Origin of the sequence: Massilia sp. IC2-278 (assembly GCF_020708045.1) — a bacterium.
Lineage (GTDB): Bacteria > Pseudomonadota > Gammaproteobacteria > Burkholderiales > Burkholderiaceae_D > Telluria.
The window spans coordinates 57,252-112,362 of record NZ_JAJFES010000016.1 but is presented as its reverse complement, the minus strand read 5'-3'; the positions used below and the strand labels follow the sequence as shown (position 1 = coordinate 112,362).

Below are 55,111 nucleotides of genomic sequence, written 5' to 3'. Positions count from 1 at the left end.
CGCCGCCGGAGCGCCAGGCGCAGCGGGCGGGGCCGGGGGAGCGCCGGGCGCGGCCGGCGGGTTCTTGTTGCGCGAATTGAAGCGGATGCCGCTGTCGTCGATGGTGATGCTGGCCCGCTCCTTGCGCTCGCCGCGTTCCAGGCGCGGCTCTTCGTCGCTGCCGGAAAACAGCTCTTCCTGCAAGATGGTGCCGGCGATCAGCATCAGCGCCGCGAACAGGAAAAATTTCCACCACGACAGTTGCGTCACCCAGGTGGCCACGCTGTCGAAGGCGCGGTACAGCCACGACAAGGTGCCGGAAAAATAGTAATGGGCAGAGCTGCGCGCTTGCATGGTCAGGTGTTTGTCAGGTGTCATTGCGGGTGCGAGTGTACCGCGTTGCCGCCGCCCGGTGACGAAAAAGTGATGCCTGGAATACATCGCCGCCGGTCTCGCTGTGTTGGAATGACACAACTCTAGCGCCGGGAGGCTCACCCCGCACGCGCTGTGCGACAGCCTGCACAAAGCGGGCAACAGGCTGCATGCAAACGCCTGCTGCGGCGTTGTAAGTTGCCGAATATACACACAAAAGCTGTCCATCGGAAATTTTGCGCGGTATGATGAATTCACTTCCTGGCCGCGCCAGCCCATGATCCGTCCGATGAAAGGGTATGCCGATGTCTGCCGTTCCTGCTCGATTCCGTCTCGTCACCCGCAGCGATTTCGATGGCCTGGTCTGCGCCGTCCTCCTGAAACACCTGGACCTGATCGACGACATCCTGTTCGTCCACCCCAAGGACATGCAGGACGGGAAGATCGCCATCACCAGCCGCGACATCACCACCAATTTGCCCTACGTCGCCGGCGCGCACCTGGTGTTTGACCACCACCTGTCGGAAACGATGCGCAATACCGGGCCGCGTGCCAACCACGTGATCCAGCCGAACGCCCCCTCGGCCGCGCGCGTGGTCTGGGACCATTACGGCGCCGCCGCCTTCCCGGCCAGCTGGGCCGAGATGATGACGGCGGTCGACAAGGCCGACGCCGCGCGTTTCACCCGCAGCGAGGTGCTGGAGCCGAGCGGCTGGAACCTGCTCAACTTCCTGATGGACGCGCGCACCGGGCTGGGGCGCTTCCATGACTTCCGCATTTCCAACTACCAGCTGATGATGGCGCTGATCGACGCCTGCCGCACCTTGAACATCGACCAGATCATGGCGCTGGCCGACGTGCAGGAGCGGACCCGGCTGTATTTCGAACACAGCGAGCGCTGCAAGGAACAGATCCGCCGCTGCGCGCGGGTCGAGCGCAATTTGGTGGTGCTGGACTTGCGTAATGAAGAGACGATTTTCGCGGGGAACCGCTTCATCATTTATGCGCTGTTCCCGGAGACGAACATCTCGATTCACGTGCTGTGGGGGCTGAAGAACCAGAATACGGTGTTCGCGACGGGCAAGTCGATCCTGAACCGGACCTCGCAGACGAATATCGGGGCGCTGATGCTCGAATATGGCGGTGGTGGGCATGAGAATGCGGGGACCTGCCAGGTGGCGAACGAAATGGCGGAGGATGTGCTGGGGGCCCTGATCCACCGGATTACCAGCGAAGGATAAGGCCGGCCTGCGGCCCACCCTACGGGTAGCGTTCGGGCCTGAACGAGAGCGACAATCCGGATCGTTTGTACCCTCCAGCTTACTTCACGCCGGCATCCGGTCCCGCACCAGCTCGCGCGCAGCCTCCGCCTCCATCGGCTCGCCCAGCCACGTCCCCTGCAAGCCCTCGCAGCCATGCGTCTTGAGAAACTCCATCTGCGAGCGCGTCTCCACCGCTTCGCCGATCACCGGCATCTTGAGGTTGTGCCCGATATCGATGAGCGTGCGCGCCATCATATTGCCTTCGCGCGCGTCCTCGTTTTCGGCAATCGCGTGCACAGCCTGCTTCGAGAGTTTCAGTTGCCCCACCGATAGCTCTCGCAGGAAGCCAAGGTCGCTCATGCCGTGGCCGAATTCGTCTACCGACAGGGTCAATCCCAGCTTGCGCAGCTGGCAGGCGAGGTCGCGTACCTGGCCCGGGTTGCGGATCAGCGCTTCCTCGCGCAGCTCGATCTGCAGGCTGTCGGGCGCCAGGCCGTACTGGGCCAGGCACTTGGCGATATTGGCAACAAAATCCTGCTGAACATACTCGCGCGCCGACACGTTCACCGACACCGGCACTCCGCTCACGCCGAGTGCCTTCAGTTCGCGCAAGAATGCGCAGGCCTGGTCCAGCACCCAGGCGCCAAACTGGACGATGCGGCCGCTTTCCTCGGCTTCAAGCAGGAAGGCAGACGGCAGCAGTACGCCGCGCTCGGGATGGCGCCAGCGGAGCAGGGCCTCGAAACTTTTTACGGTGCCGGTACGCGCGTCGACGCATGGCTGGTACAGCATGAAAAGTTCATTCCGCTCGATGGCCTGGGCCATGCCAGCGTCAAGTTGCTGGCGAGCGTCGGTGGTCGACTTCATGTCGCTCGAAAAGAAATGGATCTCGTTGCGGCCGGTGGCCTTGGCGTGGTACATCGCCACGTCGGCCGAGCGCACTAGCTCGGCCGCGGTGTGGCCGTCATGCGGATACACCGAGACCCCAAGGCTGGCGCCGACTGCGATTTCCTTGTGCATGAAGGACACAGGCTGGGTCAGGCCCTGGCGCAGGCGTTCGATCATGCGCAGGGTGAAGCGCAGCGAGGGCTGGTTGACCAGCACCAGCACGAACTCGTCGCCGGACAGGCGCGCCACCGTGTCGCTGTCGCGCACCGAGGCCAGCAGGCGCTTGGCCACGACCTTCAGCACCACGTCGCCCGCCTCGTGGCCGTTTGTGTCATTGATGGTCTTGAAGTTGTTCAGGTCGATCAGCACGGTGGCAACCAGGGACTTCTGGCGCTGCGCCAGGTGCAGCGCTTGTTCCAGCCGGTCCCACAGCAGGTTGCGGTTGGCCAGGCCTGTCAGGGCATCGTGGTTCACTTCGTGCTCGAGGTGGGCAGTGCGCTGCTTGGTCGCGGTGACGTCGAGGATGACGCCGATGAAGTGACTGGCCTTGCCATGCTCGTCGAGTACAGGCGTAATGCTCAGGTCGTTCCAGAACAGCTCGCCGTTCTTGCGCATGTTGCGGAAGACAACGTTCACAGGCTGGCGCGCGGCAACGGCAGCGCGGATGCGGGCGCGTTCGTTGCCGTCCATGCCAGGCGCGGCCATGAAGCGCGAATCTCGTCCGATGACCTCGGCGGCTGGATAGCCGCTGATGCGCTCGAAGGCCGGGTTCACGTATTCGATCGGACAATCGTTGCCATCGATGCGGGTAATGACGATGCCATTGCTGGCCGCATGCAGGGCACGTTCGCGCAGGCGCAGTTGCTGCTCCTGCGCGCGCCGCCGGGTGAGATCGAGCCCCATGCCGAACAGGTATTCGCCGCCGTTGCAGGTGACGCGTGAGCCGCACAGGAGGACCGGTGTAACGCGCCCGCTGCGCGATGTGAAATCCGCCTCGATCTCGACTTCTTCGTTGTCCTCGAACACGCGGCGGATGCTTTCGGCAATCAAGGGACGGGTCTGGAGATCGAACAGTTCGACCGCGTTGGTGGCCGCCAGTTCGTCCGGCATCATTTCAGTGATGCGTTCGTGGTTGCGGTTCCACAGTACATAGCGGCCTTCGCGGGTAAGGGCATAGAAGGTGCCGGGCAAGGTGTCGACGACGGCCGCGAGCGGAACGCGCCCGACGCGGACCGACTCGGGCGTGGAATCGTCGTGCACGTTATCGATGGCGGCAACCCAATAATGTATTGCGCCGTCGGCCCCGGCCTGGGGCGATAGTGCCAACTGGGCGTAGACATGGCTTCCGCCGGAATGCCGCAATACGACCTTGTTGGTGCGTCCGTGGTCGGCTACCATGCCGCGCCAGCGCTCGGCCTTGTCCTCGACGCTGACGCCGACCAGCAGGGCGCCGACGGGTTGCCCGATTGCATCAGACGATGTGAAGCCGAGCAGGCGTTCACAGCTATCGTTCCAGGTCATGATGATACCGGTCTCGTCAATAAGAAAGGCAGCATTTGCGGTGGGCAGAGACATGAACATGCGAATGCCTTTCTGATCGAAGAGACTAAACTTGGACTCGCCAGGAACGCTTACGTTCCCTTACTCCGCATGTCCTGGATAGAAATCAATATCTTCAGACTGAGGTCCGCGGGGTTACAGGCTGTCCTGCCAAATCATTCAATGCCTACAAAATCTGCACTGCACGATGTATGGATCACTGCAGCACCTCATCCGACCACATCACGAAGACAGCCTGTTCGATGACCACTTGCGTGATTGCTTCGTTAGGCATCAGCTGAGGCGGAAGATGGGCGTCAAGGGAAAGCGAGATAAGCTGGAAATGCTCGGGATCCTCATCGTTCAATTTGAGCCAGTCGTCGCGTGCCACCGTTTTGCCTGTAGGCGCAGGCAACGTAAGCCAGAAACCTGTTTCTCTTTCCGCGATAACAACATAATGTTCGAGTCTCTTGGCCATATCTCATCCGATATCACTGACTGTCCAGGCTACCGATGATCCAGTCGGAAGGCGTCCTGGGATGTTAATCGTGTCTTGCCAATTTTTATGGATAGCCCTGTCTATTCAGGTTCTCATCGTTTGCCACATCGGGCACCCGCGTCCCTGGGAGCAAGGCAGGCGTCGCTGCGCATGGTTTCCAACTCAAGAAGCTGCCCGTATCTGCGGCACGCCGGCATGTATGGGACGACAGGACCCGCAAGATGAGTGCTTCGCTTATTCCATTCTTGAACATGTAGGCCCAGGCGTGTACTGATCCACATCGCATCTCCAGAAAGATACCGTTCCGTATGACCTGTTCCAGAAAATGGTCTTTTCGCTTGTTCATGGCGTTGCAAGTGAAGGTAAAAGTTCTGCGGATCCTATCGATCCTCTCTGGACTGGCACACGATTACTTTCTCGATCATATGGCGGATGTAATTGGCGCCAGCATCAATGAACCCTTTTTCGTCATCGTAGTCCAATCACCGAACGGCACTGCATGTGGCCGTAATGATTGACTTTTGATGGAGGAATGATGAGGAAGGAAACAATTGAATGGCTAGCGACTCTTCGTGCTAGAGCAGAAGAGCCCGGGATTATTTTCGTAGCAGTGCGTGCACGTTCCAGAAGCATTTTTATATATCCGGAAGAAATTCTTGATCGTACTGATGAGCAATTATTGGCTTTCATTCGCCACCGCCTTGCAAATGCCGCGAAGTCGTCGAAGTCAGAACCCGAGCACATTGAACGCTAGGACTTACCTGCGCCACAAAAAATTCGTTGCAAACAATATCTACTCGTATGCTGATAAGCAGGCATACGTCGGTTTTTAACCGAGCGCATCCGAAAGCTTTTTATGTGCCCGTGCAATGACAATGAGTCCTGCCAGTTCACGCGTAATCTGTGATAGCTGTTCACTTCTAACCTGGCACACTAAAATAGTTAATTGCTGTTTCAGTAGGTGGTTTCTCCGTCCAAGAAACTCCTTGGATTCGTGCCCTGCCAGTGCCCCGATAATCTGTTCCATCATGTCGTTCGTCGTCACTGCATTCATGTTTATCTCCGATCGGCAACATCCGGGGCGCTGTTCACGTGCGTTATGCAGACTGGATAAGCTTACACATTGTCTCATCAACTATTACTTGTAGTTACAACGAGTTTGATTTTGCGCAAGCTTTCGTGCCTTAATCAAGTTTCCAGTGGGATAATCAGCATCTTCCGATATGCAAGACGTTGATATTGTGTTAGAGCAGTGCTCTCGCTTGCTTTATTCATCAGATACCAGACTGTTCTTGACTGATTAACAATCTATGTTTCAATGCATAAATAACCATTCCACTCAGTCCGTGGGTGTGGAGGCAGGTTTGAATGGCCGTCTTGTGGGTGCTGACTGCTTTTTTACTGATCGAAACCCATCGGGCGATCTGTTCAATGCTGTATCCCCTGATGAGTAGAGAAAAAATTTCGAATTCTCGATAACTGAGCTTTATGTGAAAATGATCGTTCTCGCATAACTCGGCAGCAAGCTGTTGCCTGGCTGTGCTGCTCATGTATGTTCGCCCTTCAATTGTAGATGCGACGGCATGTTGAAGCTCCTGTGGGCTGCAGTCGAAATGGAGTACCGCGTGCACACCCAGGCGGCACAGGTGCGCAGGGGATGAAAACGTATCGCGGCGTGGCAGAACAATAATACGCGGGGGATTATCGATGGAACGAATCCTCTTGATGGTGGAGAGGATCAACAGGCCATCGGTCGGTTCCGCCAGCAGGATCGCCTGGAACTCCGCATGAATCATGGCAGCCGACAGTTCTTCCAAAGAGGAACAGTAACTCACTTCATACCCAGGATTTCCCGCATTGAGCAGGTACACCAGCCCCTCCCCCAGCAGGTGTTGCCCAGTCATGACAAGGATGCGGTCCATGGTTCAAGTACGCAGACAAAGATAATGGTGCCGGTATATTTCCCGACCGCCGGCTCCGGTAGGACGCTCACACGCGCGAGCGATGAGTGCTTCTGCATGCGAAAAAGCAATTTCGAATCGGTCAAGTGATGCCGTGAGCCAATGCATAACGGATGAGTTCGCTAAGATTCGACACGCCGATCTTCTGAAATACACGCACTTTGTGTGTGCTGATCGTTTTCGGGCTCAATAACAAATCTCTTGCGATCTGATTGATCTTGTCTCCGTGAAGTAGACGATAAAAAACGTCCAGCTCACGTTCGGACAAGCGGTGATGCGGTAATACTCTTTCGAATGGCGAAAGAGCCGCTACCAGGCGTTCTGCCAACGCCATACTGATGTGCAAGTGACCTGTCGAGACCTGCTCGATCGCGCTCAGCAATTCATCTTTTTCGCAGTCTTTTCTAAGAAAACCTTTTAAACCCGCGCGCAAGACGCGGACGCCGTATTTTTTCTCATCCAGGTCGGAGATCCCCAGAATAATCGTGCTCGCAGCGAGCTCGGCAATTTGTCGGATCAGAGTTTCTCCCGTCGCACCGCCCATCTTGGGTTCCAACAGCAATACGTCAGCTCGACAGTTTTTTAGCGCATTCAATAATTGAAAACGACTCGACGCTTCACCGACGACTTTGTATTTGTCTGAACGGTCGAGTATCGCCCTGATGCCGGCACGCAAGGTGTCATTCGGGTCTGCAATAAAAACTGTCGTCATAAGCTTTTCCCTCGAATTCGAGGAATTGATGTAGTCAGTTTAGACCGCTTTCCGCTAAAGCTTACGTGTTTTCCATTGTTTTAGATCAAGGAACATTCTAAATGCATAAGTCAGTATTCGTGAATATTTTTAGAAAAAAAGAAACCGGAAGTGTACGTTTTTAGTTGGCATAACTGAGCAGGAGGAAAAAATGAATTCTATAAGGAAAGAGCTATTGCATCGGCGGTATCAAATGAATGTGATTTTCCATTCACCGCTGCGGATCAGTCCAAAGATGCTGGATTTATATACAGCAGCCGATTCACTACTTAAACTGCACAGTTTCCGATCTGCTGTTGGAATGCGAGGCTGATATGGACACCTTATGTCATGATACCGCTGAGGTATTAGGTGTCGATATCTGTGCTTTGCGCGGATGTTCCGGGCGGCTTGACAGGCTTCGTTTTCCGCCAGGGGGCGTATTGTACGATTTAGACGAAGAGTTTCATGGAATTTACGTCGTTATTGAAGGAATTGCAAAAACGGTTTTGGTCATGAATGAGACCGAAGTCGTGACTGGCATAGCAACGCGGTCGGATGTATTGGGAGCGGATGCACTTCACACCACCACCTTTGTCACCAGGGCGGTTGCTGTCACGCCTTTAACGGTCGTGCGGGTACCGGCAAATGTGTTAAGTGAGCTTTTACGGGGCAGTCGCGCTTTTCGTGCAGCCCTCCATTTCAGGTTGGGCAAGGCGATTGCGGAAAGCCTCGACTTGATCAGACTTCTCGCGAAGGCGAGGTCCGAAGCGCGTATCGCTTTTTTCTTGCTGAAGCTTGCATCGAAGCTTGCCGAAGGGCGCGCTGCAACGCAGCCTTTCAATATCGGATTCACACGGGAAGAAATCGGATGCTATCTCGGGCTGACCGTCGAAACCGTCTCGAGAAAGCTGACCGCTCTCGCTGAAACAGGTTATGTCAAGGTGCGCGGGCGGCAAGTCAGGATCAGGAACTGGAAGGGTCTTGAGCGGGTGCGCAGCAAGCGGTCGCTGCATTGAGTAGGGCGTCCTCTGGTACAGATTGTGATGCGGGCCTTCTTTTCCGTTTGCAAAAGTCGTTGATCCCTGCGATTCGCCTGCTATCGCGCTTCTGTGCAGCGCCAGGAGATCGAATGGAGAATGTCTGCAGTGTATGTTGCGTAGCACCTCCTGCCTTATCGCCGTGTCGACTTACCTTGGCGGTGTAATATGAACGATGAACGAAAGATCAAGTTTTTTGTGGACTGGCGCGAGGACGAGAAGTCATCCATTGAAGTCGATCGTGCGCTGTATCTCCGCCAGTACTATGGCATCCTGTACGGGGTACGTTATCTCTTCCATAAAGGATTCACCTTGCGGATCGCATTTCGCGTATTGATTGCAGGGCGCAGGCGCATGGAAAAGCATACCTACTTGCCGATTTCCCGTCACGATGATCCTGCCGAGGACATACGCAGGTTAAGTTGATAGAAATTGGAAAGCTTCACCTGGGGCGCCAGGGATCGATACCACGCCACCGCTCGCGCTCCTGACCTGCTGGCAAGTGTGAGCGGGCCTGGCGGCTGGCGATTCTTGCCTGTTCAAATACCGGCCCCCACATTGGGTGCCCACCTTCGCTTGAGAGAAGCTCAAAGCCAGCGTCCATGCTGAATGCCTGGTCAAAGGCTTGCCGGCAGCTTACGTAATTTTCGATTACACAATAACTGAATGCCCTGTATTTTGCTGCTTCGACCCGCAGGACAACGGGAGCAGATTCCATCTCGGCGGAGCTGAATTGTTCGATTGCTTCCAGGTAGTCGCCCTTGTCATAAAGCCGGATTCCTTCAAGCATCGTATTTGCAGCTTTACGCACAAGATTATAATTGTACTGTTGTCCATCCGCATATTTGCCGATCGCATAGCCGTTCTCGGCTGAGTCCATTTCAGCGGTTTGTATGTTTGTGCAACCCAGCAATAGCGACAGCCCCAGGCCAGATAAATGATTCCGGTAACGGAAAAACATGTTCATTCTGACCGATCAGTAAAGTCCACTGCAATACGACGCACGCTGCCTGAAGCGTCGATCTGAAAAACCCGTTCTTCGGCATTCGGATTCTTGACACGAATCACATGGCGCCCAGCCGTTACTTTCAAGCGTTTCAATGGAGGGCTGACACCATGCGCGTTGCCATCCACGTAAATCACTCCCCAGGGCTGAATCTGCAGTTCTATGAAATCACTGCCCTCCGGTACCCGAGTCGTCTGGGGCTGTGCTGTTTCTTTCGGTTCTGCCAGGCTGGCACTTGGTCGAACAACAGGCCGGACGCTGTCGTTTGACGGGGCCGCGTGCACCTGCTTTGCTGGGTCTGGCTTCGCGTGTTTCTTCTCCCGTCTACCAGTGGTTGAAAGCATTGGTGCGCTTGTTGTCTGCGGCACGCTGATCCGTTCAGATTCCTTCACCCATGAGGTAGGTTCATCCAGAGGTAATGGCGCATCGACATTCGGCGTAGCGACATCCTTCGTTTCCATGGGCGGTCGCTCAGGTAATACCGGCTTCGTGGCAAGAGGCGATGCCTCGTCAACGCGTACCGTCGGGAGGCCTGCAGCCTCGGACGGCTTCGTCCTGGAATTGTCGGCGAATGGATCGTCGCCGGGCAGGTCCAGTTTGCCAAGGAAGATACCGAAGACAATCGCCGCACTGGCAGAAAGGGTCCATACGAGCCAGGGACGTCGGATTTCCGCAGGCTCATGTTGCCAGGACGAGGGCGAACCATGCAAGTAGGGCGAATGCCCAGCTGCTGGCAGGGCTGATCTTGACGTTATAGGGACGTCCTTCAGGCCAAGCATGCCCAGGATGGCACGAAGCTCTTCAATGGAGTGTGGACGCGCATCCGGATCACGGTCCATGCTCCTGTCAATCGCGGTGATCAGCGAATTACTATAGCCTGGCAATACGCGGCCTCGCAGGGGACGTATTGATCCAGGCTCGTGCGTAATGGCAAAGTGAATGACTTTTGCCAGCGCAGTCAAGTCGTCTGGCAGGTCTGGCTGACGATGGCCTTGGCTTACCAGTAATATAGCCTCGCCACTTTCGCGAACAAACACGGTATCAGGCGTTATGAGCTGGGGCGGCAATTGCATTGCATATTGACGCTCAAGAGTGTGCAATAACTGCCTCAGGATATTCCTGCACCATACCTCGTTAACTTGAGCAGGTTCATACTCGACAATTTCCGCGACAGTGCGGCCTCTGTCATTAGACGACCCAAGCGCCAGGGCGGCTTGAGCATTCATCCTGAAGAGGATTTTTTCAGTAAAATCAGACGTGATTTTATGCGTCATCTTGCAGCCTGGATAAACATTCGTCGAGCGGCTATAGTTGACCTTATCTGACGGATTTGACACGAACCTTGAGGCATCGCATAAGAAACAATCATTCAACCGTGCAGCCATCAATACGAATGAACAGTTTCTTTACTGAAAATTCGTGACTTGATTGCATTTTCATTACTTTATCGACGTAAAGGTCGTGTCTGCCACAACGGAACGACAGGCACCAGGGCGCCTAGAAGGTCATCGGTAACCTCAACATGACGGACACGTCTGGCGCATCGCGCGTTAGTCCGGCACCAAGGGACACATTGAGGGATCGAACGCGGTCGATGCGGTACGAGAACCCTACCATGGCAGTTCCAAGCTGAATACGCACGGCACCTGGCAGGTATTGTCCGTTCTGGCGCATCCGTGCAATGGAATTGTGCTCGTAGCCAAAGCTCACTGCGGATCTTTCGTCCAAAGCAATGCCCATGCCGACATTGACGCCAAATGCTGCACCGGGCTTGATCTCGCCAAGCGGTTCCTGCTCACCATTTAATACTGTGCGATTCACGTTCTGCCGCTTGAAATTATGCATGTAACTGAATGTGCCGAAGAAAATTGCCGGTTTGGATGGTAATAGCCAGGTTAGACTCGACTCAACAGCGCGGAATCCAGAGCCAGTGGGCAAGTCTAATGGAAGACCAGTCCGACCATTCACACCTGCCACGCAGCGTGTCGCACAGTCACTGACAACCTCGAATGGATCACGGCCTGTCCTCGACTTATAGCGCAGGCCACCGATGAAATATAACTTTCCAATACCGCCTTCGTTGAACTGATAACGCGTTGCTATCTCAACGTCGCCAAGATGCTTGCCGCTGCCTTCGAAAACATGCTCGTCACCAATGCCGACTGCAGGCGCGCTTCCATTGATGGTGTCGCTGCGATAAGCATAAGGAACTTTTATCTCCAGTTCGAGACGGTTGGTAACGCCATGCCGGACAGTCAAACTCGCCGCAGTGCTGTTTCGCCGGACTTCGCGTGCTTCGACAAAATTGGGCAACACTGGAATGACATTGAAGCCGACAATGGATGCCCGGGTACTCGACAAGTGGCTGAACTGAAGGGCTGGCTCGATCACATAATTCCCTGCGGGTGTCAGGATGCCAGGCTGGGGAAATATCGGTGCGATGTCAGAAGGGCGTCGTTCCGCAGGCGATGTCGTACCGGCTTGCATGCCTTGTGCCTGTGACGCAGCCGAGCAAGCTGCAATCAAACCGCCAACGAGCAATACTGAAGACGACATGGACGTTCGCATGGCTTTTCCTCTAGAAATTGATGCGTTGACGAAACGCATGGTGTTTTACTCGTCTTGCATAGGCAATCATCCTATGAAACCTCTACAGGAAGGAGATAAGCGAGGTAGATTTGAGGCAGATCAATATTTCTGTAGAAAGTGTAGTAGCGAATCAATTCATGCATTGTTAGCTGAATTGTTCTGTGGATGCAAATGCCAGCAAGATCGATCGTTGCTGGCAGGCATTGGGTCAGGAAGGGGGCGAAGTCAGACTGAAGAACTGCTTGTCGCGATATCGTATATAAATTCTGGAACGCCAGGAGGATGGCGCTATTCATATGCGCTGGGTATTGCTGAGTTGGCGTGCAAAAGCTAGGTATGGCCTGGGCTTGAAATCGGTGCATATTGCAGAGGGCTGCCATCGATAAGTTCTTGCAGCCCGCGGATTTCAGACAATAGCGTTTGCTCTCGAAACTTGTCTGCAGCATTCTGCAAAGCAATGTAATGCAGTTCTTCAATCTTTTTTTGGAGGCGGTATCTCAGCCATTGATATTGGAGACGAATCCGATACTTACGGTAAAGGGCGTGCATGGCGTTCTCCTCAGTATGGAAATAAGACTAACTTCCATTAAGCCCTATGTTCTGATCCCCCTCAAAAGATTGCCTATTGCATCTCGGAGAAACATGCAAAACTAGTTAGGCAGATTCTGAATGTTATTTAGGGAAATGCTTAATACAGATGAGCTCATAGGCTCCCTGCATTCCATCGAAATGGTCCAATAGGCGGATATCCATGCCGGCAAGCGTACAGTACGATGGCACGGATGCACACGCAGGTTTGCCGCATTAATCCTATACAGAAGAACATATGCGATACCACTAAAAAAATCGGCCCGATCGAGAAATCGATCGGGCCGCGACATATACATCAGGGCGCCACGAAGCGCCGGCCAGGAAATAAGGTCGGACTTACGCCGCCGCGCTTTCCTGCTTTTCCGGCAGCGCCACCTGGTCGTCCACGCTAAACTGGTAGTCCTTGAACACGTGCTCGGCAGACAGGATCTGGTAGGAACCGTCGGCCAGCTTGTGGGTCGTGTCCTTCAGGCGGTAGGTGAAGTGGCCGCAGGTCCAGCAATTGTAGTTGCGCATGTGCGTACACAGGCAGGTCTTGTCCATCACCGGCGGGTTTTTCACGTCCGGATTGGCCAGCACTTCGCGGTTATACGAATTGATGTAGGCGCAATTGCCGGTCGCGTCCAGCAGGTAGCCGTAGGATTCGCAGCCCGGGCGGATGCCGGAACCGATCGCCGGCGTGCTTTTCAGCATGCGCATCGGGTAGCCGGTCGGCGAGATGCCGTTGACGATGATGTCTTCTTCGCTGGCGCGGAAGTATTCCTGCTTCACGCTGTCGGGCATGCCGCACTCGTGGGTCACGGTAAAGCGGGTCGCCACCTGCACGCCGCCCACGCCTTTTTCCAGGAAGCGCACGGCGTCGGAGCCGGTGAACACGCCGCCGGCCGCGATCAGCGGGATATCGATGTTTTCTGCGCGCATGTAGGCGAGGATTTCATCGATGATGGTGTGCAGGTCGTATTCTTTCCAGTCGAAGCCGAAGCCCAGGTGGCCGCCGGCCAGGGGGCCTTCGACGATGATGAAATCGGGCGGGCGGTTCAGCTTGGCAACCTTGCGCAGGAACAGTTGCAGCGCGCGCACCGAGGACACGATGATGCCCAGCTTGGCTTCGCGGAAACGCGGGTGGTCCTTGATCAGCTCGAAGGAACCCAGGTGCAGGCCGGCCGACATGGTGATGCCGTCGATGCCGGCGTCGAGCGCCGAGGCCAGGCGGGTGCGCAGGGTTTCCTTCGGTGCGTTCATGGTCAGCTTTTCCATGACGTTGACGAAGATCAGGCCATCGCCCTTTTTCGCCGCCATGGTGGCGCCCACGTGCAGGCGGGTCGCCTCGGCCAGGCGCTCGAGGTCGAACTGCACCACGGCCTTGTCCATGTTGTTGATGTTGAACTTGTAGAGCTTGGTCTTGTCCTTGACGAAGGTGGTATCGAACTTGCGGTCCGACACGTCCTGCACCATGGCGTCCGAGATGTGGCCAATGCCGCCGAGGCGCGCCGCTTCTAGCGCCAGCTCGGAGGTCGAGATGTCCACGCCCATCCCGCCGATCATGATGGGCACGTATTCCTTGTTGCCCAGACGCAGGCGGAAATCATCTACACGTTTCATTGCTATCCTTAACACTACCGAATGTGCGCTCGTTCAATCTGGCGACGCCAAATCCGGAACGAGTTTATGCGGCCTCAATTCTACCCCAGCTCATTGTGGGTGAGGCGTATGAAAGGACTGCGGCGCCGACCTGGCCGCAGTCCCGCTGCTGTCCCGTGACCGCTCAGTCGCGGAAGTTGTTGAACGCCAGCGGCAGGTCTTGCACGTCCTTGCGCAGCAGGGCGATGGCTTCCTGCAGGATGTCGCGGTCCTTGCCGGTCACACGCACGGCCTCGCCCTGGATGCTGGCCTGGACCTTCATCTTGCTTTCCTTGATCAGCTTGGTGATCTTCTTGGCGTCTTCGGACTCGATGCCGTTGCGCACCTTGATCACCTGCTTCACCTTGTCGCCGCCGATTTTCTCAACCTTTTGTTCGTCGAGGAAACGCACGTCGACCTTGCGCTTGCTCATTTTATTGATGAGCACATCGCGCACCTGGCCGAGCTGGAAGTCGGAGTCGGCGAACAGCGTCAGTTCGCGTTCCTTCTGCTCGACCTTGGCCGAGCTGCCCTTGAAGTCGAAGCGGGTGGTGATTTCCTTGTTCGATTGCTCGACGGCGTTCTTGACTTCGACCATGTCTGCTTCGCAGACCACATCAAACGATGGCATGGTGTTTTTCCTTATAGCTGCTGTATTTGTAAGTGGCGGTATTTTAACGGACAAGCCCCTGTGCGAGGATGGTTTTTGCCTTGGCGCAGCACCTTGGCTCTATAATTCCCCCGATTCCAGCCTCGTCCACCAGCGCTCATGCCGCCCATTCTCTCCATCGAACACGACGTTTCCCTCCAGCCTTTCAACACCTTCGGCCTGCCGGCCCGGGCGCGCCATTACCTGCGCATCACCGATCCGGCCCAGCTCGACAGCCTGCGCACCGATGCCGCCACCGCCGGCCTGCCGCGCTTCGTGCTCGGCGGCGGCAGCAATGTGCTGCTCACGCATGACGTCGCGGCGCTGGTGCTGCACATGGCGATTCCCGGGCGCGAGATCGCCGGCGAAGAAAACGGCGCCGTGCTGGTGCGCGCCGGCGCCGGCGAGAACTGGCATGGTTTTGTCGAATTCACCCTGGCGCAGGGGCTGGGCGGGCTGGAAAACCTGTCCCTGATCCCGGGCACCGTGGGCGCCGCGCCGATCCAGAACATCGGGGCCTATGGCCTGGAAATCAAGGATGTGTTCCATTCGCTCACGGCCTACGACCTGGCGACGGGGACGCAGCGCGTGCTGCGCGCGGCCGATTGCCGCTTCGGCTACCGCGACAGCATTTTCAAGCATGCCGATGGGGCGAACCTGGTGGTGCTGGACGTGACCTTCGCCCTGCCGCGCGCCTGGCAGCCGAACCTGCGCTACGCCGAACTGGCGAATGCGCTGCAGGAAGCGGGCATCGCCGAACCGACGCCCCGGCAGGTGAGCGAAACGGTGGTGGCGATCCGGCGCCGCAAGCTGCCCGATCCGGCAGTGATCGGGAATGCGGGCAGCTTCTTCAAGAATCCGGTGGTCACGAGCGAGCAGTGCGCGGCGCTGCTGGCGCGCTTTCCGACGCTGGTGCACCACGCGCAGGCGGACGGGAGCGAGAAGCTGGCGGCCGGCTGGCTGATCGACCAGTGCGGCTGGAAAGGGCGCAGCATAGGCGCGGCCGGGGTGTATCCGAAGCAGGCGCTGGTGCTGGTGAATAATGGCGGGGCGAGCAGGGCGGAAGTGCTGGCGCTGGCCAGGGCGATCCAGGCGGATGTGCTGGAGAAGTTCGGGGTCGAACTGGAGCCGGAGCCGGTGTTCGTCTAAGGCTGGTGTTGCTTTTGTAGGGTGGACTCCCGAGTCCACGCGGTACGTCATTTGATCGGTCGAACAACAGACAGCAGACTGCAAGCCGACGCGCCTTCTTGCAGAGACCAGGAGTGCTCACAGGCTGTACAGCGTGGACTCGGGAGTCCACCCTACAACGACAAATCCAGTCAGCCGCGCAGCGCCATCACCCGGTTGCGCCCGCGCGCCTTGGCCGCTTCCAGCGCCTCGTCCGCACGCTCGAGCAGCGTTTCCAGCCCGGCATCCTCGGCCGGCACGCTCGACGCCACGCCGATCGACATCGTCACCACGCGCCGCTCCGGCGCCGGATGCGACAGCGCCAAACGTTCGAGCGAGGCGCGGCAGGCTTCGGCCACGCGCACCGCGCCGTCCAGGCTGGTGTCGGGCAGCATGATCGCAAACGCCTTGCCGCTGTAGCGCGCCGCCAGGTCGGACGGGCGCTTCAGCTGCCCGACCAGCAGGCCGGCCAGCTTCTTCAGGCACAAGTCCCCGGCATCCTGGCCCAGGCGCTCGTTGAACTGGTCGAAATGGTCGACGTCGCAGACCAGCACCGACAGTGGCTGGCCGTTGCGGCGCGCGCGCTGCCATTCGTTCTGGGCCACGTGGTCGAAGCGGCTGCGGCTGGCCACGCCGGTCAGGGCGTCGAGCCCGGCAAGCTGCTCGATCTCGACCTGGGCGCGGGCCAGGGTGGCCTCGCTCGCACGCAGGCGGCACACGGCGGCGTCGCGCTGCTGGCGCGCCAGGTGGGCATCGGCATGGTAGCGCACGCGCGCCAGCAATTCGGTGCGCGCCGGCAGGTGCGCCAGGTAATCGGTGGCGCCGGCGGCAAAGGCCGCCTCCCGACCCGCCGCCTCGGCCTGCGGCGCGATCACCAGCAGCGGCACGTCCTTCAGCACGTCGCTCTTGCGGCAGGCATGGACGAAGCCGCCGCCATCCTCGTACCCGTGCAGGGCCTGCAGCAGCACCGACGGCGCCAGCGCGGCGGCGCGCTCGCGCGCCTCGGACTGGTCGGCCTGGTGCAGTTCGACGCCGTCGACGCCCGACAGGGTTTCGGCCAGGGCGGCGGCAACGGGCGATGCGCTGCCGACCAGCAGCACGCGGCAGGGAAGACTGGAGGGGAACTCGCTGTCGGATATCATCGATGGAGAAGGGTTAATCGGAAGACGCTCATTTTACCCTGCGGCATTGACATTTGGTTTGCAAGTCGATGCCAGCGTCGGTTCGGCCCAACAGTGCGCAGGCCCGCGCGATCGTCTATGCTCCTGTTCATGATCATCCTGGAGACAAGCATGAAAGCCATCGTTACCGGACATACCAAAGGTTTGGGCGCCGCCATCACGCAGGAACTGCTGGAGCGCGGCATTCCCGTACTGGGGCTGGCGCGCGGCCGTTCGCCGGACGCCGCCACGCGTTACCCCGGCCTGCTCACCGAGATCGAACTCGACCTGTCGGACAGCGCGGCCTTTGCGGCCTGGCTGGGCCGCGGCGAAGTGGGCGCCTGGCTGGCCGGCTGCGGCACCGCGCTGCTGGTGAACAATGCCGGCATCGTGTCGCCGGTCGGCCCGCTGGCCGGGCAGGACCCGCTGCAGGCGATCCGCGCCGTCACCCTGAACGTGGCGGCGCCGCTGGCGCTGGCGGCGAGCGTGGTGGCGGCAACGGTCGGCGCCGAGCGCCGCATCCTGCACGTGTCTAGCGGCGCGGGGCGCTCGGCCTATCCCGGCTGGAGCGTGTACTGCGCCACCAAGGCCGCGCTCGACCGCCATGCCGAGGCGGTGCTGCTCGATGGCGACGCCACCGTGCGCGTGTGCAGCCTGGCGCCGGGCGTGATCGACACCGGCATGCAGGCCGAGATCCGCGCCACCGGCGAAGACCGCTTCCCGCTGCGCGAGCGCTTCGTGCAATTGAAGGAGCAGGGCGGCTTGTCCTCGCCCGAGGACTGCGCGCGCAAGCTGGTGGCGTATCTGCTGGCCGACGGCTTCGGCAGCCAGGCGGTGGCGGATTTGCGCGAGGTGTAAGGCTGCCCGAAACCTACTTCATCCATTTCCCGAGCACATAGCGAAACCCGAATGCGTCGCCGGTATCGTGCAGGATGTCGTCGCGCGTCACGGTGTGGGTCGCTGCATCGGGCTGCCGGTCGTCGACCGAGATGAAGTAGGACGCCTGGTGCAGCGCCCACCCCTGCTGCGCAAGCGCGTACCTGGCCGTCAGGTGGCACTGCACGCGGATGGGCATCAGGCCCGTGGAGGCCGCCGCTTCTTCCTGGGTGTCGAAGCCTTCGGACTGCGTGATCTCGACGGTGAACCTGGCAAGCGCCTGTGGCGGGCCAGGCGGCCTGGGCTTGAGGAGTTCGTGGCTGACGAAGCTGCGCTTGAAGTATTGCTTGAACCATGTCCTGGTGTCGTCGTTCCACCGTACATGCACCGACGATGCGTCGAGCGCGGCTTCTGCAACAAAGGCGCCGAAGGCATCGGCGGCGGACGAGGTAGTCGGCGCAGATTTGGCCGCGCCTGGCTTGCCTGTCGTCGGCGCCGCGGTGGCCGTGGATGCTGCCAGGCACAGAAACAATAGAACGGTACGGGTCATGGCAATGTGGCCGGCACTATCCGGGCGTATGGTCAGATGCCGAGTATAGCCAGCAAGCGATGCCGGAAGTCTCGCGAATTGTTGCGCGCGCATCGGGCGGAAGGCCCGAGAACCGCGGCCAGGCGACCGCGCGTCATGGCCATCACGCCATGTGCCGCAGCGAGGCCAGGCCGTGGCGTTCGCGCGCCCGCGTGCACTTGTCGTCGCCGATCTGGACTTCGCGGCAGGGGCTGGGGCGGGCCTCATAGACGCCGCAGGCCATCGGGCCGGCGCTGCCGCGGCCGAGGGCGGCGCAGCGCGGCGCGGCGGCGTTGGTGCCGATCATGCAGGCGATGTGCGGCGTGACGCGTTCGGTCAAATCGTCGGGCAGGGCCAGGGCTTCGGCCCAGTAGAACGAGACGCGAAAGCTCATGCAGCAGGCGCCGCAGGACAGGCAGGGGTTGTCGCTGATGTCGTTCATGGCCGTGGTCGTAAAAACAATATTTTACCCACGTGCGCGGTTTTGTAGGGTGGCTCCCCCGGTTCGACGACATAAAAAAAGCCGCCCGAAGGCGGCTTCTCATTCATCAGCAGCGAGCTTGTTGGCCGCCTTATTGCCCGCGCTTTGCGCGCGCCTTGGCAGCAATGCGCATGCGCAGCGCGTTCAGCTTGATGAAGCCGCCCGCATCCGCCTGGTTGTAGGCGCCGCCGTCTTCGTCGAACGTGGCGATGTTCATGTCGAACAGCGAATCGGTCTTCGAGTCGCGCGACACCACGATCACGTTGCCCTTGTAGAGCTTCACGCGCACCCAGCCGTTCACGGTCTGCTGGGTGTGGTCGATCAGCGTCTGCAGCGCAACGCGTTCCGGCGCCCACCAGTAGCCGTTATAGATCAGCGAAGCATAACGTGGCATCAGGTCGTCCTTCAGGTGCGCCACTTCGCGGTCCAGGGTGATCGACTCGATTGCACGGTGCGCGCGCAGCATGATGGTGCCGCCCGGCGTCTCGTAGCAGCCGCGCGACTTCATGCCGACGTAGCGGTTTTCCACCAGGTCGAGGCGGCCGATGCCGTGCTTGCCGCCGACGCGGTTCAGTTCCGTCAGCACTTCGGCCGGGCTCATGCGCTTGCCGTTCAGGGCCACGATGTCGCCCTTCTCGTATTCGATGTCGAGGTACTCGGCTTCGTTCGGCGCCTGCTCCGGGCTCACGGTCCAGCGCCACATCGATTCCTCGGCTTCGGCACTCGGGTTTTCCAGGTGCCGGCCTTCGAAGGAGATGTGCAGCAGGTTGGCGTCCATCGAGTAGGGCGCGCCGCCGTTCTTGTGCTTCATGTCCACCGCGATGCCGGCGTCTTCCGCGTACTTCAGCAGCTTCTCGCGCGACAGCAGGTCCCATTCACGCCATGGAGCGATGATCTTGACGTCCGGCTTGAGCGCGTAGGCGCCCAGTTCGAAGCGCACCTGGTCGTTGCCCTTGCCGGTCGCGCCGTGCGAGATGGCGTCGGCGCCGGTGGCGTTGGCGATCTCGATCAGGCGTTTCGCGATCAGCGGACGCGCGATCGAGGTGCCCAGCAGGTACTCGCCTTCGTAGACGGTGTTCGCGCGGAACATCGGGTACACGAAGTCGCGCACGAATTCTTCGCGCACATCGTCGATGTAGATGTTCTCCGGCTTGATGCCGAACTTGATCGCCTTGGCGCGTGCCGGTTCGAGTTCTTCGCCCTGGCCGAGGTCGGCCGTGAAGGTGACGATCTCGCAGCCGTAATTGTCTTGCAGCCATTTCAGGATGACGGAGGTGTCGAGGCCGCCGGAGTAGGCGAGAACTACTTTTTTGATGTCGCTCATTGGTGTTCCAGTGTGGAGGGAGGGGAGGTCGGTCAGCCGGCCCGCCTTTCCTGCTGGGGGCAGGAAGGGCGGCCGACGATCAAACAAAGGGTGCTGCTTTCAAAGGGTACTGCTTAACAATCCCGGGTATTTTACTTGTCTTCGATGCGGCCGAGCAGCAGGTATTCGATCAGCGCCTTCTGCACGTGCAGGCGGTTCTCGGCTTCGTCCCAGACCACCGACTGCGGGCCGTCGATGACCTCGGCCGCGACTTCCTCGCCGCGGTGGGCCGGCAGGCAGTGCATGAACAGCGCGTCCGGGGTGGCGCGCGCCATCTTGGCGGCGTCCACGATGAAGCCGTCAAAAGCCTTCAGGCGCTCGGCGTTTTCCTTCTCGAAGCCCATGCTGGTCCACACGTCGGTACTGACCAGGTGCGCGCCCTCGCAGGCATCGGCCGGGTTGTCGAACAGGGTGTAGCGGCTGGTGCTCACCAGGCTCGGGTCGAGGTCATAGCCCTTTGGCGTGGCGATGTTCAAGTGGAAGCCGAACACTTCGGCCGCCTGCAGCCACGAGTACAGCATGTTGTTGGCGTCGCCGATCCAGGCCACGGTCTTGCCGGTAATCGCGCCGCGGTGCTCGTGGAAGGTGAAGATATCGGCCAGCACCTGGCAAGGATGGTGTTCGTTGGTCAGGCCATTGATGACCGGGACGCGCGAGTGCGCGGCGAAGCGCTCGATGATGTCCTGGCCGAAGGTGCGCACCATGATGATGTCGCACATGCGGCTCATCACCTGGCCCGCGTCTTCCACCGGCTCGCCGCGGCCCAGCTGGCTGTCGCGCGTGTTCAGGTAGATCGCGGCGCCGCCCAGCTGGTGCATGCCGGCCTCGAAGGAGAGGCGGGTGCGCGTGGAGCTCTTCTCGAACACCATCACCAGCGTGCGATCGACCAACGGGTGGTAGACCTCATAGGCCTTGAACTTGCGCTTGATGACGGTCGCGCGCTCGATCACGTAATTGAATTCGTCGAGCGTGAAGTCGGAGAACTGCAGGAAGTGCTTGATCGGTTTGGAGCCTGGCATATCGTTGTTCGCTTGTCTGTTATCCCTTCGATTATAAGGGCTTTTGTTTTTCGCGTGGCCTCGGGGAACTACCTACCTTAATACAGCGTCTGCGCCGACTCGTGCAGCAGCTGCGCATACAGCTCGTGCCGATGCTTGGCGATCTTCCCGGCGGCTACCGCATCGAGCACCGCGCACTGCGGCTCGGCCAGGTGGCGGCAGTTGTAGTACTTGCAGCCGCCGAGATAAGGCTTGAACTCGACGAAGGCGCGCTCCAGCATGCCTTCGCTCAGGTGGTACAACCCGAACTCCTGGAAGCCCGGCGAATCGATGATCGCCGCGCCGCCCGGCAGCCAGTACAGCCGCGTAAAGGTAGTAGTGTGCTTGCCGGTATCGAGCGCCGACGAGATTTCGCGCACGGCGATGTCGGCATCCGGCACCAGCAAATTGATGAGCGAGGACTTGCCCATGCCCGACTGGCCGATGAAGATCGACGATTGCCCCGCCAGCAGCGGCTGCAGCACGGCCAGCGCATGTTCCGGATTGGCGCGCGCCGAGACTTCGTGCACCGGATAACCCAGCGCGCCATACACGGCGGCGCGTTCGCGCGCGCGCGGCAGCAAATCGGCGACGTCGGTCTTGTTCAGGATGAGATGGGCCTCGATGCCGGCCGCCTCGGCCGCCACCAGCGCACGCGAGACCAGGTCGTCGGCAAAACCCGGTTCGGTCGCCACCACGATGAACAGGCGCGAGATGTTCGCCGCCAGCAGCTTCGATTTGTACTGGTCGGAGCGGTAGATCAGGGTGGTGCGGTCGGCGATCTTTTCGATCACGGCCTGGTCGTTCGAGGTCTGCTTCAGGTGGACCACGTCGCCGACCGCCACGTTGGTCTTCTTGCCGCGCGTGACGCACTGAAATTTGGCGCCGTCGACATCGGCCAGGTAGTGGCGGCCGTGGGCCGCGATGATGGTTCCAAGCATGCTCATGCGCGGCGTTCCTCGTAGATTGCGTCGGCTTTCGCAGCGCAGATAAAGTCGTTCATCGACACGGCATTGCCGGCCGAATGGGTGGTAAAGGCGACCAAGCAGTGGCGGTAGCGCACGCGCAGTTCGGGGTGGTGGTCTTGCTGGTGGATCATCGCGGCCAGGGCATCGACGAAGGCGATGGTCTCGTGGTAATCGGTGAAGGCGTACTCGCGCTCGATGCGCTTGCCAAGCAGGCGCCAGTCCGGCAGCGCGGCCAGGTGCGCGTTCACGGCGCCGGCGTCGAGCGCCGGCGCACCATGCACGCAATGCTGCTCAACCAGCTTCATGCCGCCGCCGCATTCAGGTGTGCAATCCGGACAGAGGCCGGCGGATGCGAATCATAGAAAGCAGAGTGCAGCGGATCCGGCGTCAGCGTCGAGGCATTGTCCTCGTACATCTTGACCAGGGCCGAAACCAGGTCGTCGGCACTGCTGTGCTTTGCCGCAAAGGCATCCGCCTCGAACTCGTGCTTGCGCGAGGTGATGGCGCTCAGCGGGCCGAGCACGAAAGTAAAGATCGGCAGCACCAGCATGAACAGCAGCAGGGCCATGGCGTCGTTCGGCGCGCCCAGCATCGGCGTCACGCCCAGGCCGGTGTAGAACCAGCTCTGCTCCTTCAGGTAGCCGAGCAGGGCCAGGAAGCCCAGCGACAGCGCGAACATGACGACCATGCGCTTGACGATGTGGCGCAGCTTGAAGTGGCCGAGTTCATGGGCCAGCACGGCCTCGATTTCCTGCGGCGCCAGGCGCTCGATCAGGGTGTCGAAGAAGACGATGCGCTTGGCCGCACCGAAGCCGGAAAAATAAGCGTTGCCGTGGGCGCTGCGGCGGCTGCCGTCCATCACGAACAGTCCCTTGGATGCAAAGCCGACGCGCGCCATCAGGCCTTCGATGCGTGTCTTGAGGCTGGCGTCGGCCAGCGGCGTGAACTTGTTGAAGAGCGGGGCGATGACGGTCGGGTACAGCACCATCATCAAGAGCTGGAAGCCGCTCCACACGCACCAGGCCCAGAACCACCACAGCGAGCCGGTGGTCTCCATGAGTTTCAACACGACCCAGATGAGCGGCAGGCCGATGGCGGCGCCGAGCAGGGTGCCTTTCACCAGGTCGGCCAGCCACAGGCCAGGGGTCATCTTGTTGAAGCCGAAGCGCTCCTCGAGCACGAACTGGCGGTAGTAATCGAAAGGCAGGTCGAGCACACCGGAGATGGCGGCAAACGCGATCACCAGCAGGATCTGATGTAGCATCCCGGGGCCGGCCAGCGGCAGCAGGGCGCTGGAAATGGCCTGCAGCCCGCCGAGCAGGGTGAAGCCGATCAGCACCAGGCCGCCCCACAGCAGCGCCACAATGCCGAAGCGGGTCTTGGCCACGGTGTAGTCGGCCGCCTTCTGGTGCGTCTCGAGCGAGACTTTGGACGCGAATTCGCCGGGCACGCTGGCGCGGTTGCGCAGCACGTGCCGGACCTGGCGGTTGGCCAGCCAGAAGCGCAGGCCGAGCGTCAGCACGAAGAAAACGACGAACAAGACCGAAAACGCAAGTGAAGACATTCTGTGCCTGTGAGAAAATGCAGGATTGTTTAAGGCAAAGAGAGAATTATGTCACAAGCTAACGAATCCACTGTATCGGACAACCCGGCGGGCAACCCATCGGCCAACCCTGCTGCAGCCCCCCAGCGTCCGAACGAGATGAACCTGGTCTGGGTGGACATGGAAATGACCGGCCTCGATCCGGACAACGACCGCATCATCGAAGTGGCTGTCGTCGTCACCGACGCCGACCTGAACGTGATCGCCGAAGGCCCGGTGTTCGCCATCCACCAGTCCGACGAAACCCTGGACAAGATGGACAACTGGAACAAGGGCACCCACGGCAAGTCGGGCCTGATCGACCGCGTCAAGGCGTCGACCGTCACCGAAGCCGATGCCGAAGCCCAGCTGATCGCCTTCCTCAAGCAGTACGTCCCGGCCAACAAATCGCCGATGTGCGGCAACTCGATCTGCCAGGACCGCCGCTTCATGGCGCGCGGCATGCCGAAGCTGGAAGCCTTCTTCCACTACCGTAACCTGGACGTGTCGACCCTGAAGGAACTGTGCCGCCGCTGGAAGCCGGAACTGGCCTCGGGCTTCAAGAAGCACCAGAAGCACACCGCCCTGGCCGACATCATCGAGTCGGTCGAGGAACTGAAGTACTACCGCGAGCACTTTATTAAATTGTAATGCGCAAGCTGTAATGCGTAAGCCGTAACCCCCGCCCCATCCGTGCATCGTGCAGCGGACATCATGTGAGAAAATGTCAATATGCACGGATTCTTGCGGGCTGCCCATGACGCGGCCCCCGCCAGCCTGCGCGCCCTGATCGGCGCGCACGACTGGCGGCATTCTCCCCTCGGACATCCCGACGACTGGCCGCCCCAACTGGCGACCGCCGTCGCGATGGCGCTCGACTCGGCGCTGCCGATGTTCATCGCCTGGGGGCCGGACCTGCGCATGCTGTACAACGACGCCTATGTGCAGATGCTGGGCGAACGCCATCCGGCGGCATTGGGCGAGCCCTTCCAGCGCGTCTGGTCCGATGCCTGGCCCCAGCTGGTGCCGATCATCGACCGCGCCCTGTCCGGCAAGGGTGTCCATTTCGAAGACCTGGAAATCCCCATCGTGCGCAACGGCGCGCGCGAGCCGGCCAATTTCACCTTCTCGTACTCGCCGCTGCACGACGGCGCCGGGCGCGTGGCCGGCATGTACTGCACCGCCGTCGAAACCACCGAACGCCTGCGCGCCGAGCGCCGCGGCGCGCTCGAACTGAAGCTGTCCGACGCCCTGCGCCCGCTGCACGCGCCGGCCGAGGTGCTGGCCACCGCCGGCGCCCTGCTGGGCGAGGAGCTCGACCTGGCGCGCGTGCTGTACGGCGAGGTCGATGCCGAAGGCATGCACTTCACGCTGGCCAGCCAGTGGCTGCGCCCGGGTACGCCCGGCCTGTCGCAGGCCAGCTACCGGATCGACGACTTCGGTCCCGGGCTCGGCGCCGCCCTGCGCGCAGGCGAGACCGTGGTCATCGACAATGCCGCGCTCGATGCGCGCACCGCCGACTGGCCGGTACGCTTTCACGAGGAGGGCATCGGCGCGCTGGTGACGGTGCCGCTGGTGCGCGCCGGCCGCCTGGACGCCTTCCTCAGCATCAACCGCGACGCGCCGCATCGCTGGAACGCGGACGAACTGCGCTTCACGCGCGACACCGCCGAACGCACCTGGACCGCGCTCGACGGCGCGCGCACCCAGGCCGCGCTGCGCGCCGAACGCGACCGCAGCCGCTACATCTTCGACACCATCGGCGAAGGCTTCGCGCGGCTCGACCGCGACTGGCGCATCGTCGAAATGAATGCCGAGGGCCTGCGCATCTGCCACCTGAGCCTGGACCAGGTGGTCGGCCGCACGCACTGGGAACTGTTCCCCGAATCGGCCGATGACGAGGCCAGCCTCATGCTGCGCCGGGTGATGGAAGGGCGCCGCGCCGGCGCCGCCGAGTACCAGCTGCCGCCGGTCGACGGGCGCTGCGGCTGGAACGAGATCCGTGCCTTTCCGATGCAGGACGGCGGCATCGCGATCTTCTTCCGCGACATCACCGACCGCAAGCTGGCCGAGGAAAAGCTGAAGGCGGCCGACCAGCGCAAGGACGAATTCCTGGCCATGCTGGCGCACGAGCTGCGCAACCCGCTGGCGCCGATCAAGTCGGCCGCCATGCTGCTCGACATGGGCATGCTGAACGAAACCCGGGTGCGCCAGAGCAGCGCCATCATCGGGCGCCAGGTGAAGCACATGACGCGCCTGGTCGACGACCTGCTCGACGTGTCGCGCGTGACGCGCGGCCTGATCGTGCTCGACAAGGCCGTGCTCGACGTACGCAGCATCGTCGACGAGGCGGCGGAGCAGGTCCGTCCGCTGCTGCTGGCGCGGCGCCAGACCCTGGGCGTGCACCTGCCTGCCGTGCCCCTCAGCGTGCAAGGCGACCGCGCGCGCCTGGTGCAGGTGCTCGCCAATCTGCTGAACAACGCCGTCAAGTACACGCCCGAGGAATGCGCCATCGACATCGAGGTGCGGCACAAGGACGGCATGCTGGAACTGGCCGTGTGCGACGAGGGCATCGGCATGGAGCAGGAACTCACCGAGCGCGCCTTTGACCTGTTCGCCCAGGCCAAGCGCTCGAGCGACCGTTCGCAGGGCGGGCTGGGATTGGGCCTGGCGCTGGTGCGCAACCTGGTCGAACTGCACGGCGGCAGCGTTGCCTGTGCCAGTCCGGGGCCGGGGCGGGGCAGTATCTTTACCGTGACACTGCCGCTGGCCACGCCGGTCGCCGTGCCCGATACCGCGCCCGCCGGCGCCGCGGCATCGGGCGGGCCATTGCGGGTGATGGTGGTGGACGACAACGTCGACGCCGCCGAGACCCTGGCCATGCTGCTCGATGCGGCCGGGCACGCGGTGGAAGTGGAGCACGATTCGCGCCGCGCGCTGGAGCGCGCGCGCGCGGCGGCGCCGGACGTGTTCCTGCTCGATATCGGCCTGCCCGAAATCGACGGCAACGAACTGGCGCGGCGCCTGCTGGCCCAGCCCGAGACGGCGGACGCGGTGCTGATCGCCGTGTCGGGCTATGGCCAGGAGCAGGACAAGCGCGCCGCGCGCGAGGCGGGATTCCGGCATCACCTGGTCAAGCCGGTGGATTTCGACCAGCTGGCGGAGTTGCTGGCCGACGTGCGCGGCGCGCCGGCGTGAAGCACCTGCGGCACCGGCGGCGTATCCGTAGGGTGGACGGCTCTGCCTGTAACGCCTGAGGTACCCGCGCCGCTTGCGCCGTCCACGCGTCGATCGCTAACGTATTAGCAATCGCCGGCCGCCCTTACCGCATCTGCGTGTAATTCACCGGTACGAAGCGATACCCCTTGCCCTCGGCCCGCAGATGCCCCAGCCCCGGGAACTGCAGATGCGCGCCGCCGACCAGTGATCCATCCTTGGCCGCCATGTCGAACAGCTTCTTGCGCGCCGCCGCTGCCGCCTTCTGGTCGCCGTCGAAGCCGATTGTCACCGCCGGATTCTCGAACTGCACCGCCGCCACGTGGATCAGGTCGCCGATCAGTATCATCTTCTGCCCGCCACTCTCGACGACGAAGGTGGTGTGCCCCGGCGTATGCCCATGCCCGCCCAGCGCGCGGAAGCCCGGCGATACCTCGACATCGCCCTCGAAGGTCTTGAAGCGGCCGGCCTTGACGTAAGGGTCGAGCGCGGCCATCGCGTTCTTGAACGTGTCCTTGCCGTCGGCCGGCGCCTTGTCCATGTTCGCCTGGCTCAGCCAGTGATCGGCTTCAATCTTGGAGGCGCGTACGACGGCATTCGGGAAGGCCGGTTTCGCCGCGCTGGTCAATCCGCCCAGGTGGTCGCTGTGGAAGTGGGTCAGGTAGACCTCGTCGACCTGCTCGGGCGTGTAGCCGGCCGCCTTCATGTTCGCCAGCAGCTTGCCGAGGGTCGGCCCGAACAGCACGCCGGCGCCGGTGTCGACCAGGATCAGCTTCTTGCCGGTGTTGACCAGGAAGGCGTTGTCCGAGGTTTCGAGCGGGGCTTTCAGGAAAGACTTCGCCAGCGTGGCCTGCGTCTTCTCGGCCTTGTCGCTCAACAGCTTGTCGACCGGCAGGTCGACGGTGCCGTCGGACAGCGGGGTGACTTCGAACTGGCCCAGCATCACGCGGAAGTAGCCGGGAGCAGGGGTCTTCGCCATCGGGGCGGCGGCGAAGGAAGGGGCGGCGATGCAGGCGGCAGCGCAGGCGGCGGCCAGCGCGCGCAGGACGGTCTTGTTCATGGGTTCTCCGGAGATGACGCGGTGTGCGTAAACGATAATATTGCGCATCCTACATCAAGCACCGGAGAACCGCTGGGCAAGCCATCGGTCACCCAGCCTGACAGCAGCCGGGTTGGCTTTTCGCTTACTTCTTCGCTGCAAACGCCTTCTTCAGTTCGTCCGCCGCGAACTGTTCCGCTTCCTTCGCCTTCGGCACCACCGCGCCCATGCCGAAGAATTCATGGGTCACGCCGCTGTATTCCTTGTAGCTGACGGCCACGCCATCCTTCTTCAGCTTGTCCGCATAGGCTTTACCCTCGGACAGCAGCGGGTCGATTTCGGCAGCGACGATCGTCGCCGGCGGCAGGCCCTTCAGCGAAGTCGCCTTCATCGGCAGTGCGTACGGGTTCTTCGGATCGCCGCCGTAGTGCTTGAAGAACCAGGCCATCATCGGCTTGTTGAGCGGCTTGGCATTCGCATTCGTCTTGTACGAGGGCGTGTTCATGTCGTCGTTGACGACCGGGTAGACCAGCAGCTGGTGCACCGGCATCTGGACTTTCTTGTCGCGCGCCATCATCGAGACCACGGTCGCCAGGTTGCCGCCGGCGCTCTCGCCGCCGACCGCCACGCGCATCGGGTCGCCGTTGATTTCCTTGGCATGCGCCAGCACCCACTGGTAGGCCGCGAAGGCATCGTTCGGGGCGGCCGGGAACTTGTGTTCCGGGGCGCGGCGGTAGTCCACCGAGACCATGATCGCATTCGCCATCTTGGCCAGCGCGCGCGGGGTGGCGTCGTAGACCTCCGTGTCGGCGATCACGAAGCCGCCGCCGTGGTAGTACACCATCACCGGGAACGGACCCTTGCCTTCCGGCGTATAGATGTGGACCGGGAAGCTGGCGTCACCGCTGCCCACCGTCATGTCCTTGACCGTCACGCCGGGTTCGGGTGCGGTCGATTTTTTCATGTCGGCCAGGACTTTCTTCACGCCGTCGGCGGGCGTGGGCTGCTTGCGCGCTTCTTCGGGCGTGAGGGTCTCGATCGGCTTCGGGTTCAGCGATGCCTGGGCGTCGAGCACCTTTTGCATGGCCGCGTCGGCCTTGGCCGGCTGCGGCGACTGGGCCAGGGCGGCACCGGCGACCAGAGCGGCAGCGCCCGCCATCAGCGTGAGAGAAATTGTTTTTTTCATGTGGGGTACTCCCTTTTCGTCAAATTCGGCATCACGCAGCGCGGCGCGCCGCTCGTGCATGCCTGTCCTTCGCTGGGACCAGCATCGCCTTGCACGATTGCACTGTCCGTGCGCCAACGCGCTTTGACGAATTTGCGTGCTCAACCAGACGATGTGCAAGCAAACGCGGACGCTCTAGCGTCAGCAAGGCCCGCGCCATGTATGGTGTAATGGCGGTCTTCGCTTTAAATCGTTCTGTCATGCAAGCAAGTTTTACCCAATGGCTGCACGGCTTCCTGCCGCAGCCGCTTGCCGCCAGCCGCACCGAGCGCCTGCGCGCCACCGTCGGAGCCTGCGTCGGCCTGTTCGTTACCGCACTGGCCAGCCACATGCTGGCGCCAGGCCTTGCCGCCTGGCTGATCGCGCCCATGGGCGCCTCGGCCGTGCTGCTGTTCTGCGTGCCGGCCAGCCCGCTGGCCCAGCCCTGGTCGGTGGTCGGCGGGAATACCCTGTCGGCCCTGGTCGGCGTCGGCTGCTGGCACCTGGTGCCCGACCCGCTGCTGGCCGCGCCGCTGGCCGGCTGCCTGGCGATTGCCGCCATGTTCGCGCTGCGCTGCCTGCATCCGCCCGGCGGCGCCGTGGCCCTGACCGCGGTGCTGGGCGGCGCGGCGGTGCATGCGGCCAGCTGGCAGTTCGCCCTGCTGCCGGTGGCGCTCAATTCCACCGTCATCGTCGGCACCGCGCTCCTCTACAACAACCTGACCGGCCGCCGCTACCCGCACGCGCCGCACGCGGCCGACCGCAACATCCACGCCACCGGCGACCCGGCCCCGGCCGCACGCCTCGGCATCACGGAACAGGACCTGGAAGCGGCCATGACCCGATACGGCGAGGTGCTGGACGTCAGCCGCGACGATCTGCTGGCGATCGTCGACGACGCCCGCCAACTGGCCCTGCACCGCCACTTCCGCGAACGCAGCTGCGCCGAACTGATGTCGCGCCACGTGGTCGCGGTCGGCCCGCGCGACACCCTGGAGCATGCGCGCGAACTGCTGTTGCGCCACCGCCTGCAGGGCGTGCCGGTGCTGGACGAAGGCCGGCGCCTGCTCGGCTTCCTGTCGCAGGAAGACCTGCTGCGCCAGAGCGGATGGGGCGCCCGCCTGCGCGCGCTGGTGCCGGGCGCCGCGCCGCGCGTGGAGGACGCGATGCACCGCATCGTCGCCGTGCTCGACGCCGCTGCGCCGCTGGCGCGGCTGGTGCCGCTGCTGAGCGGCGAGGGCCACCACCAGGTGGCGATCACCGGGGAGGGTGGGGCCGTGGTCGGCGTGGTCGGGCGTTCGGACCTGCTGGCGGCGCTGTGCGAGCGGCAACTGGAAACGGCGGCCTGAGCGGCCCCTGCGGGGCTCGGCCGCACCCCGTCCATACTGCTGAGCGACGCCGCGGACGTATCCGGCGTACCATGCAGGCTGGATACGAAGCCAGCCAGGAGGACCACGCGTGACCTACGCCAGCGACCAGAAGCAGGATACCGCCGATCTGTCGGCCACATCGACGCGCATGCTCGCCCTGCGCGAACAGGTGTTCGCCGACTGGGAACGTGCGGTGCGCGCGAACGTCGAGGAAGCGGCCCAGCTGCGCCACCCGGTGCTGATCGACACGCTGCCCGTCTTCTACGACAACATCGCCGAAAGCCTGACGCCCGGCTATGGCCGCCAGGGCGGCGCCGACGGCACCACGGTCGCGGCCGAGCACGGCGGCGAGCGCGCCCGCATCACCAGCTACGACCATGTGGCCCTGATCGACGAATACCAGATCCTGCGCCGCTGCATCCTGGAAGCGCTGGCGCGCGACGGCATCTCGCTCAGCCACGCCGAGGTGCTGGTGATCGACAGCTCGATCGATGCCGGCATCAAGGAAGCCGTGAATGCCTTTACCCTGGTCCACCAGGGCCTGCGCGAGCGCTTCACGGCGGCGCTCACCCACGATCTGCGCGGGCCGCTGCATGCGGCCTCGATGGCGCTGGAAATCATCCTCATGACGAACGACCCGGCGCGCATCCGCACCGTGGCCGCCAAGGCGCTGTCGAGCGTGCAGCGCATGGGCGGCATGGTGAGCGAGCTGCTCGATTCGATGGCCTTCCATGGCGGCCAGAAAGTGCCGCTGGAACTGAGCGCGTTCGACATCTGCGAACTGGTGCGCGAAGTCCAGCTCGACGCGGTGGCCCACCAGGGCCTGCCGGTGCACATGACGCCGCACTCGGTACACGGCTGGTGGGACCGCAAGGCGCTCTGGCGCGCGATCGAGAACATGCTGTCGAACGCGGCCAAGTACGGCACGCCCGGCACGCCGGTCACCATCAAGATCGACGAGGTGCACGAGCGCCTGCTGCTCACCGTCCACAACCACGGCGAGCCGATCCCGCAAGATGAGCAGGAAAGCATCTTCCAGATGTACCGCCGCGCGGAAGCGGCGCGCCAGGGCGTGAAGGCCGGCTGGGGCATCGGGCTGCCCTACGTGCGCGCGGTGGCCGAGAGCCATGGCGGCAGCGTCGGCGTCGACAGTTCGCGCGAGCGCGGCACCACCTTCGTCATCGACATCCCGGTCGATTGCCGGCCGTTCGGCGAAGCGCCGACGCTGGCCGTGGCGCCATGACGAAAAAAAACCGGGGACGCGCCCCGGTTCATTCCTGCATCAAGCCTGGTCGGCCCCGCAGCACTTCTTGAACTTCTTGCCGCTGCCGCAAGGGCAGTCGTCGTTGCGGCCGGTCTTCGGCCCTTCGTTGCGGATGGTCTCGACCGCCGGCTTGCGCAGCGGCAGCCAGTAGCGGTAGATCGCCGGCAGGTTGGCCTCGATTTCGAGCGCCAGCTGGTGGGCCTTGACCGGGTCTTCGACCAGCGGCAGCTCGTCTTCCTCGATCTCGTCGGCGCCGAGCAAATACAGCGGGCGCATCAGCTCGCCGACTTCGGAATCCCACACCGGGTCCCAGGAACCCGGGCGCAGTTCCATGCCTTCCCAGAAGCCCCAGCACCAGGCTTCGGCGTCGATCAGGGTCTGGCCGTTGTGCTCGTGCTCGCAGTACAGCGGCTCGAATTCCTTCGGCGCGACCTCGAAGGTGATCAGCACTTCGTTCATGAAACGCATGATCAGGTTGAGGATGCGTTCTTCTTCCTTGGCGTTCTTCCACTTCGGCGCCTGCTTGCCGTCCTGGCCCCAGACGCGCGGCAGCCACTCGGCCGGCATGATGGTTTCCGGGCCGATCGCGATCGCGGTCAGGTAGCCGTGGAGGGTGTCCATCGTCATCGCGTCTTCCGGGCTGCGCTCGGAGAGGAGGAACTGGTCGAGTTCGTCGAATTCTTTTTCGGTGAGGGGCTGTTCGAGTTGCATGGGGTGCCTTGTTGCGGTGAAGCCGCCAGTTTAACGCGTGGCGGGCCTGCGGCACACGAAAATCTGCGCGCCGCCTTACAATGGCGGTATGGATAATTTGTCAGGTTTGCCGGATTCATCAGGTTCCCACCCCTTTGCCAGGCTCGGCCCCGAGCGCGTGCTCGACGCCCTGGAAAGCCTCGGCCTGTACGGCGACGGCCGCCTGCTGGCCCTGAACAGCTATGAGAACCGCGTCTACCAGGTCGGGCGCGAAGAGGGGCCGCCGGTGGTGGTCAAGTTCTACCGCCCCGAACGCTGGAGCACCGATGCCATCCTCGAGGAGCATGCCTTTGTCGCCGAGCTGCACGAACGCGAAGTGCCGGTGGTGCCGGCATTGACGGTCGACGGGCGTACCCTGCACAGCTTCGACGGTTTTCATTTCGCGGTCTTTCCGCGCCGCGGCGGACGCGCGCCGGAACTGGGCGACCCGGCCACGCTGGAATGGATCGGGCGCTTCATCGGCCGCATCCACGCCGTCGGCGCACTGGCATCGTATGCGCAGCGCCCGGCGCTCGACCCGCGCACCTTCGGCCAGGAACCCTTCGACTGGCTGCTGCGGCACGACTTCCTGCCGCCCGAGCTGCGCGCCACCTGGGCCAGCGTGGTCGAACAGGCATTGCAGGGCGTGGCGCGCTGCTACGAGCGGGCAGGGCAGGTGCCGCTGCTGCGCCTGCACGGCGACTGCCACGTCGGCAACGTGCTCTGGACCGGCGACGGCCCGCACTTCGTCGACTTCGACGACAGCCGCATGGGGCCGGCGGTGCAGGACTTGTGGATGCTGCTCTCGGGCGAGCGCCAGGACATGGTGCGCCAGATGAGCGACGTCCTGGCCGGCTATGAAGACTTTTGCGACTTCGATCCGCGCCAGCTCTACCTGGTCGAGGCCCTGCGCACCCTGCGCCTGATCCATTATTCGGCCTGGCTGGCGATGCGCTGGAACGACCCGGCCTTCCCGGCCGCCTTCCCCTGGTTTAACACCCAGCGCTACTGGCAGGACCGCATTCTCGAACTGCGCGAGCAGGTGGCGCTGATGGACGAGCCGCCACTGTGGCCGGTCTGAAAGGCCCGCTCGGGCGCCCGCCGCAACCGACAGTCGGTTGTCATTCCTGAAGGCCGGAATTGCAAGGGTTTTGCCGCGCAGCTCGGCGTGACACGATTCGCGTCTTTCGCCGATAATGACTTGGCAGGCTCCCTTTTCCAGACCGAGAAATACCATGGAACACCCACCGACTCCCCACGACGATACCGATTTCACGATCGACCTGCCGCCGCCCGCCGGCGGGCACGTGCCATCCGCAGGCAGGCCGGCGCCTGCGCCCGTATCGGCAGCCGCGTCGGCGCCGGCAGCCGTATCTGCAGCCACCCCTGCAGCCGTATCTGCAGCCACACCGGCAGCCGCATCGGCCCCCGACCGTGGCGCACTGGAAAAGACCGCGATCAAGGAAGCGATCGCGCGGGTCGAGGCCGAGGCCAAGGCGAATGTCGCCGCCGAAAGCCGCGCCGCCGCCGAGGCCCATGCGCGCGCGCTGGCCGAGGAGCGCGCCGCCATGGATGCCGCCACCGCAGCCGCCGCGCTGGCGAACGCCCAGGTGTCGGAGCAGGCCATCGAAGCCAACCGCGACCGCCTGGAAACCCTGCGCGCCGCCGCCCAGGCATCGAACGAACGCCTGGAAGCGATGCGCCAGGAAACCACCGAGCTGCGCGCGCGTGTGCAGGCCGACACCGAAAGCCGCCTGGCCGCCGAAACCCGCGCCCGCGCCGCCGAGGAAGCGCGCCGGCGCGCCGCCGAACAGATCGAAGCCGAAGCGGCGATGGCGATGGAAGCGGCGCGCGCCGCCGAGGAATTGCTGGCCCAGACCGAGGAAGCGCGGCGCCAGGCCGCCGAGCGCGTGGCCGCCGTGCATGCGGCGCGCGAAGAGGTGCTGCACAGCGCCAGCGCCGATGCGCGCGTGGCGGTGCTGGCGCGTGAGCGCGAGCGCGCCGAAAAGGCCGCCCGCGTCACCGCCGAAAAACTGGCCAAGCTCGAAGCCGAAGCCCTGGAACTGGCCGTGCAGCGCGAGCGCGCCGACCAGATCGCGCTGGCCTCGGCCTTTGCCCGCGCCGCCGCCGAAGCGCGCATGCTGGAAGAAGCGCGCGCCCTGGCTCACGTCGAGCACGAACGCGAGAGCATCGCCCAGGCCCAGGCCGATTCGCAGCGGGTGGCGGCCGACACCGTGCGCTCGCGCCTGGACCTGGAAAAGGAATTGCGCGACGCCGCCGTCCACCGCGAGCGCCTGGAGCAGATGGCCGCCGCCACCGCCGAAGCGCGGCGCGAGGCCGAAGCGAAGATCGTGGCCGCCACCGAGGCGCGCATCGAGGCCGACCGCAAGCTGCGCGAAGCGGCGCTCCTGCGCGCCCAGGCCGAGGAAGAAGCGGGCATGCAGGTCGAGGCCCGCCTGCAGGCCGAGCTGACGGCGGCCGAGCACGCGCAGCAGCGCGCCGAGGCCGACCGCATCGCCGCCGAAGCGGCCGGGCGCGACGCCGAACAGCAGGCCCGCGCGCGCGAGCTGGCCGAAGCTCGCGCGGCCCAGGCCGCCGCCGCCGCCGAGGCGCGCGCGGCCGAGAACGCGGCGGCCGAAGCGGCGCTGGCCTTGGCGAACGAACAGGCGGCCATGGCGCGCGACGCGGCGGCCCTGGCCGCGCAACGCGAAGCCGAGGCCGCGCAGCTTGCGGCGGCCGAGCGCGAACGCCTGCGCACCGAGGAAGCGGCGCTGGCGCGCCTGCAGGAAAAATTGGAAAACGAACGCGCGCTGGCCGCCGCCGCCCAGGCCCGGGCCGAGGCGGAAGAAGGGCAGGCGGCGCTGATGCGCGACGAGTTCGAGGCCGAGCGCCGCATCGCCGAGGCCCAGCACGCGGCCCTGGAAGCGAAGCGCGAAGCCGCGGCCAGGGTGCTGGAGGAAGCGGCGCAGGAAGAAGCCGCCGCCGCCGCCGCCCAGGCCGAAGCCGCTGCCGCCCAGGCCCAGGCGGCTGCCGCCGCCAAGCTGGCGCAGCTGCAGGCCGAACGCGCGCAGGCCGAAGGGGCGCGCCTCGCCGCGACCGAGGCTGCCCTCGAAGCCGAACGCGCCGCCCTGGAGGCGGAACGGACCGCCGCCGAGGCGGCGCGCGGCGCCCTGGCGCTGGCCGAGCAAAAGCTGGCGGCGCAGCGCCTGCAGGCCGAATCCGAGGCGCGCGCCATTCAAGAGGCGGCAGCGCGCCTGGCCTCGGAACAGGCCACGGCGGAAAGCGCACGCCTGCGTGCGGAGGCCGAAGCCGAAGCCGCGCGCCTGGCCCTGGCGCGCGAAGCGGCCGAGAAGGATGCGGCCCAGGCCGCGTTTGAAAAGCGCGACGCCCAGCGCGCGCTGCTCGAACACGCCCAGGCGCACGCCGAGATGCAGCGCCGCACGGCCGCCACCACCCAGCAGATGGCCGACTCGCGGCGCGAACTGCTGGAACTGGAAACGAAGCGCCTGGAAGAGCAGGCGGCGGAATTATCGGCGACCGAGGATGCGATCAACGAACGCAAGGCTGAGGCGCGTCAGCGTGCGGCGTCCGAGAACATTACCCGCGAAGTGCTGGGGCGCTTGAAGAAGCAGCCGTCGGCGCAGCAGGCCGCGGCCAGGCTGGCGGAAGTGATCATGAACCAGCGGCGGACGAACGGGGAGTAAACGTCAGCGCCGCGAGGGGGTTGTAGGGTGGGCACCTGTGCCCACGCGGTCGTACCGTGCTGCTTCTGGTAACTATCTGGCATTGGTATCGCATGCGTACCAATGTTGTAGGCTTTCTTGTGCTGCGTTCCCGTAAGCTTCGGAGACGTTGTGGCATGCATAAGCACGACCGCGTGGGCACAGGTGCCCACCCTACGGCGCGCGTATCGAATCCGATATGCAATTCGTCTCAATCAACCGCTATCGATACGTGCAACGTATCACTGCGCCCCGGCCGGCGCATCGCTCGGCGCCACCGGATTCACCGGCCCGGTATTCACGCTCTCGACGAAATACTCGGTCTCGCCGAAGCAGCTGGTCGGCACGCCGCGGTGCTGTTCGTAGCTGATTTCCACGCGCTGGCCCATGGTCGACTGCAGCTTCTGCACCAGCTTCTCGTCGCGCACGGTAAACGCGAAACGCTCGGGAATCGCCCCCGGCATGCTGGAAAGCAGGATCTCGCCTTCCCAGGTCTTGCACAGCCAGCCCTTGTTCGAGAACTTCTGCAGGTAGCCGGCGCGCGTGCCTTCCGAGTAGGACCAGGTCAGCGTGAACCAGGTGTACAGGCCGAACACCACCACGAGGGCGACGAGCAGGGACAGCAGGATGGCAAAGGCGCGCTTGGGCAAGGCTTTCGGCATGATCGGTGTGGTTTCAAAAGTGAAGCGGTGTATGGATGATTTGGCGCGGCAGTACCGCGCGGCGCCCATTCTGCCACGGCCGCACGGATTGTCAAAAGGTCCAGGCTTAAGTAAAGCTTAGGACCGAAGCCGATGACCTCAAACCTCTGACGATACGCCGACACCGGCGCGCGCCTCTTCCGCCTCGACCCGCTTGCGGTAGCGCACCGACGACCACAGCGACACCAGGATGAAGGCCAGCCCCGACAGGCCCGTGAACCACTCGGGAATATGGAAGTGCACGCTGGCGAACATGATCAGGGCCAGGATGCCGATCGCGTAGTGGGCGCCGTGCTCGAGGAACACGAATTCCTGCAGTGTGCCTTTATAGACCAGGAACACCGTCATCGACCGCACGAACATGGCGCCGATCGCCAGGCCCAGCATGATCACGACCACGTCGTTCGTAATCGCAAAGGCGCCGATCACGCCGTCGAACGAGAACGAGGCATCCAGCACTTCCAGGTAGAGGAAGCCGCCGATGCTGCCCTGCGAGATCATCTTGCCGACCGTCGGGTCGTGCTCTTCTTCTTCCAGCAGACCGCTGATCCAGTTCACGCCGATGTACACGGCCACCCCGACCACGCCCGAGATCAGCACGGCCAGCTTGCGCTGCTCGGGCATGAGCGACATGGCGAAGAACACCGCCAGCAGGGTCAGCAGCACGGCCAGGCCTTCGGAGCCGTACTTGCCGATTTTTTCCTCGATCCAGCCGAGCCAGTGCAGTTCCTTTTCCTCGTCGAACAGGAAGTTCAGGAAGACCAGCATCAGGAAGGCGCCGCCAAAGGCCGACACTTCCGCATGGTGCTCGGTCAGGTGGCGCGAGTATTCCTGCGGGGTGTCGATGGCCATGTGCCAGACGTCGAGCAGGCCGAGCCCGGTGGCCACCGAGACGATCACCAGCGGGAACAGCAGGCGCATGCCGAAGACCGCCACCAGGATGCCGACGGTGAGGAACAGCTTGCGCCAGAACTCGTTCCAGTGGCGCAGCACCGAGGCGTTCACGACCGCGTTGTCGAAGGAAAGCGAGACCTCGAGCACGCCCAGGATGGCGGTGATCCACAGCGCCGACAGCAGGCCGCTCACGCCTCCATGTTCGTAGCCCCACCAGCCCGACAAGGCCATGAGCACGGCAGTGACGATGAACGATAAACGGAAGTGTTGCATCTGGTTCCTCTTCTTATTCGAATATTGGTTGAAATGACACAGTTTTCAGGCATCTTACCGTTTCGTACAGGCGGAGGTCGCAGCGCAGGTCGCCCGCGTGCATGCCTTCTGCGATAATTCCGCCCGGCATTTACATTTTGGATAATACATGGACCTTACTTACCTCATCACGCCTTTTTTGACCTGGCTCGTCGTCGGTCCAATCAAGTTCCTGATCAACAGCGCACGCCAGCGGCGCTGGGCGTTCAACCTGGTTGGCAACGGTGGATTTCCCAGCAACCATAGCTCGGTGGTCACCAGCATGGCGACCCTGATCGCCCTGCGCGAAGGCATGGACCACCCGGCCTTCGGCGTGGCCGTCACCCTGGCCTTCATCGTGATGATCGACGCCAACAGCCTGCGCCAGCACGTCGGCCGCCAGGCTGCCGCCATCAACCGCCTGGCGGTCGAGGTCACCGGCCACGTCACCCTGCGTGAACGCATGGGCCATACCCTGGTCGAAATCTGCGGCGGCATCGTCACCGGCATCGGCATGGGCTTCCTGGTGTACCACCTGCTGGTCGCTTGATCGCCGGATAAAAAACGCGGACAGCCTGCCGGACAGTGTCCGCCGGGTGTCCGCCAACTGTCCGCCCACCGCGAATTTTGTCCGCCGCCGCTGCAGTCCATCGCGCCAGGACGCAGTTCATCCCTCGAAAACCACAGTGCGCAGGACCGTCGATTGACGGGTGGGTCCGGCTCCCGGATACTGCGCGCTGGTGAAATCCGCCTCTTAAAAATATAAGTCATCAGCGTCCAATTGGAGAGACTCAACATGCTGCGCAACACTCTACTCGTCCTTGCCATCGCGTCGGCCCTGGCCGCCTGCAGCAAGGAGGGCAAGGACCCGGCCAAGGCCGGTCCGAACGCCACCGCCCAGGCCAAGGACAACAAGCCGAGCCAGCTGCTGGTTGCGCCCGAAGACCTGTTGACGGTGCAGAGCGATGCGCTGGCCTCGGGCCCGGTGATCACCGGCTCGATCCAGCCGGAACGCCGCGCCGATCTGCGCGCGGAAGTCTCGGCCGTGGTGCTGCAAGTGCTGAAAGAGAACGGCGAGCCGGTCAAGCGCGGCGACCTGCTGGTGAAACTGGATGAGACCGCGATCCGCGATACGCTGCTGTCGGCCGACGAAGCCGTGCGCGCCGCCTCGCAGGCACTCGACCAGTCGAATCGCCAGCTGGAACGCCTGAAGACCCTGCGCGCCTCGGGCATGACCTCGGCCGCCGCCTTCGACGAAGCCGAAGTGCGCAAGAACAGCGCCCTGAGCGAACTGTCGGCCGCGAAGAGCCGCGCCGCCCTGGCGCGCCAGCAGACCAGCCGCACCCAGGTGCGCGCGCCGTTCGACGGCATCGTCAGCGACCGCAAGGTGTCGGCCGGCGACACCGCCACCGTCGGCAAGGAACTGGTGAAAGTGATCGACCCGAACAGCATGCGCTTCGAGGGCCGCGTCTCGACCGACAAGATCGCCACCGTGAAACTCGGCCAGCCAGTCAAGTTCCACATCAACGGCTACGGCAACCAGGCGTTCACCGGCGTGGTCAAACGCATTGACCCCTCGGCCAACGACATCACGCGCCAGGTCGAGGTGCTGGTCGGCCTGACCGGCGAGCAACCGCGCGTGGCCGGCCTGTACGCGGAAGGGCGGATCGACGCCGAGACCTCGAACGCGCTGATGCTGCCGGAAAGCGCCATCGTGCGCAGCGGCGACGACACCTATACCTGGCGCGTGAAGGGCGGCACGCTGGCGAAAGTGAACCTGGAAGTCGGCATGCGCGACCAGCGCACCGGCAATTACGAGATCAAGACCGGCCTGGCCGCCGGCGACACCGTGCTGCGCAGCCCGAGCTCGAACCTGAAGGATGGCCAGAAGGTGGAAATGGCCGCCGCCCGCGTAGCCTCTGCTCCCCAGGCCCAAGGGAAATAAGCCATGTTCCTCTCCAATTTCAGTGTCAAGAAGCCGGTCGCCACGATCGTGCTGATCCTGGGCATGATGTGCATCGGCTTGCTGGCCCTGTCGAAGCTGCGCGTCAACCAGAATCCCGACGTCGATATTCCGGTGATCGTGGTCAACGTGCCGTATCCGGGCGCCTCGCCGGAAACGGCCGAGCGCGAGATCATCGACCGCCTGGAAAAGCAGATGCAGAGCGTGCAGGGCGTGACCGAGGTCACCTCCTATGCCAATGAAGGCAGCGCCACCCTGGTGCTGGAATTCGACTTCAAGCGCAACCTGATCGAAGCCTCGGACGACGTGCGCAACGCCATCTCGGCAGTGCGCTATAAATTGCCGCTGGAAATGCGCGAGCCGATCCTGCGCCGCGTCGATCCCTCGGCCCAGCCGATCATGCAGCTGGCCCTGTCGTCGAGCAGCCAGAGCCACGCCACCATTTCGCGCCTGGCCGAGGACGTGCTGGCCGACCGCTTCCGCGCCATCGACGGCGTGTCCACCGTCAACGTGAACGGTTCGCTGCGGCGCGAACTGTCGGTGCTGCTGCGCGCCGACCAGCTGCGCGAATACAACATCTCGGTCAGCGACGTCACGAATGCGCTGAGCCGGCAGAACACGAACGCGCCGGTGGGCAAGGTGCGTGGCGTGCTCGACGAAAAGGGCATCCGCCTAATCGGCCGCATCGAGCGCCCCGAGGACTTTTCCCAGATCGTGGTAAAACGCAGCGGCGACACCATCGTGCGCCTGAACCAGGTGGCCACGATCCAGGACGGCTTCGCCGACATCGACAGCGCCTCGATCCATAGCGGCAGCCCGAACGTCGGCATCTCGATCGTGCGTACCCGCGACGCCTCGACCGTGTCGATCGCCAAGCGCGTGCACGAGCTGGTGGCCGAGATCAACAAGGAACTGCCGAAGGGCACCACGCTGACCATCACCCGCGATGGCGGCGAGGAAGCGCAAAGCAGCCTGAACAACGTGATCGAGTCGCTGGTGTTCGGCGCCGTGCTGACCGTGTTCGTGGTCTACGCCTTCCTGAATTCCTGGCGCTCGACGCTGATTACCGCGCTGTCGCTGCCGACATCGGTGCTGGCCGCCTTTATCGCGGTCTGGCTGTGCGGCTTCACGCTGAACTTCATGACCCTGCTCGGGCTGTCGCTGGCAATCGGCGTGCTGATCGACGACGCCATCGTGGTGCGCGAAAACATCGTGCGCCACATGGAAAACGGCGCCGACCGCCGTACCGCGGCCCTGGTCGGCACCTCCGAGATCGGCATGGCCGTGGCCGCCACCACCTTCTCGATCATGGCCGTGTTCATCCCGGTCGCCTTCATGCCGGGCATTGCCGGCGAATGGTTCCGTCCGTTCGCGCTGACCGTCACCTGCTCGGTGCTGGTCTCGCTGTTCATTTCCTTCACGCTCGACCCGATGCTGTCGGCCTACTGGGGCGACCCGCCAGGCCACCACCTGGAGCCGAAGAAGGGCCTGTCGAAAGCACTGGGCCACTTCAATGCCTGGTTCGACCGCCTGGCCGGCCGCTACGGCAACGTGATTGCCTGGGCGCTGCACCACCGCGTGTGGATGGGTGTGATCGCGGCCTTGAGTTTTGCCGCGGCGATCACGCTGCAGGTGATGTTCGGCGGCACCAGCTTCCTGCCCGCCGGCGACGGTAACAAGATCATGATCGAGGTGCGTACCCCGGCCTCGTCGAGCCTGGAATTTGCACGCATCAAGATGGAGCAGGCGGCCAAGCTCGCCCACACGCTGCCGGAAACCCGCGCCACCGACATCGTCGCCCGCCCGAGCGGCGGCTCGATCTACATCGAGATCGGCAAGCGCAATACCCGTACCCGCAGCGCGGCCGAGATCGGCGCCGATTTGCGTGCCAAGGTCTCGCGCCTGGTGGGCGCCGAGTACACCGTGCTCGACGACCTGTCGGGCGGCGGCAAGCCGGTGCAGATCGAATTCACCGGCAACGACTCGCGTAAACTCATGGAGCTGACCACGGCCTACATGGAAAAGCTGCGCCAGGTGCCGGGCGCGGTGGACGTGACCTTGTCGCAGCAGGATCCGAAGGACGAGCTGCAGATCGAGCTCGACCGCGGCCTGGCGAACTCGATGGGCGTGTCGGTGGGCGACGCCGCCACCGCGTTGCGCGTGGCCTTTGCCGGCATCGAGGTCGGCGACTGGGTCGACCCGACCGGCGAAACCCGCGACGTGGCGGTGCGCCTGCATCCGGAAGACCGGGTCAGCATCGAGAACATCGAGCGCCTGCCGATCGCGATTGCCGGCACCAACACCATGGTGCCGCTGGAGCAGATCGCCCGCATCAGCATGGGTAAGGGCCCGTCGGAAATCGTGCACAAGGACGGCAAGCGCGTGATCACGGTCTCGGCGAATGCCCAGGGCCGCTCGAACGGCGAAGTCACGGCCGACGCCATGGCCCTGGCCAAGAGCTTCGACTTCCCGCCGGGCTATGGCCTGGCGCTGGGCGGCGCCGGCAAGGACCAGGCCGAGCTGTTCCGCGAAATGACGATCGCTCTCTTCGGCGGTATCGGGCTCATGTATTTGATCCTGGTGATGCAGTTCGGTTCCTTCACCGCGCCGCTGGGCGTGATGCTGTCGCTGCCGCTGTCGCTGATCGGCGTGGTGGTGGCGCTGCTGCTCACCCGCGGCACCCTGAACCTGATGAGCTTTATCGGCATCATCATGCTGATGGGCCTGGTGGCGAAGAACGCGATCCTGCTGCTGGAAGCGGCGCGCGCGCTGGAACACGAAGGCTATGCCAGGGAAGAAGCGCTGATGAAGGCCGGCCGCGTGCGTCTGCGTCCGATCCTGATGACCACCTTCGCCCTGATCGCCGGCATGCTGCCGGTGGCCCTGGCGCTCGGCCCGGACGGCAAGTTCTACCAGCCGCTGGCGGTGGCCATCATCGGCGGCACCATCACCTCGACGCTGCTGACCCTGCTGGTGGTGCCGACCTTCTACGACAGCATCGAGATCGCGCGCGACCGCATGGCCGCCAAGTTCCACCGCCGCGCGGAACGCTGGCACGTGCTGCCGGCCTTCGTGGTCACCTTCGTGGAAGCGATCCTGACCCTGATCCTGGTGCGCTTCGTGTTCCGCATGATCATGTGGCTGTTCCGCTTCGCTACCGGCCGCGGCCGTGGCCCGGGCGCCGGCAAGAGCGTGCCGCTGGCGAAGAAGCCGGCCAAGGTGGCCGAAGGCGTGTAAGACGGCGGCCCGCTTCGGGGCCGTCCGGGGCGCTTGAGCTTGCTTCAGGCGCTGCATAATAAAAGAGCCCGCACATGTGCGGGCTCTTTTGTTTCTGCAGGTATCCCGTCCTGGCCCGGCAGCGGCAGCCAGGCAAGAGGGGGATGCTGCACCTGAATTAGCGGCCGGTGCCGGGAGCCGGGTTCAGCGGACCGGATTCGCCGGAACCGGCGCGGGTCGATGCCGGGCCGGTGCCAGTGGTGTTGCCGGTGCTGCCGCCGCTGACGGCGCCTTCGCTGCCGGCGGCCGGGGCCGGGGCCATCGGCGCGCCGCCCGGGTTGGCGCCGCCGGTGGTGCTGCCGTTCGGGCCGACCTCCACGGCGCCGCTCACGCCGCTGGCGCCGCCGACCGCGCCTGGCGTGTTCTCGCGCGAGCCGCCTTCGTTTTCGCCGACGGTGCGCGGGTTGTTGTTGGTGTTGTACTCGACGCCGCCCAGGCCTGTATCGCCGGCGTTGCCGGTGGCGCCGCTGGTGCCGGCTGCACCGCCGCTGCCCGCGCCTTCGCTGCGGCTGGAGACCGCTGCCGCGTCGCCGTCGCCGCCGATGCCGTTGTCTTCCTTCTTGCAGCCGCCGAGGACGGCGGCGAGCAGGGCGGTGGTCATGATGATGGCTGGAATTTTACGTGTCGTTTTCATGGTGGGTCCTTTGTCTGTTGTCGTCGGTACGCCGGCGCCGTGCCGGCGATTGCCGCGTTGCGCCGGCCTTTACTGGCCGGTCGTGGTGGTGCCGGTGCCGGTATCGCGGCTATTCGCGCCGGTGCCGGTGCCCGTGCCGGTGGTGGCGGCATTGGTACCGTCGGCATTCGCCGGCGTCATGGTGTTGGCGCCGGGGCCGCCCGAAACCGTGCTGCCGGTGCTGCCCGAGCTGGTGCCGCCGTTGTTGCCGGCCGCGCCTTCGTTGTCGCCCTGCACGCCGATGTTCGTGGTTTCGCCGTTGGTCGGGTTCACGCCGGCATTCTGGCTGGCGGTGGCGTTGTCGACGCCGCCCGAGGTGGTGCCGGCCGCGCCGCTGGTGCCGACCGCGGTACTGGTGCTCAGGCCGCTGCCTGCGACCGGGCCGCCATCGGCGCCCTGGGCGACAGGATCGGCAGCCGGCTCGTCCTTGCGGCAGCCGCCCAGCATGGCGGCAACGACGGCCGTGGCCAGGATGAATTTCGGTAGGGTAGTGGTGCGGTTCATGGTGAACCTCCTTAAGAATATGGGAAAAAGAGTCGCAGCAATGCCGCGTTGGTTCCCATTCTGGCGGCGCGCAGATGCGCAGTCCGTGCGCGGGCCAACGTAAGGCGCAAACAGGTGCGGATGGCGGTCATGGTGTGAAGCAAGGTCTGGCAGCGTGCCGCAGGCTTGCACAAGACTGGTACGAGGGAAAAAGGGAAGAAGAAAGAGGAACGAAGGAGCGATGGAACGATGGAACGATGGAACGATGGAACGATGCAACGATGGAACGATGCAACGCGATGGAAGGCTAGAGCGATCGCGCCAAAGGGGAGAGGAAAAGCGATGTGGAGAAAACTGAACAAACAAGCGTAAAACCACGCAACACCGGCTCGATCGCCGGCGGCGTGATGCACTGATGACATGCGCACACCGCAGAGCCTGCAAAAAGCAGGCCCTGCTGAGTGGTCAAACGCGGCCCGATTAGCGGCCGGTGGTGCCCGAAGTACCGGTGCCGGTGCCCGACGAATCGGTGCTGCCGGTGGTGCCGCTGGCGCCGGTGGTGCCGGTCGTGCCCGAGGTGCCGCTGGTGCCCGTGCCGGTGGTGCCGGTCGCGCCGGTGCCGGTGGTGTCGCCAGTGGTGCCCGTTGCGCCGGTGCCGGTGGCGCCAGTGCCGGTAGTGTCGCCGGTGGTGCCGGTGGTGCCCATGGCGCCGGTGCCGGTTGCGCCGGTGCCGGTGGTGTCGCCCGTGGTGCCGGTGCCGGTGGCGCCCGTGCCGGTGTCACCGGTGGTGCCCGTGGTGCCGCTGGTGCCCGACGTCGAGCTCGGCGAGGTTGCCGAGGTGTCGCCGGCGCCAGTGGTGCCGGCGGTGTCGTTCTTCTTGCATGCGCCCAGCATGGTGGCCAGGAGGGCTGCGGTCAGCAGGATTTTTGGTGCTTTGGTCATTGCGTTCATTGTTTATACTCCTCGTTCACGTCTATCTTGTGCCGTTGACTCCAGGTGAGGCGCTGGAGGGCTAACGGCGCCAGTTCAGTTTCACCATGGAACCTCGCTGGGCCCATTGGCGAAACCCTCAGGGAACCGACGCAACACGCGGCCCCGTTCGGTGCACGAATCCGACTAGTGATTAGACTGACATTGTTACCACCAGTTCGCCGGATTGCGCACATCTTGCTTTATTCCGCGGTACGGCATGCGGATTTTGATACCAGTCAAACGGTTTCCCGCCCGACCGTGTCCCCCGGCGCAGGCCGGATGGTCTTTTCGTTGCCGGCATCCTTGCCGGCAACCAATTCGAGCAGGGCGGGGATCTCGTCCGGGATCTCCCGCGCCAGGTAACCGAGTACACCCATGCGCTCGGCCAGGCGTTCGCCGGCGCGCGCATGCAGGGCCACGCCCCAGCAGGCCGCCTGGGCCAGCGAGGCGCCGCGCGCCGCCAGCCCGGTGATGATGCCCGACAGGGTGTCGCCCGAGCCCGAAATGCCCAGGCCGACGTTGCCCCCTTCGTGCTGCCACAATTCGCCGTCGGGCGAGGCGATCACGGTGCGCGCACCCTTCAGCGCCACCACGGCGTTCCATTCGGCGGCCGAGGCCAGCGCCCGCGCATCGGGCCCGGACACGATGTCGGGCTTCGCAATGCCGGTCAGGTGCGCCATTTCGCCGCAGTGCGGGGTAACGATCACCGGCTGCTCGAAACGGTAATTCTCGTTCGGGTCCCAGCCCGGCGGCGCGTGCAGCAGCGTGCCCATGGCGCAGGCGTCGAGCACCACGGCGGTGTCGCCGCCCTGCAGGCGTTCGAGCAGGCCGTGCACCAGTTGGGCGGCGGCCGCTTCGTCCTGCATGCCGGGGCCGATCAGCACGGCGCTGACGCGGTCGGCCAGCGGGTCGAGCCGGGCGATGGCCTCGGGCGTGAAGCCGCCGGCCTCGGTTTCGGCGAGGCCGATCACGCGCGCCTCGGGCATGGCCAGCGCCACCAGCTGGGCCACGCTGGCGCCGGTGGCAATCGTCAGCTTGCCGGCGCCGGCGCGCAGGGCGGCGGTGGCGGCCAGGATGACGGCGCCCGGCATTTCGCGCGAGCCGCCCAGCACCAGCACGTGGCCGCGCACTTCCTTGTCGCTGTCCTCGCCGGGCATGGGCAAGGGCCACGCGCGCAGCAGCTCGGTGGTGACGTCGTGCACGGCAGGTGCGCTCTGGATGGCGTTCATGGTCGGTTCGGGTAGGGGTCAGGCCTTGGGCGCCGCCGGCACGTCCTTGCTGACCGTGACCGGCGTGCCGCTCGCTTCCAGCGGGGCGACGAAATTCACCAGGCGCAGCACCAGCTTGCCGCGCTTGCCGGCGTCGGCATCGAAGGCATACGAGGTCACCGAGCAGTTCGGCACGTCTTCGGCGCGGTCGAAGGCCAGGATGCTGGCTTCGTCGAGGCGCTCGATCAGGTAGCGGAAGCAGTTGACGATGACCTGGTGCGCCACGATGAGCACGCGCTCGCCGCCGTATTCGCGCGCGATGGTGTCGAGCAGGCTGCGCAGGCGCAGGACGACGTCGCACCAGCTCTCGCCGCCGGGCGGGCGGAAATAGAACTTGCCGACGTGCTGGCGCTGGGCGTACAGCTCGGGATACTTGTGGGCGATGCCGTGCGTGGTGAGGCGGTCGAGGATGCCGAATTCCTTTTCGCGCAGGCGCTCGTCGTGGTGCACGGCCAGGAAGGATTCGCGCTCGAGGCGGCGCATCAGGATGTTGGCGGTTTCGGCGGCGCGCACATAAGGAGAGTGCAGCACCACGTTCGGGCGCTCGGCCTCGGGCAGGGCGGCGAACCAGGAAGCGAGGGCCTCGGACTGGCGGATGCCGAGCTCGGACAGGGGCACGTCGACGTCGCGCTCGGCGATGTCGATCATGTGCCCGGCCGCCGCCTCGGCCACGTCGCGCGCGACGTTACCCGCGCTTTGACCGTGCCTGACCAGCCAGATTTCCTGAGGCCACTTCCGTTCCATTAGCTGCCCGCCATGATTATTGACATGACGTCATCATAGACGGATTCTGCAGCGGGTCAGCGCACGATACTTTTTGCTAACAAATTACGAAAAAAACAGCGAAAAATTCGCTCAGGCGGTTTGCTCTTCGCCGTCCAGATTCGTTTCCGCATCACTATTGAATACCGCCATGTTGCTGGCGCCGAGGGCGCGCGCGGTCAGGGTGCCGGCGGTAATCGAGCCGCTCACGTTCAGGGCGGTGCGGCCCATGTCGATCAGGGGCTCGATCGAGATCAACAGGCCCGCCAGCGCCACCGGCAAATCGAGCGCCGACAGCACGATCAGGGCGGCAAAGGTGGCGCCGCCGCCCACGCCGGCCACGCCGATCGAACCGAACACGACGATGGCCACCAGCGGCAGCAGGAAGCCGATGTTCCACGGGTCGATGCCGACCGTGGGCGCGATCATCACCGCCAGCATGGCCGGATAGATGCCGGCGCAGCCGTTCTGGCCGATGGTGGCGCCGAACGAGGCGGCAAAGTTGGCGATGCCCTCGGGCACGCCGAGGCGGCGGGTCTGGGTCGCCACGTTCATGGGAATGGCGCCGGCGCTGGTGCGCGAGGTGAAGGCGAACACCAGCACGGGCAGGATCTTCTTCACGTAGCGCAGCGGGTTGTAGCCGGCCAGGGCGACCAGCAGCAGGTGCACGCCGAACATCAGGAACAGGGCGCTGTAGGAAGCGAGCACGAAGTTCAGCAAATTCAGGATGTCCTGCAGGCTGGAGCCGGCAACCACTTTCGTCATCAGGGCGAACACGCCGAACGGCGTCAGGCGCAGCACCAGGGTCACCATGCGCATCACGATGGTGTGGGCGACGTGCACGAAGTGGCTGAAGGAGGCGAATTCGGTCGGCTTCTTGGCTGCGATGCCGGTCGCGGCAATGCCGATGAAGACCGAGAACAGGACCACGGCAATCGTCGAGGTCTTGCGCGCGCCGGTCATGTCGAGGAAGGGATTGGCCGGGATGAACGACAGGATCATCGACGGCAGGGAGATTTCCTTGGCCGTCGAGAGCGAACCCTGCAGGTATTCGCCGCGCGCCACTTCCGCGGCCGAGGCCGTGAGGCCCACCGCCGACAGGCCGAACACCTTGGCCATGGCGATGCCGATCAGGGCCGCCACGGCGGTGGTGGCGATCAGGATGCCGATGGTGAGCGCGCTGATCTTGCCGAGCGAGGCGGCGTCGCGCAATTTCAGGATGGCGCCGATGATGGACACCATGATCAGCGGGATCACGATCATCTGCAGCAGCTTCACGTAGCCGCTGCCGACCACGTCGAGCCAGGCATTCGTGCCGGCGACTTCCTGCGAGGCGGCGCCGTAGATGGCTTGCAGGGCCGCGCCCAGCACCACGCCCAGGCCGAGGCCGGTGAACACGCGCCGCGTGAACGACTGGTGGCTCGCCTGCATGCGGTAGAGCAGGACGCAGACGGCGGCGGCAACGGCCAGGTTGAGGAGGATGGGGAGGGTCATGGCTGCCTCTTGTTTTAAACATCAATTGAATCGCAGCATTCTATAGGCAAACGCTGCGGCCCGCAGGGAAGGACCCGCCCACAGCCCATGACGCTCTGTCAACGCTTGTTGTGCAAGGACGACGATAAACCCATGAAACCAGTAAGGTATTAGACAGAAAGTTTCCGTACGGATTCACTTGTTCCTATAATCAAGGGAGCCGGCCGGTCCCGAACCTGCTGCCGACCAACTGTTACCCCATCGCGGGCTTTTACATGTTCAAGAATCTCACCATCAAGTCGCGCCTGATCTTCGTGCTCGGTTTCCTCGTCTTCGAGCTGATCGTCGGCTTTGCGATCGGCATCCTCAACCTGAACAAGTCGAACGAGGCACTCGAGCACATGTACAGCGACCGCCTGCTGGCCCTGGCCGATCTCGACGAAATCGGCCGCCTGATGACGCTGAACCAGCTGAACCTGGCCAAGGCCAGCCTGCCGAATGCCCAGAACACCGACGCGGTCATCGAGCAGGTGGAAGCCAACGCCAAGCACGTGGCGGCGCGCTGGACCGAATACCTGGGCACCGAGATGGCGGCCGACGAAAAGGCGCTTGCCGAGCGTTTCGCCGTCGAACGCAAGGCGTTTGTCGAAGGTGGCCTGAACCCGGCCGTCGCCGCCGTTCGCGCCCGCGACACCGCGCGCGCCGCCGAGATCGTGAACGGCGACATGCAGCGCCTGTTCACGCCGATGAACAAGACCGTGACCGAGCTGGTGGAACTGCAGCAAACCTCGGCCAAGGCGAATTACGAGGAATCGCAGGCGATGTACCGCCTGGTGCTGGCGGTCTGCATCGCCGGCCTGGTATTCGGCGTGCTCGTGGCAAGCGTGCTCGGCTGGATGCTGGTGCGCGCCATTGTCATCCCGCTGCAGGCCGCCGTGAAGATCGCCGGCGGCGTGGCCCAGGGCGACCTGACCCAGCAGATCGAGGTGCGCTCGAACGACGAAACCGGCCGCCTGATGGCAGCGCTGAAGGACATGAACGATTCCCTGGTCGAGATCGTGACCCGGGTGCGCGCCGGCACCGACAACATCGCCACCGCCTCGAGCGAAATCGCCGACGGCAACCTCGACCTGTCGTCGCGCACCGAGCAGCAGGCCGGCTCGCTGGAAGAAACCGCGTCCTCGATGGAAGAACTGACCTCGACCGTGAAGCAGAACGCCGACAACGCGCGCCAGGCCAACATGCTGGCCGGCTCGGCCTCGGAAGTGGCGGGCAAGGGCGGCGTGGTGGTGGCGCAGGTGGTCCAGACCATGGGCGCGATCAACACGTCGGCGGGCAAGATCGTGGAGATCATTTCCGTGATCGATGGCATCGCCTTCCAGACCAACATCCTGGCGCTGAACGCCGCCGTGGAAGCGGCCCGTGCCGGCGAGCAGGGCCGCGGCTTCGCGGTCGTGGCCGGCGAAGTGCGCAGCCTGGCCCAGCGCTCGGCTGCCGCCGCCAAGGAAATCAAGCTGCTGATCGACGACTCGGTGGACAAGGTGCACCACGGCGCGGCCCTGGTCGACCAGGCCGGCGCCACCATGAACGAGATCGTGCAGAGCGTCAGCCGCGTGACCGACATCATGGCCGAGATCACCGCCGCCAGCCAGGAGCAGACCGCCGGCATCGAGCAGGTGAACGCGGCCATCGCGCAGATGGACCAGACCACCCAGCAGAACGCGGCCCTGGTCGAGGAAGCATCGGCCGCGGCCCAGTCGCTGCAGCAGGAAGCCTCGACGCTGGCGCGCACCGTCGGCGCCTTCCGCATCGAAGAAAGCCTCGTACGCACCGCTGCGCCGGCCGCCAAGGCCGCCCCGGCCCGCGCACAACTGGCCAGGCCGACGGCACGCCCTGCAGCGGCCAAGCCCGCCGCCACGGCGAAACCTGCCGCCGAACCGTCGAAGGCTGCCGTCACCGCCGGCGACGGCTGGGAAGAGTTCTAGGCACCGGACACGCCCGTGTCGTAGGGTGGGCACCCCGTGCCCACGCGGAACGCTGAACATTGTTGGCCGAACAAACTGATATGCGTTAACGCCAACAGCACCACGAACCCCAACACACACGCATTCCCAAAGGGCGACACCAGTCGCCCTTTTTCTTATCCGCAAACAAATTCCTTGAGCAAAATCGATCTTCGCTACCGCTGCGCTTGCGCAAACGCGCAGCCAACGCGGCAGTTACGCTGACTGTATAGATCGACTTTGATGGAGGATGTGATGCGAACCCCCTTGCTGGCGCGGTTCGCGGCAGGCCTGTTCCTGGCCATGCCGCTGCTCGCCGCCGCCGACCCGCGCTACACCGTCACCGTCCTGGCCGGCCCCGACAGCCGCGCCTGGGACATCAACCTCTCCGGCCAGGTCGTCGGCGCGAACGGCGACAACGCCTGGCTGCACGACGGCGCCGCCTACATCGACCTCGGCAGCGGCACAGCGTTCGGCATCAACGATTCCGGCCAGGTCGCCGGCCATTCCGGCAACAACGGCTTCTTCTACAGCGGCGGCGTGATGACCGCGATCACCGGCTGGGGCTTCACCACCGCCCGCGGGCTGAACAACGACGGCGTCGTGGTCGGCATGGCCGAATTCGAGGACGCCGAAAACGGCTTCGTGCGCCACGCCATCAGCTGGCAGAACGGCGTCACCACCGACCTCGGCACCGTGTACGGCTTCCAGAGCCGGGCCTACGGCGTCAACAATCAGGGCCACGTGGTCGGCGGCAGCGACATCGGCGGCGCACCGAACTACCCGCTCACGCCTTTCCTCTACCGCGACGGCGCCATGAGCGAGATCGCCCAGTTCCCGGGTCCGTGGAGCGAGGCCACGGCCATCAACGACCACGACCAGATCGTCGGCTTCGGCAACCTGCTGCCGAACGGCCCGGAACTGTATCCGCGCACCGCGTTCATGTGGGACGACGGCGTGCTCACCGATATCGGCGCGCTGAGCGGTGGCGCCAACAGTTTCGCCTACGGCATCAATAATGCGAGCCAGGTGGTCGGCTGGTTCGGCAACTTCGCCAGCGAGCGTGGCTTCCTCTTCGAACATGGCAGCTTTTATGACCTGAATACCCTGATCGACCCCGCCTCCGGCTGGGTGATCTCCGAGGCGAATGCCATCAACGACCTGGGCCAGATCGCCGGTACCGCCTGCCGAGACGGCAGCTGCCATGCGGTGCGGCTCGACCTGGTCCCGGCCGTGCCCGAGCCGGCCACCTGGGGCATGTTGCTGGCTGGCTGCACCCTGGTCGGCTGGCGGCGCCGCCTGCGCACGCGGGGAGCCTTATTCCGTTGACAACGTTGTGCCTTTTTGCAACACTCAGGTAGCTGTCGAGCACGGTAAGCACGCGTGGTGCGCTGCTTCGGGCCGGCGGCGACGATCCAGTCGGAGAACCGATGCGCGCCTTGCCCCGAGTGTTGTTTCTGATGGCTTTATCCTTCTGCGCGCAGGCGGCGCAATCCGGGGCGCCGGGGCCGCAGTCTCAGGCGCCGGCCCCGGCTTCGGCTTCGGCGCAGACAAGCGTGGAGTCGTTCTCGCCCGAGGGCGAAGTGCGCCAGGTGCGCCAGGTGACGGCGCGCTTCACCCAGCCCATGGTTGCCTTTGGCGACCCGCGCGGCGCCGACCCCTTCGCCGTCGACTGCCCGGCCAAGGGCAAGGGCCGCTGGATCGACGGCGCCAACTGGAGCTACGACTTCGACGCCGACCTGCCCGGCGCGACGGCCTGCCGCTTCACCCTGCGCGACGACAGCCGCGACCTGGCCGGCAAGCCGCTGGGCGGGCAGCGCGCCTTTGCCTTCACCACCGGCGGCCCGGCCGTGGTGCGCACCCGGCCCTACGAGGGTTCCGGCCACATCGACGAAAGCCAGATCTTCGTGCTGGCGCTGGATGCCCAGGTGGCGCCGGCCAGCATCGCGCGCCATGCCTGGTGCCGCGCCGAGGGCATCAACGAGAAAATCCCGCTGCGCGTGCTGGAAGGCGAGGAACGCGAACGCATCCGCGCCGTGCGGCGCGACTTCATCGACGGCCACCTGGGCCGCTGGTTCAAGGCGCGCGGGCGCAGCTGGCGCGATAACGTGCCGCTTTCCGGCGAGCTGCCGCTGGCCGTGGTGCAGTGCCGCCGCACGCTGCCGCCGAACAAGGAAATCGCGCTGATGTGGGGCAAGGGCGTGGCCGCGCCGAACGGCATCGCCACCACCGAGGACCAGCAGCTCGACTTCCGCACCCGTCCCGACTTCACGGTCTCGGCCAGCTGCGAGCGCGTGAATGCGCGCGCCGGCTGCGTGCCTTTCCTGCCGGTGCGCGTCGGCTTCAGCGCGCCGGTGGCGCTGAAGGATGCCCAGGCCATCGCCCTCGAAGGGCCGGGCGGCAAGCGCTACCCAGCAAAGTTCGATGACGAGCATGCCGGCCATGTCACCGGCATGTCGTTTGCCGGCCCCTTCCCGGAACGCGCGGAACTGCGCCTGCTGCTGCCTCCTGGCCTGAAGGACGACGCCGGCCGCAGCCCGGTGCTGCGCGCGAAGACGAAACTGGTCCTGCGCACCGACCGCCAGCCGCCGCTGGTGAAGTTCGCCGCGCCCTTCGGCATCATCGAAGCGCGCGGCGACCGCATGCTGCCGGTCACGGTGCGCAACGTCGAGCCGGCCCTGGCCACCGCCGTGCGCACGAGCGGCGCCAGCCAGCGCGTCAGCCGCGAGGAAGACGTGCTGGCCTGGATGCGCAAGGCGGGCAGCGGCCAGTACCACAGCCTCCAGGAGCAGGTGCTGGGCAAGGGCGCCGAGGGCAGCATCGAGCGCTTCGCGCTGCCTAAGCCGAACGGGCGCCGCGCCTTCGAGGTGATCGGCATCCCGCTGCGCAAACCCGGCTTCTACGTGGTCGAGCTCAGCAGTCCGCAACTGGGCGCGGCGCTCAACGACAAGGGCAAGCGGGCCTATGTGCACACCGCTGCCCTAGTGACCAACCTGGCCGCCCACTTCAAGCATGGGGCAGCTTCCTCGCTGGTCTGGGTGACCTCGCTCGACAAGGGCCGTCCGGTAGCCGGCGCCCAGGTGGCGGTGCGCGACTGCGCCGGCAAGCCGCTCTGGAGCGGCAGCACCGACGCCAGCGGCGTGGCGCGCATCCGCAAGGAACTGCGTGCATCAAGCTGCAAGTCCGGCGGCGGCTTCTTCATTACCGCGCGCAGCGGCGAGGACTTCACCTTCACGCTGTCGGAGTGGCAGCGCGGCATCGAGTCCTGGCGCTACAACGTCTCCACCGAGGGCGTCGATACCGACAGTCGCCTGGTCGCCACCGTCTTCGACCGTACCCTGCTGCGCGCCGGCGAAACCGTGCACATGAAGCACTTCCTGCGCCGCCGCGTGGCCGCCGGTATCGCCCTGGTGCGTGCCGGCGACAAGGCGCCGCAGAACGTGTCGCGCTGGGCCGACGACGAGGGGGACCCGGGTGAAGAGGGTGCGGCCGCCGACAAGGGTCCCTTGCCGGCCAAAGGCTGGCTGGTGCACGGCGGCAGCGGCGAAAAGGTCGCTTTTGCCCTGCGCTGGGATGCCGGCGGCGCCGCCCTCGGCGAATGGAAGATCCCGATGGAGGCCAAGCTCGGCGAATACCAGGTCGTGATCGGCGGCCAGGTGGCGGGCGAGTTCCGGGTCGAGCAGTTCCGCGTGCCGACCATGAAGGCGCTGCTGAAAGGACCGAGCGGGCCGGTGGTGGCGGCGCGCGGCGTCAGCATCGACGCCCAGGTGAACTACCTGTCCGGCGGCCCGGCCGGCCTGGCCCCGGTCAAGCTGCGCACCGTGCTCGAATACGGCGGCGCCGCGTTCCCCGGCTACGAGGGCTTTGCCTTTGCCGCCGGC

The 55,111-nt window shown here is 64.0% G+C and carries 47 protein-coding genes and 1 pseudogene (1 of these 48 running past the window's edge); 17 read left to right on the top strand and 31 right to left on the bottom strand.

Features of this window, described 5'->3' with window-relative positions; genetic code table 11:
- Positions 1–357 (bottom strand): annotated as a pseudogene (locus LK540_RS21815) (sensor histidine kinase); the annotation flags it as partial.
- Between the two features lie 299 nt (positions 358–656).
- Between LK540_RS21815 and LK540_RS21810 the strand changes: the two are divergent.
- Positions 657–1,592 carry an exopolyphosphatase gene (locus LK540_RS21810; RefSeq protein ID WP_229439465.1) on the top strand — a complete coding sequence of 312 codons (936 nt, stop codon included), beginning with the start codon at positions 657–659 and terminating at the stop codon, positions 1,590–1,592.
- 84 nt (positions 1,593–1,676) lie between these two features.
- Here the strand turns inward: LK540_RS21810 and LK540_RS21805 are convergent, their stop codons facing one another.
- From LK540_RS21805 to LK540_RS21785, 5 genes are all read right to left on the bottom strand, one after another.
- A complete protein-coding gene (locus LK540_RS21805) occupies positions 1,677–4,076 on the bottom strand; it encodes an EAL domain-containing protein (RefSeq protein WP_267498875.1) in 2,400 nt (799 codons plus the stop codon).
- A 181-nt stretch (positions 4,077–4,257) separates the two neighbouring features.
- Positions 4,258–4,518 (bottom strand): hypothetical protein, encoded by a 261-nt coding sequence (locus tag LK540_RS21800; RefSeq protein WP_229439457.1) that lies wholly within the window; start codon positions 4,516–4,518, stop codon positions 4,258–4,260.
- A gap of 850 nt (positions 4,519–5,368) precedes the next feature.
- The gene (locus LK540_RS21795; protein WP_229439455.1) at positions 5,369–5,593 is read right to left on the bottom strand and encodes a hypothetical protein; all 225 of its coding nucleotides are present in this window, start codon (positions 5,591–5,593) and stop codon (positions 5,369–5,371) included.
- A 220-nt stretch (positions 5,594–5,813) separates the two neighbouring features.
- Complete coding sequence (locus LK540_RS21790; RefSeq protein ID WP_229439453.1) at positions 5,814–6,461, bottom strand: response regulator transcription factor; 648 nt, start codon at positions 6,459–6,461, stop codon at positions 5,814–5,816.
- A 121-nt stretch (positions 6,462–6,582) separates the two neighbouring features.
- Positions 6,583–7,212, bottom strand: a complete 630-nt coding sequence (locus LK540_RS21785) for a response regulator transcription factor (protein WP_229439451.1) — start codon at positions 7,210–7,212, stop codon at positions 6,583–6,585.
- Positions 7,213–7,565: 353 nt separating this feature from the next.
- On the opposite strand from LK540_RS21785, the gene LK540_RS21780 reads away from it, so the two are divergent.
- Positions 7,566–8,249 carry a Crp/Fnr family transcriptional regulator gene (locus tag LK540_RS21780; RefSeq protein WP_229439449.1) on the top strand — a complete coding sequence of 228 codons (684 nt, stop codon included), beginning with the start codon at positions 7,566–7,568 and terminating at the stop codon, positions 8,247–8,249.
- A 189-nt stretch (positions 8,250–8,438) separates the two neighbouring features.
- Positions 8,439–8,696 (top strand): hypothetical protein, encoded by a 258-nt coding sequence (locus tag LK540_RS21775; RefSeq protein WP_229439447.1) that lies wholly within the window; start codon positions 8,439–8,441, stop codon positions 8,694–8,696.
- A gap of 16 nt (positions 8,697–8,712) precedes the next feature.
- Here the strand turns inward: LK540_RS21775 and LK540_RS21770 are convergent, their stop codons facing one another.
- The 6 genes from LK540_RS21770 to LK540_RS21745 form a co-directional block, all read right to left on the bottom strand.
- Positions 8,713–9,237, bottom strand: coding sequence for a TssQ family T6SS-associated lipoprotein (locus LK540_RS21770; protein ID WP_229439445.1), 525 nt, complete (start codon positions 9,235–9,237; stop codon positions 8,713–8,715).
- Positions 9,234–10,550 carry a hypothetical protein gene (locus LK540_RS21765; protein ID WP_229439443.1) on the bottom strand — a complete coding sequence of 439 codons (1,317 nt, stop codon included), beginning with the start codon at positions 10,548–10,550 and terminating at the stop codon, positions 9,234–9,236. Before LK540_RS21765 ends, LK540_RS21770 begins: the two co-directional genes overlap by 4 nt.
- A 223-nt stretch (positions 10,551–10,773) precedes the next feature.
- Positions 10,774–11,883, bottom strand: a complete 1,110-nt coding sequence (locus LK540_RS21760) for an acetate kinase (RefSeq protein ID WP_229439441.1) — start codon at positions 11,881–11,883, stop codon at positions 10,774–10,776.
- Between the two features lie 312 nt (positions 11,884–12,195).
- Entirely contained in the window at positions 12,196–12,414 is a 219-nt protein-coding gene (locus LK540_RS21755) for a hypothetical protein (protein ID WP_229439439.1), read from the bottom strand.
- Between the two features lie 378 nt (positions 12,415–12,792).
- On the bottom strand, positions 12,793–14,058 hold the full coding sequence (locus LK540_RS21750; RefSeq protein WP_229439437.1) for a nitronate monooxygenase: 1,266 nt from the start codon (positions 14,056–14,058) through the stop codon (positions 12,793–12,795).
- A 163-nt stretch (positions 14,059–14,221) separates the two neighbouring features.
- The gene (locus LK540_RS21745; protein WP_229439434.1) at positions 14,222–14,707 is read right to left on the bottom strand and encodes a YajQ family cyclic di-GMP-binding protein; all 486 of its coding nucleotides are present in this window, start codon (positions 14,705–14,707) and stop codon (positions 14,222–14,224) included.
- 138 nt (positions 14,708–14,845) lie between these two features.
- Here LK540_RS21745 and murB point away from each other — a divergent pair, with 138 nt between their 5' ends.
- Positions 14,846–15,874 carry a UDP-N-acetylmuramate dehydrogenase gene (murB, locus tag LK540_RS21740; RefSeq protein WP_229439432.1) on the top strand — a complete coding sequence of 343 codons (1,029 nt, stop codon included), beginning with the start codon at positions 14,846–14,848 and terminating at the stop codon, positions 15,872–15,874.
- Positions 15,875–16,044: 170 nt separating this feature from the next.
- Here murB and LK540_RS21735 read toward each other — a convergent pair whose 3' ends face one another.
- Positions 16,045–17,034 (bottom strand): diguanylate cyclase, encoded by a 990-nt coding sequence (locus LK540_RS21735; protein WP_229439430.1) that lies wholly within the window; start codon positions 17,032–17,034, stop codon positions 16,045–16,047.
- Positions 17,035–17,184: 150 nt separating this feature from the next.
- Between LK540_RS21735 and LK540_RS21730 the strand changes: the two genes are divergently transcribed.
- The gene (locus tag LK540_RS21730) at positions 17,185–17,910 is read left to right on the top strand and encodes an SDR family oxidoreductase (protein WP_229439428.1); all 726 of its coding nucleotides are present in this window, start codon (positions 17,185–17,187) and stop codon (positions 17,908–17,910) included.
- A 13-nt stretch (positions 17,911–17,923) separates the two neighbouring features.
- On the opposite strand, the gene LK540_RS21725 is transcribed toward LK540_RS21730, so the two are convergent.
- From LK540_RS21725 to LK540_RS21695, 7 genes are all read right to left on the bottom strand, one after another.
- Complete coding sequence (locus tag LK540_RS21725) at positions 17,924–18,478, bottom strand: hypothetical protein (protein WP_229439426.1); 555 nt, start codon at positions 18,476–18,478, stop codon at positions 17,924–17,926.
- Positions 18,479–18,620: 142 nt separating this feature from the next.
- Entirely contained in the window at positions 18,621–18,938 is a 318-nt protein-coding gene (locus LK540_RS21720; RefSeq protein WP_229439424.1) for a YkgJ family cysteine cluster protein, read from the bottom strand.
- Positions 18,939–19,068: 130 nt separating this feature from the next.
- A complete protein-coding gene (locus LK540_RS21715; protein WP_229439422.1) occupies positions 19,069–20,301 on the bottom strand; it encodes an argininosuccinate synthase in 1,233 nt (410 codons plus the stop codon).
- Positions 20,302–20,432: 131 nt separating this feature from the next.
- Positions 20,433–21,359, bottom strand: a complete 927-nt coding sequence (gene argF / locus LK540_RS21710; RefSeq protein WP_229439420.1) for an ornithine carbamoyltransferase — start codon at positions 21,357–21,359, stop codon at positions 20,433–20,435.
- A 77-nt stretch (positions 21,360–21,436) separates the two neighbouring features.
- Positions 21,437–22,324: a ribosome small subunit-dependent GTPase A gene (rsgA, locus tag LK540_RS21705; RefSeq protein ID WP_229439418.1), complete on the bottom strand. Its 888-nt coding sequence runs from the start codon at positions 22,322–22,324 to the stop codon at positions 21,437–21,439.
- Positions 22,321–22,650: a 4a-hydroxytetrahydrobiopterin dehydratase gene (locus LK540_RS21700; protein WP_229439416.1), complete on the bottom strand. Its 330-nt coding sequence runs from the start codon at positions 22,648–22,650 to the stop codon at positions 22,321–22,323. The genes rsgA and LK540_RS21700 overlap by 4 nt, the downstream gene beginning before the upstream one ends.
- On the bottom strand, positions 22,647–23,909 hold the full coding sequence (locus LK540_RS21695; RefSeq protein ID WP_229439414.1) for a M48 family metallopeptidase: 1,263 nt from the start codon (positions 23,907–23,909) through the stop codon (positions 22,647–22,649). The genes LK540_RS21700 and LK540_RS21695 overlap by 4 nt, the downstream gene beginning before the upstream one ends.
- Before the next feature lie 48 nt (positions 23,910–23,957).
- Here LK540_RS21695 and orn point away from each other — a divergent pair, with 48 nt between their 5' ends.
- Both orn and LK540_RS21685 read left to right on the top strand, forming a co-directional pair.
- The gene (gene orn, locus LK540_RS21690; RefSeq protein WP_374041383.1) at positions 23,958–24,578 is read left to right on the top strand and encodes an oligoribonuclease; all 621 of its coding nucleotides are present in this window, start codon (positions 23,958–23,960) and stop codon (positions 24,576–24,578) included.
- Positions 24,579–24,659: 81 nt separating this feature from the next.
- Positions 24,660–27,125 carry a PAS domain-containing protein gene (locus tag LK540_RS21685; RefSeq protein WP_229439412.1) on the top strand — a complete coding sequence of 822 codons (2,466 nt, stop codon included), beginning with the start codon at positions 24,660–24,662 and terminating at the stop codon, positions 27,123–27,125.
- Positions 27,126–27,249: 124 nt separating this feature from the next.
- On the opposite strand, the gene LK540_RS21680 is transcribed toward LK540_RS21685, so the two are convergent.
- Together LK540_RS21680 and LK540_RS21675 are read right to left on the bottom strand one after the other, a co-directional pair.
- Complete coding sequence (locus LK540_RS21680) at positions 27,250–28,203, bottom strand: MBL fold metallo-hydrolase (protein ID WP_229439411.1); 954 nt, start codon at positions 28,201–28,203, stop codon at positions 27,250–27,252.
- Positions 28,204–28,327: 124 nt separating this feature from the next.
- A complete protein-coding gene (locus tag LK540_RS21675; protein ID WP_229439409.1) occupies positions 28,328–29,368 on the bottom strand; it encodes an alpha/beta hydrolase in 1,041 nt (346 codons plus the stop codon).
- A 239-nt stretch (positions 29,369–29,607) separates the two neighbouring features.
- Here LK540_RS21675 and LK540_RS21670 point away from each other — a divergent pair, with 239 nt between their 5' ends.
- Both LK540_RS21670 and LK540_RS21665 read left to right on the top strand, forming a co-directional pair.
- A complete protein-coding gene (locus LK540_RS21670; protein WP_229439407.1) occupies positions 29,608–30,735 on the top strand; it encodes an HPP family protein in 1,128 nt (375 codons plus the stop codon).
- A 109-nt stretch (positions 30,736–30,844) separates the two neighbouring features.
- Positions 30,845–31,999, top strand: a complete 1,155-nt coding sequence (locus tag LK540_RS21665; protein ID WP_229439405.1) for a HAMP domain-containing sensor histidine kinase — start codon at positions 30,845–30,847, stop codon at positions 31,997–31,999.
- 39 nt (positions 32,000–32,038) lie between these two features.
- Here the strand turns inward: LK540_RS21665 and LK540_RS21660 are convergent, their stop codons facing one another.
- Positions 32,039–32,731, bottom strand: coding sequence for a UPF0149 family protein (locus tag LK540_RS21660; RefSeq protein WP_229439403.1), 693 nt, complete (start codon positions 32,729–32,731; stop codon positions 32,039–32,041).
- 88 nt (positions 32,732–32,819) lie between these two features.
- Here LK540_RS21660 and LK540_RS21655 point away from each other — a divergent pair, with 88 nt between their 5' ends.
- Together LK540_RS21655 and LK540_RS21650 are read left to right on the top strand one after the other, a co-directional pair.
- A complete protein-coding gene (locus tag LK540_RS21655; protein ID WP_229439398.1) occupies positions 32,820–33,830 on the top strand; it encodes a serine/threonine protein kinase in 1,011 nt (336 codons plus the stop codon).
- 154 nt (positions 33,831–33,984) lie between these two features.
- On the top strand, positions 33,985–36,453 hold the full coding sequence (locus LK540_RS21650) for a hypothetical protein (RefSeq protein ID WP_229439397.1): 2,469 nt from the start codon (positions 33,985–33,987) through the stop codon (positions 36,451–36,453).
- A gap of 260 nt (positions 36,454–36,713) precedes the next feature.
- Here LK540_RS21650 and LK540_RS21645 read toward each other — a convergent pair whose 3' ends face one another.
- Positions 36,714–37,133 (bottom strand): hypothetical protein, encoded by a 420-nt coding sequence (locus LK540_RS21645; protein WP_229439396.1) that lies wholly within the window; start codon positions 37,131–37,133, stop codon positions 36,714–36,716.
- Between the two features lie 138 nt (positions 37,134–37,271).
- Positions 37,272–38,339: a DUF475 domain-containing protein gene (locus tag LK540_RS21640; protein WP_229439395.1), complete on the bottom strand. Its 1,068-nt coding sequence runs from the start codon at positions 38,337–38,339 to the stop codon at positions 37,272–37,274.
- A 148-nt stretch (positions 38,340–38,487) separates the two neighbouring features.
- Between LK540_RS21640 and LK540_RS21635 the strand changes: the two genes are divergently transcribed.
- The 3 genes from LK540_RS21635 (at position 38,488) to LK540_RS21625 (ending at position 43,557) form a co-directional block, all read left to right on the top strand.
- Positions 38,488–38,907, top strand: coding sequence for a divergent PAP2 family protein (locus tag LK540_RS21635; protein WP_229439394.1), 420 nt, complete (start codon positions 38,488–38,490; stop codon positions 38,905–38,907).
- A 246-nt stretch (positions 38,908–39,153) separates the two neighbouring features.
- Positions 39,154–40,302, top strand: coding sequence for an efflux RND transporter periplasmic adaptor subunit (locus tag LK540_RS21630; RefSeq protein ID WP_229439393.1), 1,149 nt, complete (start codon positions 39,154–39,156; stop codon positions 40,300–40,302).
- A gap of 3 nt (positions 40,303–40,305) precedes the next feature.
- Positions 40,306–43,557 carry an efflux RND transporter permease subunit gene (locus tag LK540_RS21625; RefSeq protein WP_229439392.1) on the top strand — a complete coding sequence of 1,084 codons (3,252 nt, stop codon included), beginning with the start codon at positions 40,306–40,308 and terminating at the stop codon, positions 43,555–43,557.
- 157 nt (positions 43,558–43,714) lie between these two features.
- On the opposite strand, the gene LK540_RS21620 is transcribed toward LK540_RS21625, so the two are convergent.
- The 6 genes from LK540_RS21620 to LK540_RS21595 form a co-directional block, all read right to left on the bottom strand.
- A complete protein-coding gene (locus tag LK540_RS21620; protein ID WP_229439391.1) occupies positions 43,715–44,230 on the bottom strand; it encodes a hypothetical protein in 516 nt (171 codons plus the stop codon).
- Between the two features lie 69 nt (positions 44,231–44,299).
- On the bottom strand, positions 44,300–44,773 hold the full coding sequence (locus LK540_RS21615; RefSeq protein WP_229439390.1) for a hypothetical protein: 474 nt from the start codon (positions 44,771–44,773) through the stop codon (positions 44,300–44,302).
- A 459-nt stretch (positions 44,774–45,232) separates the two neighbouring features.
- Positions 45,233–45,703: a hypothetical protein gene (locus tag LK540_RS21610; RefSeq protein ID WP_229439389.1), complete on the bottom strand. Its 471-nt coding sequence runs from the start codon at positions 45,701–45,703 to the stop codon at positions 45,233–45,235.
- A 257-nt stretch (positions 45,704–45,960) separates the two neighbouring features.
- Positions 45,961–46,953: an NAD(P)H-hydrate dehydratase gene (locus tag LK540_RS21605; protein WP_229439388.1), complete on the bottom strand. Its 993-nt coding sequence runs from the start codon at positions 46,951–46,953 to the stop codon at positions 45,961–45,963.
- An 18-nt stretch (positions 46,954–46,971) separates the two neighbouring features.
- A complete protein-coding gene (locus LK540_RS21600) occupies positions 46,972–47,736 on the bottom strand; it encodes a histidine phosphatase family protein (RefSeq protein ID WP_229439387.1) in 765 nt (254 codons plus the stop codon).
- A 111-nt stretch (positions 47,737–47,847) separates the two neighbouring features.
- Complete coding sequence (locus tag LK540_RS21595; protein ID WP_229439386.1) at positions 47,848–49,248, bottom strand: L-cystine transporter; 1,401 nt, start codon at positions 49,246–49,248, stop codon at positions 47,848–47,850.
- Positions 49,249–49,502: 254 nt separating this feature from the next.
- On the opposite strand from LK540_RS21595, the gene LK540_RS21590 reads away from it, so the two are divergent.
- The 3 genes from LK540_RS21590 to LK540_RS21580 form a co-directional block, all read left to right on the top strand.
- A complete protein-coding gene (locus LK540_RS21590) occupies positions 49,503–51,212 on the top strand; it encodes a methyl-accepting chemotaxis protein (RefSeq protein ID WP_229439385.1) in 1,710 nt (569 codons plus the stop codon).
- A 273-nt stretch (positions 51,213–51,485) separates the two neighbouring features.
- Complete coding sequence (locus LK540_RS21585) at positions 51,486–52,559, top strand: DUF3466 family protein (RefSeq protein WP_229439384.1); 1,074 nt, start codon at positions 51,486–51,488, stop codon at positions 52,557–52,559.
- Positions 52,560–52,690: 131 nt separating this feature from the next.
- Positions 52,691–55,111, top strand: partial view of an alpha-2-macroglobulin gene (locus LK540_RS21580; RefSeq protein WP_229439383.1) — the start only. It continues 3,411 nt past the right edge of the window; the window shows 2,421 of its 5,832 coding nt (coding positions 1–2,421); its start codon is at positions 52,691–52,693; the stop codon falls past the right edge of the window.

Coding starts and splice junctions, on each gene's coding strand:
- LK540_RS21810 (WP_229439465.1), top strand. CDS start 657: ATGTCTGCCGTTCCTGCTCGATTCCGTCTCGTCACCCGCAGCGATTTC.
- LK540_RS21805 (WP_267498875.1), bottom strand. CDS start 4,076: ATGTCTCTGCCCACCGCAAATGCTGCCTTTCTTATTGACGAGACCGGT.
- LK540_RS21800 (WP_229439457.1), bottom strand. CDS start 4,518: ATGGCCAAGAGACTCGAACATTATGTTGTTATCGCGGAAAGAGAAACA.
- LK540_RS21795 (WP_229439455.1), bottom strand. CDS start 5,593: ATGAATGCAGTGACGACGAACGACATGATGGAACAGATTATCGGGGCA.
- LK540_RS21790 (WP_229439453.1), bottom strand. CDS start 6,461: ATGGACCGCATCCTTGTCATGACTGGGCAACACCTGCTGGGGGAGGGG.
- LK540_RS21785 (WP_229439451.1), bottom strand. CDS start 7,212: ATGACGACAGTTTTTATTGCAGACCCGAATGACACCTTGCGTGCCGGC.
- LK540_RS21780 (WP_229439449.1), top strand. CDS start 7,566: ATGGACACCTTATGTCATGATACCGCTGAGGTATTAGGTGTCGATATC.
- LK540_RS21775 (WP_229439447.1), top strand. CDS start 8,439: ATGAACGATGAACGAAAGATCAAGTTTTTTGTGGACTGGCGCGAGGAC.
- LK540_RS21770 (WP_229439445.1), bottom strand. CDS start 9,237: ATGAACATGTTTTTCCGTTACCGGAATCATTTATCTGGCCTGGGGCTG.
- LK540_RS21765 (WP_229439443.1), bottom strand. CDS start 10,550: ATGACGCATAAAATCACGTCTGATTTTACTGAAAAAATCCTCTTCAGG.
- LK540_RS21760 (WP_229439441.1), bottom strand. CDS start 11,883: ATGCGTTTCGTCAACGCATCAATTTCTAGAGGAAAAGCCATGCGAACG.
- LK540_RS21755 (WP_229439439.1), bottom strand. CDS start 12,414: ATGCACGCCCTTTACCGTAAGTATCGGATTCGTCTCCAATATCAATGG.
- LK540_RS21750 (WP_229439437.1), bottom strand. CDS start 14,058: ATGAAACGTGTAGATGATTTCCGCCTGCGTCTGGGCAACAAGGAATAC.
- LK540_RS21745 (WP_229439434.1), bottom strand. CDS start 14,707: ATGCCATCGTTTGATGTGGTCTGCGAAGCAGACATGGTCGAAGTCAAG.
- murB (WP_229439432.1), top strand. CDS start 14,846: ATGCCGCCCATTCTCTCCATCGAACACGACGTTTCCCTCCAGCCTTTC.
- LK540_RS21735 (WP_229439430.1), bottom strand. CDS start 17,034: ATGATATCCGACAGCGAGTTCCCCTCCAGTCTTCCCTGCCGCGTGCTG.
- LK540_RS21730 (WP_229439428.1), top strand. CDS start 17,185: ATGAAAGCCATCGTTACCGGACATACCAAAGGTTTGGGCGCCGCCATC.
- LK540_RS21725 (WP_229439426.1), bottom strand. CDS start 18,478: ATGACCCGTACCGTTCTATTGTTTCTGTGCCTGGCAGCATCCACGGCC.
- LK540_RS21720 (WP_229439424.1), bottom strand. CDS start 18,938: ATGAACGACATCAGCGACAACCCCTGCCTGTCCTGCGGCGCCTGCTGC.
- LK540_RS21715 (WP_229439422.1), bottom strand. CDS start 20,301: ATGAGCGACATCAAAAAAGTAGTTCTCGCCTACTCCGGCGGCCTCGAC.
- argF (WP_229439420.1), bottom strand. CDS start 21,359: ATGCCAGGCTCCAAACCGATCAAGCACTTCCTGCAGTTCTCCGACTTC.
- rsgA (WP_229439418.1), bottom strand. CDS start 22,324: ATGAGCATGCTTGGAACCATCATCGCGGCCCACGGCCGCCACTACCTG.
- LK540_RS21700 (WP_229439416.1), bottom strand. CDS start 22,650: ATGAAGCTGGTTGAGCAGCATTGCGTGCATGGTGCGCCGGCGCTCGAC.
- LK540_RS21695 (WP_229439414.1), bottom strand. CDS start 23,909: ATGTCTTCACTTGCGTTTTCGGTCTTGTTCGTCGTTTTCTTCGTGCTG.
- orn (WP_374041383.1), top strand. CDS start 23,958: ATGTCACAAGCTAACGAATCCACTGTATCGGACAACCCGGCGGGCAAC.
- LK540_RS21685 (WP_229439412.1), top strand. CDS start 24,660: ATGCACGGATTCTTGCGGGCTGCCCATGACGCGGCCCCCGCCAGCCTG.
- LK540_RS21680 (WP_229439411.1), bottom strand. CDS start 28,203: ATGAACAAGACCGTCCTGCGCGCGCTGGCCGCCGCCTGCGCTGCCGCC.
- LK540_RS21675 (WP_229439409.1), bottom strand. CDS start 29,368: ATGAAAAAAACAATTTCTCTCACGCTGATGGCGGGCGCTGCCGCTCTG.
- LK540_RS21670 (WP_229439407.1), top strand. CDS start 29,608: ATGCAAGCAAGTTTTACCCAATGGCTGCACGGCTTCCTGCCGCAGCCG.
- LK540_RS21660 (WP_229439403.1), bottom strand. CDS start 32,731: ATGCAACTCGAACAGCCCCTCACCGAAAAAGAATTCGACGAACTCGAC.
- LK540_RS21655 (WP_229439398.1), top strand. CDS start 32,820: ATGGATAATTTGTCAGGTTTGCCGGATTCATCAGGTTCCCACCCCTTT.
- LK540_RS21650 (WP_229439397.1), top strand. CDS start 33,985: ATGGAACACCCACCGACTCCCCACGACGATACCGATTTCACGATCGAC.
- LK540_RS21645 (WP_229439396.1), bottom strand. CDS start 37,133: ATGCCGAAAGCCTTGCCCAAGCGCGCCTTTGCCATCCTGCTGTCCCTG.
- LK540_RS21640 (WP_229439395.1), bottom strand. CDS start 38,339: ATGCAACACTTCCGTTTATCGTTCATCGTCACTGCCGTGCTCATGGCC.
- LK540_RS21635 (WP_229439394.1), top strand. CDS start 38,488: ATGGACCTTACTTACCTCATCACGCCTTTTTTGACCTGGCTCGTCGTC.
- LK540_RS21630 (WP_229439393.1), top strand. CDS start 39,154: ATGCTGCGCAACACTCTACTCGTCCTTGCCATCGCGTCGGCCCTGGCC.
- LK540_RS21625 (WP_229439392.1), top strand. CDS start 40,306: ATGTTCCTCTCCAATTTCAGTGTCAAGAAGCCGGTCGCCACGATCGTG.
- LK540_RS21620 (WP_229439391.1), bottom strand. CDS start 44,230: ATGAAAACGACACGTAAAATTCCAGCCATCATCATGACCACCGCCCTG.
- LK540_RS21615 (WP_229439390.1), bottom strand. CDS start 44,773: ATGAACCGCACCACTACCCTACCGAAATTCATCCTGGCCACGGCCGTC.
- LK540_RS21610 (WP_229439389.1), bottom strand. CDS start 45,703: ATGAACGCAATGACCAAAGCACCAAAAATCCTGCTGACCGCAGCCCTC.
- LK540_RS21605 (WP_229439388.1), bottom strand. CDS start 46,953: ATGAACGCCATCCAGAGCGCACCTGCCGTGCACGACGTCACCACCGAG.
- LK540_RS21600 (WP_229439387.1), bottom strand. CDS start 47,736: ATGGAACGGAAGTGGCCTCAGGAAATCTGGCTGGTCAGGCACGGTCAA.
- LK540_RS21595 (WP_229439386.1), bottom strand. CDS start 49,248: ATGACCCTCCCCATCCTCCTCAACCTGGCCGTTGCCGCCGCCGTCTGC.
- LK540_RS21590 (WP_229439385.1), top strand. CDS start 49,503: ATGTTCAAGAATCTCACCATCAAGTCGCGCCTGATCTTCGTGCTCGGT.
- LK540_RS21585 (WP_229439384.1), top strand. CDS start 51,486: ATGCGAACCCCCTTGCTGGCGCGGTTCGCGGCAGGCCTGTTCCTGGCC.